Consider the following 54,285-nt stretch of genomic DNA (forward strand, 5'->3'; position numbering starts at 1 on the left):
CTGGCGATTTCCTCGCGAGCGCTGTTCGACCTGAGCGAAAGCCACAAGGTGTACCTGTCCAGTGGCGTTGAGGCCTACCGCCAATATCAGATCGAGCACGAGGACGAAATCCTCGAACCGGGCGATGCATTTCCCTTGGTGCAGAAACTGCTCAACCTCAACAACAGCCTGGGCCGTGCCCGGGTCGAGGTGATCCTGGTGTCGCGCAACAGTGCCGACACCGGGCTGCGGGTGTTCAACTCCATCCACCACTACGGCCTGGCGATCTCGCGCGCAGCATTTGTCGGCGGGCGCAGTCCGTACCCCTACCTCAAGGCCTTCGGCTGTGACCTGTTCCTGTCGACCCATGCCGAAGACGTGCGCAGTGCCCTGGACGCCGGTTTCGCTGCGGCGACCATCCTCTCCGGTGGTGCCAGCCGGGCGGCCAGCGAAGAATTGCGGATTGCCTTCGACGGTGACGCGGTGCTGTTTTCCGATGAATCCGAGCGGGTTTACCAGGCCGGTGGCCTGGAAGCCTTTCAGGCCAGCGAGCGGGAGTCGGCCCGGGAACCGTTGCGGGGTGGACCGTTCAAGGGCTTCCTCGCGGCACTCAATTTGTTGCAGCGTGAATTTCCAGACGACGCCTGTCCGATCCGCACCGCCCTGGTGACGGCACGTTCGGCGCCGGCCCATGAACGGGTGATCCGCACATTGCGCGAATGGGATATCCGTCTCGATGAGTCGCTGTTCCTTGGCGGCCTGACCAAGTCGGCTTTTCTCGAAGCGTTCGCTGCCGATGTATTTTTCGACGATCAGGCCGGGCACTGCGAGTTGGCCCGTGAAGTGGTTGCGACCGGTCATGTGCCCCATGGCATAAGCAACGAGCAAAAGGTTTAAGCCCGCCGTTCAATGCGTTACACCGGCCGCCGTACTCGCCAAGGCACTGCTAAGCTCAACCCATCTCCGCCATGTTGGCACACGAGGAGGTCATATGATTCGTTCGATGCTGTATGCCACTGACCTCGGCCTTTACGCACCGTTGGTGATGCAGCATGCCCTGGCGCTGGCCCGGACATTTGATGCGCAGTTGTATGTGGTGCATGCGGTGGAGCCGATGGGGCTGTTCGCCGAGTCGGTATTGCAGAGCTACCTTGATGAGCAGGCGTTGAACGATTTCCACAGCCAGGGCCTGAATACGGTGATTGCCAACATCGAGCAGCGGGTGCTCGACAGCTTTCGCGAGGAGCTGGGTGAGGAGGGGGACCAGGACCTGGCGCGGATCCAGGCGGTGCGGGTGATCCAGGGAGATCCCTCACAGGTGATTCTTGACCAGGCGCAGAAACTCTCTGTGGATTTGCTGATCGTAGGTAGTCACAGCCACGGGGCCGGCGCGGAAACACCTTTGGGCCGCACCGCTGCACGGGTGTTGCAACTGGCGAGGGTGCCGGTCTACCTGGTACCGCTGGTTGAGCGTCGGCGCCTGGGAGATCGCTAGAACACGAATAGTGGCGAACTGATAAAAAGTTCTAGATTTATTCTTCAAACCATTAATATAGTTATATACCGTCGCTGATGCCCGTGGCGTCTACCTGCTTTGAGGGATTCATATGAAGCTTCAACAATTGCGCTACATCTGGGAAGTGGCGCACCACGACCTCAACGTTTCAGCTACAGCCCAAAGCCTTTACACCTCGCAACCGGGCATCAGTAAGCAGATCCGACTGCTGGAGGACGAATTGGGCGTCGAGGTCTTCGCCCGCAGCGGCAAGCACCTGACCCGCGTTACCCCGGCAGGCGAGCGCATCATCACCACCGCAGGCGAAATTCTGCGCAAGGTCGAAAGCATCAAGCAGATCGCCCAGGAATTCTCCAACGAGAAAAAGGGCACCCTGTCGATCGCCACCACCCACACCCAGGCGCGCTACGCATTGCCGCCGGTGATCAGCAACTTCATCAAGCAATACCCCGATGTGGCCCTGCACATGCATCAGGGTTCGCCGATGCAGATCGCCGAAATGGCCGCCGACGGCACAGTGGATTTTGCCATTGCCACCGAAGCGCTGGAGCTTTTCGGCGACCTGGTAATGATGCCATGCTACCGCTGGAATCGCTGCGTTGTAGTGCCCCAGGGCCACCCGTTGACCAAGCTGTCGAAGCTGACCCTCGAAGCGCTGGCCGAATACCCGATCGTGACTTATGTGTTCGGTTTCACCGGTCGCTCCAAGCTCGACGAGGCCTTCAGTCACCGTGGCCTGACACCTAAAGTGGTGTTCACCGCCGCCGATGCTGATGTGATCAAGACCTACGTGCGGCTTGGCCTGGGCGTGGGCATCGTGGCGAAGATGGCCGTTGACGCCAAGCTCGACAGTGACCTGGTGATGCTCGATGCCAGCGATTTGTTCGAGTCCAGCATCACCAAGATCGGCTTCCGTCGCGGTACTTTCCTGCGCGGTTTCATGTGCGACTTCATCGAGAAATTCGCGCCGCACCTGACCCGCGAAGTCATGGCCAAGGCCATCCAGTGCCATAACAAGCAGGAGCTCGAAGAGCTGTTCGACGGAGTCGAATTGCCGGTGCATTGATCCCGGTCTAGATCACCTCGGTAACAGCAAACTGTTGCCGGGTTCCCGCCACCAGAATGTCTACCTCGTCCCCTTCGAACTTGCCCAGCAGACTTTTGCCCAGGGGCGAGCGGGGGGTGATGACGGTGATGATCTGCCCCACCATATCGATCTTCAACCCCGCCGCGTCGGGTGCGAGGAACAGCCATTGTTCGCGACCCTTTTCGTCTTCCAGCCCCAGCAGCGCACCGACTTCGATGCCGCGTTGCTCGTCGTAGGGGCGCAGGGCCAGGTTCTGGCAAAGAGTCAGTGACTGTCTGATCTCCTCCACACGCCTGGCCTGGCCGGCTGCCAGGTAGGACGCTTCCAGGCCCAGGGTGTCGTACTTGTTCTCGGCGATGTTCTCTTCGTGAGTCGCGGTCTCATAGGCGGTCTGCGCCGCGCGCTCGGCGATGTCGAGATCAATGCGCAGCTTGTCGAGTATGAGTTGGTGGACGGTCTTCTTGTGCATGGCTGGCTTCATCAATCGCAAAATTGCTGGACGTTGGCGCGACTCTTTTCACTCGGTGCGTTCTGGTCCTGTTGCAGCCAGAACTGGCACTTCGGATTGGCCAGGTTGCGGCTGCTGCCTCGGGCCTGATCCAGTCGCTGCTGCTGCTCGTTCTTGCGCAGGTTTTCTTCGTATTGTTCGAACAGTGGACTCTGCGGCGCAATGTCAGGTCGTGGTTGCGCCTGGGCTGGAACGGGCGGCCTGGCCAGTTGCTCCACCGCCGTGGCCACGGGCGCCAACTGCTCGCTGAACAAAAGGCGTGAGGCGAGCCAGCAAGTCAGGGCAATCGCCATGAACCCAAGCCACAGGCCCAGGGCGATGCTGGCACTCAGTTGCAGCACATTGAGTCGTACGGCAAGTGGGCGGCGCGGGTTGGGGCGGTAGGGCATGGCGGCCTCCTGGCGGGTGGTTGCAAGCGAAGGGCGATTGTCGCATGAAGATTAATCGCCGTCGGCTCTTCTGCGCGGGGTAATTTATGCGGACAATCGCTACCTTTGCCAACGGGAGCCTGGAATGCCTGAAACGAACCCCCGCTGGGATATTTTCTGTACCGTGGTCGACAATTTTGGCGACATCGGGGTGACCTGGCGGCTGGCCCGGCAACTGGTGGCCGAGCGCTCGGTGCGAGTGCGCCTGTGGGTCGACGACCTGCGCGCCTTCGAGCGCCTGTGCCCGGAGATCGACACTCAGCTGGCGCAGCAATGGCAGCAGGGCGTCGAGGTGCGACAATGGCTGGTGGAATGGCTGCCGGTTGATGCCGCTGATGTGGTCATCGCCGCATTTGCCTGCCAATTGCCGGCGTCCTATATGGACGCCATGGCCGCGCGGGCACAACCACCGCTGTGGCTGAACCTGGATTACCTGAGCGCCGAAGACTGGGTGGTGGGTTGTCACGGCTTGCCGTCGGTCAAATACCGACACGTACAGAAGTACTTTTTCTTCCCCGGTTTCCGCCAGGACACGGGCGGCTTGCTGCGCGAGCGTGGCTTGCTCGAGCGACGGCGCAAGTTCCAGCAGGATGCTTCAGCGCAGCGCGAATTCCTCCAGGGCCTGGGCGTCGATCGCGTCCCTGGCAGCCAGTTGATTTCGCTGTTCGCCTATGAGAATGCCGGGTTGGCCAGCTGGCTTGATTGCCTGGCGAGCGATTCCACGCCTTCGCACATGCTGGTGCCGGAAGGGCGGATCCTCGGCGACGTCGAGCGCTGGCTTGGGGTCGAGGGGCTCGCGGCGGGGGACGTGCACGTTCGCGACGGTTTGACCGTGCAGGTGCTGCCATTCGTCCGACAGGATCAATACGACCTGTTGCTGTGGAGCTGCGATTTTAATGCGGTGCGCGGCGAGGACTCGTTCGTGCGTGCCCAATGGGCCGGGCGCCCGCTGCTGTGGCACATCTATCGGCAGGACGAAGATATTCACCTGGACAAGCTCGAAGCCTTCCTCACGCTGTACACCAAAGGCCTGACGCGGCCGGCCAGCGAGGCGATCAGCGGTCTATGGCGAGCCTGGAATACCGGTGTAACAATGACCGATCACTGGCTGGCCACCCGTAAACACTCGCCAGAACTGCAGCAACACGCCGAGGCGTGGTGTCTGGAACAGGCCTTGCAGGATGATCTTGCCGCGGCGCTGGTACAGTTTTATGTAAATTGGATATGATACGCGGCCTAGATTTTTGTAAATCCCATCCAAATTCGGATATTCGCAATGAAAACTGGTAAAGAACTGAAACCCGGTACCGTGATCCGTCTCGAAAACGATCCTTGGCTGGTTCAGAAAGCTGAATTCACCAAATCCGGTCGTAACAGCGCGATCATGAAGACCAAGCTGAAAAACCTGCTGACCGGTTACAAGACCGAGATCGTTTACAGCGCCGACGACAAACTGGACGACGTAATCCTCGACCGCAAAGAAGCGACCCTGTCCTTCATCAGCGGCGACACCTACACGTTCATGGACACCACCGACTACACCATGTACGAGCTGAACGCTGAAGACATCGAAGCCGTTCTGCCTTTCGTTGAAGAAGGCATGACCGATGTTTGCGAAGCGATCTTCTTCGAAGAGCGTCTGGTTTCCGTAGAGCTGCCGACCACTATCGTGCGCGTAGTTGACTACACCGAAGGTTCGGCTCGTGGCGACACTTCCGGCAAGGTGATGAAGCCTGCCAAGCTGAGCAACGGTACCGAGCTGCAAGTGGCTGACTTCATCGAAATCGGTGACCGCATCGAGATCGACACCCGCGAAGGCGGTTCCTACAAAGGCCGTGCTAAATAAGCACAGCTTCAGGAATGAAAAAGCCCGACCATTGAGTCGGGCTTTTTTGTGCCTGCAAAATCACAGGATCGCAGCCTCGTTTAACTCGACAGCTCCTACAAGGGAATCACGTTCTTCCTGGTTCTTCCTGTAGGCGCTGTCGAGTGGAACGAGGCTGCGATCTTTTGCTTTTAAACCGTGACGTGCAAGCGCACTTCAACGTTGCCGCGGGTGGCGTTCGAGTAAGGGCACACCTGGTGAGCCGCCTCTACCAGCGATTGCGCGTCGGCTTGTTCAAGACCCGGCAGGCTGATGTGCAGGTCGATGTCCAGGCCAAAACCGCCGGGGATCTGGCCGATGCCGACATGGGCCGTGATCGAGGCATCGTTGGGGATGCTGCGCTTGGTCTGGCTGGCAACGAATTTCAGTGCGCCGATGAAGCAGGCGGAGTAGCCGGCCGCGAACAGCTGCTCGGGGTTGGTTGCTGCGCCACCCGCACCGCCCAGCTCTTTAGGCGTGGCGAGCTTGACGTCGAGGACGTTGTCGCTGGAAACCGCACGACCATCACGGCCGCCAGTGGAAGTTGCGATTGCGGTGTAGAGCGTTTGCATGATGTAGGCCTCGCCAGATCAGATATGTTTCGCGCTAAATGTTTGCGCGCCAAGTAAGTGCGAGATGAATGTATCGCGCTAATAGTTTGCGCGCAAGACAAATTTTAAAGCGCCTGATAGCGCAGTACCCGTCGACATCAATGTTGGATGTTATACCGCTATCGCGGGCAAGCTTTGCTCCCACAATGGGCTTCACCTTCAGAGGCGTTCGCTCTCACCTTCAGAGGCTGTCCTGCAGATGACTACGCAGCGCTTGCAACTCGGCCTGCAGCCTCTGCAACTGCTGCAAGGTCTGGCCACTCGCCCCCAGGATGCACTGTGGAATATCGCGGGCCTTGTCCCGCAATGCGCGGCCTGGCCCGGTCAACTCGACAATCACTACCCGCTCATCCTCACGGCTGCGGGTACGACTGAGCAAACCCTCGACTTCGAGGCGCTTGAGCAGCGGCGTCAGTGACCCGGGATCGGTCAACAGACGGGCGCTGATTTCACTCACGGTCAAGCCGTCGCGCTCCCACAACACCAGCATCGCCAGGTACTGCGGATAGGTGAGGCCCAACGCCTGCAGGAGCGGTTTATAGACCTTGGTCATCATCAGTGACGTGGAGTGCAGGGCGAAACACACTTGATTGTCCAGCAGCAGGTGGTCACAGTTCTCCGGAGTGTTTCGTTTGTCAGTCATTTCAAAGCCTTGATCAGTCATCGTCATCAATCTAGTGGGCGAATCTTTAATGCGCCAGATAATTCGCGGTCAGTGACGACCCAAGGTGTTTTGCAGCACCAGATCCCAAGGCGGGATCGGGCTGAAACGGGTCTTCAGGTACTCAAGCAGCAGGCGACTGCGTGGGTTGGGTTGCTGCTCCAGGCGCAATGCGTAGATCCCGGTGCTTTCCGGCGGCGGCAGTCCGTTGTCACAAAACAACGGTTGCAGTTCGCCGCGCAGCAGGTATTCGCTGGCAAGCCAGGTGGGTAGATGGGCAATGCCCAGCCCCGCCAGCGCACCGCACACCAGTGCTTCGGCATTGTTGGCGCTCATGCGGATGCGCGCCGGGCGGTGCAGTTGCATCTGTCCGTGCTGTTCAAAGCGCCAGGCGAAGGGCGGCGCCAGGCCGTCCCAGTCCAGGCCATCATGCTCGATCAACTGCGCCGGTTCCGCCGGCACGCCACGGAGCTTCAGGTAGGCTGGGCTCGCGCACGCAATTCGAACCATCCGCGCCAGAGGTGTGGCGACGAGGCGGGTGTCGGCCATTTGTCCGGCGCGCAGCACGAGGTCGACCTTGCCCAGGTTAAGGCCCTGCATGTCGACGAAACTGTCGATCAGGTGCAGTTGCACATCGAGGCCCGGGTAGAGCATCAGGAAGTCGGCAATCACTGGCGCCAGGTGTCGGCGCCCGAACGCGGCAGGCGCGTCAATACGAATCAGGCCTTCCGGTGCGCTGCTCAGGGAAACCGCCTCGGCTCGGGCCAGGCGCAGTTCGGCGACGATCCGCCGCGCGCGCTCGGCGAACGCCAGGCCTGCCGGTGTCGCCCGCACCGCGTGGGTGCTGCGGATGAACAGCTGGCTGCCCACGGCGTTTTCCAGGCTGTCGATACGCCGGGCGACAGCGGAGGGTGTCAGCGGATAACGACGCGAAGCGGCAGAAAAACTGCCGGTTTCCAGTACGTCGAGGAACAGCGCAAGCTGCTCGGTTAACTGATTGGGGTTCATGGCGATGCGCTTGTGCGAAGTTGGCACAGCCATTGTGCGTTGCTATGCGTTTCACTGCCAATCCCGAATGCGTAGCATGGGCCCATGATTTGGATAGGAATGTCACTGTGATTGAGTTTTTGGTGTATCTGGTTTTCGGCGCCGCCCTGGGCACCTTGGGCGGATTATTTGGCATTGGCGGCGGATTGATCGCTATTCCGTTGCTGGGTGTATTTTTCGGGCTCGACCAGCAAATTGCCCAAGGCACGGCGCTGGTCATGGTGGTGCCGAACGTAATGCTCGCCTTGTGGCGTTATCACCAGCGCAATCGCATTGAATTGCGCCACGCGTTGCCGCTGGCCGTGATGGGCTTCAGTTTTGCCTGGATCGGCTCGATCTGGGCGGTGGGCATTGATGCGCAATCCATGCGCGCCGGATTCGTTGCATTCCTGGTGGCCTTGTCTGCCTACAACCTTGTGCGGATGTTCACCACCAACCCGCCGGCAACGGCGCAAATGCGCTATTCATGGCCATGGCTGGGCGTGCTCGGCGCCGCGTCCGGGACCATGGGGGGGCTGTTCGGCGTCGGCGGGGCAGTGGTGGCAACACCGGTGTTGACCAGCCTGTTCGGCACCACCCAGGTCGTTGCCCAAGGGTTGTCCCTGGCCCTGGCGCTGCCCAGCACCGGTGTGACACTGGTGACCTACGCCGTGCACCATCAAGTCGACTGGATGATCGGCGTGCCATTGGCCATCGGCGGCCTGCTGAGCATCAGCTGGGGCGTTAAAATCGCCCACGCGATGCCGGAGCGCCTCCTGCGCGGGCTGTTTTGCGGCTTTCTGGTGATGTGCGCGGTGATGCTCGCCTTTAAAGTTTGAAACCATCGACGATGTGTTCCGCCAGGCACTCAGTGATAGGCGAGGGGTTGTGTAAGTTACGCACCAGCATGATGCTGGCCTCGGGCAACACCGGCAGACCCTCGGCCTCACCCAGGATGCGCATGTCGGGGGTGATCAGGCTTTCCAGTTGCGCAGTCACTGCAAGGCCGGCGCTGACCACCGCCATGATCGCCGACAGGCTGGAACTGTTATACGCCACCCGATAATCACGCCCCATGGCATCCAGTGCATTGCACGCCCACAGGCGGCAGAAACAATCGCTGTTGAACATCGCCAGCGGCAAAGGCGTCTGCTCGTGGGCGCTGAAACATTGCGCTTCGGCCCAGACAAATCGTTCTTTGCGCAGCAGTTGGCCGATCTCGTTGCCGGGTTCGCGGGTGACGATGGACAGGTCAAGGTCCTGGCGCAGCAGCAATTGTTTTGATGACTCGCAATGCACCTCAATCTGGATCAGCGGATAGGATTGCGCAAAACGCCGCAGAATCCCGGGTAGAAAACGCATCACGTAGTCGTCCGGCGTACCGATCCGGACCATGCCGACCATATGCGGCTCGCGCAGGGTATTGAATACTTCGCTGTGCAGCTTGAGGATGCGCCTGGCATAACCAAGCAGTACCTGGCCCTCGGCTGTCAGCCGCACCTGGCGCCCGTCACGTTGAAACAACTGGCGCTGCAGCACGTCCTCTTCAAGCCGCTTCATCTGCATGCTGACCGCAGACTGGGTGCGGTTGACCAGTTCGCCTGCGCGAGTGAAGCCACCCTGGTCAGCGATGGCGACGAAGGTGCGCAGCACTTCAGTGTCGATACTGGGGTAGGCAGACATACATCAATCTCCGAGATGTATTGCATAAGAAACATTCGTTGGATTGATCTTAGCCCCGGCGCGACACTTGAGCCATCCCAAACGGAGGGCAACAAGATGAAAGGTCAACACGATGTCAGCGCAGTAGAAAAACACTCCATTCACGTCGTCTCGGATCTGCTGCACAAGCTGACCCGCTGGTATGAACTGCACCGCGAACGGGAAATGTTGGCGGGCATGAGCGATGAGGCCTTGAAGGACATCGGCCTGACTCGCGCGGATGTGGCGCAGGAAGCGGAGCGTCACTTCTGGCAAGACCCACTGGGCGGCGGCAAATAAGGTTGGAAACACCGATGGCACATGCCTGGTCACAACCCCATCACGCGTGGCGCAAGCCCGGGTCATGGGGTTTTTCATGGGCGGCAACAGGCGGTCGTATTAGTTCGCTGGAGCCGGGCGGGCACCTGCTGAACAGGCGATGAGGTCACGCCATTGGCGTTTCATGCGTGGGCCGCTAAGGTGGACACAGACCTCTGCATGAGCCTTTGAATGTCTACCTCCTCGTATTTTTCCTTGCTGCAGGCCAGGCGCCTGGCGTTGAGCTCCCAGGGGTTCGGTGGGCGCCAGCCGCCAGCGCTGGTCAAATCGATCCAGGTCAATCGTTTGATCGAACGCCTGGGTATCCTACCTGCGCAACTTCGTCCCATCGCTCAGCGATAGCCCGGGTGTCGTCCCGAAGAGGGTCCAGTTCGCCCACGAACATCAGCGCTGGTGGAAGACCGCTAAAGTCGCCATAGAGTGGAGACAGGGGCGGCTGGCGGCGTTGTGCATCGCTCAAGCCCGGGGTGAGCCTGCGCAGCGCTTCGACCATGCCCGGACCGTCCAGTAACAAGGTTTCCGGGCCTGCCGTGCGCACGCTTGGCGTTCCCGTCAGGTCGTAGACTCCGTAATAAAGCACCGCGCCGCTCACTCGCCGGAGCATTGTCGGCCAGGCCTTGAGCGCCAACAGGGTGGCCGCAGCGAGATGCGCGCCTGCTGATTCGCCGACCACGATCACGGGCAGCCCGGCAAATTCCTCACACTCGTTGCCAAGCAACCAGCGAGCGGCGCCCAGGCAATCATTCATCAGCTGTGCAATGGGTGTCGACACTGCCAGGCGGTAATCGACCGAGACGGTGGCGACATTGCACGCCTTGACCATCGCCAGGTTAAAGGCATCATCCATCTGCGCATTGCCGATGACCCATCCGCCGCCATGGAAGTCCAGCACGAGGCCCTTAATCTCCCCCAGGGGTCGAATGATCCGCAGAGGCACAGCGACGCCATCCACCTTGATCACGCGTGTTTCGGCCGTAAGCCCATGCCTGGCCAATTGCTTGTCGCCCCCGAGTTGGCTCATGCGCAACAGTGCTTGAATCACTCGCGGTGTGACGCGATTGCGTATTTTGAAGCGTGGCATCCAGGCGAGCTTTTTGTTGAACTGGCGCATCTGCGCCACTTCAGCGGGGGCAATTTTGGCAAAAGGCATGTTTCACTCCACACGATGTGATGGAGTAGACCCTGAACCGTGCCGCAGGTGCCGGGTCTTTTGCGACTGCCCTGAGTGAGGCCGTGAGACAGCAGTGAGCAACCACACCGCCAACGCCGTCGCGCTGATCAAGGCGCCCAGCAGGCTAACCGCCGGCCAGCCCCACAGCGCATAAACCTGGGTAGCCGCCGCGGCGCCCAGCGCGCTGCCCACCGAGTAAAAGCACATGTAAGCGCCGACCATGCGGCTTTGGGCGTCGGGTCGTGCGGCGAAAATGAGGCTCTGGTTGGTGACGTGTACGGCCTGCACGGCGAAATCAAGCAGGATCACACCAAAAACCAGCGCCATCAGGGACGTCTCGGCAAAACCGATAGGCAGCCAGGACAGTGTCAGTAGCCCCAGGGAAATGCCGGTCACCCGTTGGCCCAAGCCTCGATCCGCCCAACGGCCAGCCCTCCTGGCCGCCAGTGCGCCGGCAACCCCCGCCAGGCCAAACAGGCCGATGGCCGTGTGCGAAAGCGCGAGTGGCGGGGCGCTCAGGGGCAACACCATGGAGGTCCACAGCGCCGAAAAAGCCGCGAAAATCAACAAGGCGAGCAAGCCCCTGGCACGAAGGGTGGGCTCGGTGACAAACAATTTGAACAGCGAACCGATTAGCCCCAGGTAGGACTCACGATGCGCCGCCGACGCGGTGACCGGCACCACTTTCCACAGCACCAGCGCGATGCTCAGCATCAATCCCGAAGACATGAAGTAGACCGCGCGCCATCCCGCGATGTCGGCAATCAGGCCCGAGGTGAAGCGCGCCAGCAGGATGCCCAGCACAATGCCGCTGGTGACCGTGCCCACGGCCCGCCCGCGTTGTGACGGTGTGGCGAGCACGGCGGCGTAGGCCACGAGTATTTGCACCACCACAGCCAGCAGACCAACCGCGACCATCGCACTCAACAGCGCCAGCCATTGCTGTGCGGCGCCGACTGCCGCCAGCGCGAGTGCCGACAACAGCACCTGGGTCAGGATCAGCCGCTTGCGGTTGACCAGATCCCCCAGCGGCACGATTAACAGCAGCCCCACGGCATACCCCACCTGAGTCGCAGTGACCACGATGCCGATCATCGATGACGCAACACCCAGGCTCTGTGCCATCGAGTCCAGCAGCGGTTGCGCGAAGTAGACGTTGGCCACTGCAAGGGCGCAGGTGACGGAGAACAGTAAGGCAAGCGCTGGAGAAAGACCTGGAGACTGGCATGGCATTCCCTTGGCCGTGGATAGGGTGGCTGATTCGGCATCGACTGGCATGTGCGCCTCCGTGGCGTTAAGCTGGTTGCAATTAAAAACTGGTTTTAATTGTGGCGTTATCGGGTTTTAAATTGCAACCACATTGCACAGAGGCAGGACGATGCTCGATGACAATTCACCAACAGGCAACGAGTGCCCGGTCGCAAGGACGCTGGAAGCCATCGGCGATCGCTGGTCGCTGATGATCATCCGCGATGCCTTCGACGATATTCGCCGGTTCAGCGAGTTTCAGAAGAGCCTGGGCGTGGCGAAGAATATCCTCGCGTCGCGCTTGAAGACGCTGGTTCAGGTCGGGGTATTCGAGGTGTGCCCGGCATCGGATGGCAGCGCGTACAAGGAGTACGTGTTGACTGACAAAGGCCGGGAGATTTTTCCGCTGGTGGTCAGCATGAGGCAGTGGGGCGAGCGGTTTTTGTTCGAGGCGGGGGAGACGCGGTCCGTGTTGCTGGACAAGGCATCCGGGGAGCCCCTGATGCCGATTGAGGTTCGTTCGGCAAGTGGACAGAGGCTTGGGCCTTCGGATTGCCACCGGGTAAGAGTCGTTGTAGCGGACTCTTAGTCGGCGGCTTGCTGGCGATAGCTTTAGATCAACCAGCGCCGGCGATGTGATATCCCGCCGACATCGGCGGGATTTCCTCAGGCAATCAGCCGCTCAACCCAGATCTTCAGCCTGATGCCGTTCGGCGACCTGGCTCGCCTCATCGCCCCAGGTCCGGTTGACCCGCTGGCCACGGATGACCGCAGGCCGGTTGGCGATTTCCTCTGCCCAGCGCTGCAGATGGGTGTACTGGTCGGCCGACAGGAATTCGGCGGCCGAATACACGTTGTTTCGCACCAGTTGGCCATACCAGGGCCACACCGCGATATCCGCGATGGAGTAGCGGTCGCCAGCGAGGTACGGGCTTTCAGCGAGGCGGCGATCCAGCACATCCAGCTGACGCTTGGCTTCCATGGTAAAGCGATTGATCGGGTATTCGAACTTCTCCGGCGCATACGCGTAAAAGTGTCCGAAACCGCCGCCCAGGTAGGGCGCTGCGCCCATCTGCCAGAACAGCCAGTTCAGTGTTTCGGTACGTCCGGCTAAATCGGACGGCAGAAACTCGCCGAACTTCTCGGCCAGGTACAGCAGGATCGCGCCGGACTCGAATACACGAACCGGTGGTTGCACACTGCGATCCAGCAGCGCGGGAATCTTCGAGTTTGGATTGATCTGGACAAAGCCACTGGAAAACTGGTCACCCTCACCGATACGGATCAACCAGGCATCGTACTCAGCGTCGCTGTGTCCCAACGCCAGCAACTCCTCGAGCAGGATCGTGACTTTCACGCCATTGGGCGTCGCCAGCGAATAGAGCTGCAATGGGTGCTCGCCCACCGGCAAGGTTTTTTCGTGAGTCGGGCCGGCGATGGGGCGGTTGATGCTGGCGAACTGTCCGCCGGACGGGGCGTTGTTCACCCAGACCTGCGGCGGGACGTAGGGAGCTTTACTCATCGGATAAACCTCATGATTTGTCGATAACTGAGAGGAGTGCGCCGGTCGTGGCTGCGAAGCGGTCATTTGACCAAAGGCATCGACCGCTTAACGTCGATCAGCCGTGAGATTACAGGTATCTGCCGGGAGCGAACACTGTGCATGTTGAGGGCAAAGAGGCGCTGAAATTCACCGTTGGATGCACTTTTATAAAGCGGGGTGAAGGGTGGCGCGCACCAGTTGGAAGCGAAAAACGAGTGCTCCTTTTTGTTTGCTGGTAGTAGGACAGCTGTCCTCGGCATTCAGCAGATACCGCATCGGCCACGCCCCGGAGGCCCGACGCAGAGGTCTTCGCACGACTACCCGGTGGTGCGACGGTTCTTTCTCCAGAGCAGATTACGCTGCTCAAGGAATGTCTGGCACAAAGGCTGCAAGTCCCCCATTAGCTCTCCCGGGAACCATCCGGGTAGGCTGCCCCCTCGATCAACGACGATCGATCGGCCAGACAGGTCATGGGCAACAGCGGAGGATCAGGCGAAGTCGCCCGGTTGATCCCGCATAAGAACAGGCAAAGACGCCTGGAACCGTAAGGTTTCAGGCGTTTTTTTTTGCTTTTTTAAACCGTGATGAGCTTTGTCGGGTGCTTGATATGAATGCCAATGTTGCCGCGTTGAACAAGTTGAAAACACTGATCGTGGTCGGTAATGGCATGGTCGGACATCATTGTGTCGAGCAACTGATCGAACGCGGTGCCCTGGAGCACTATCGGCTGCATGTGTTCAGTGAGGAGCCGATGCGTGCCTACGATCGTGTGCACCTCTCCGAATACTTCACCGGCCGCGATGCCGAATCCCTGGCGTTGTCCGATGCGTCGCTGTACCAGACGCCAGGTGTCACGCTGCACCTCGGGGTGCCGGTGCTGGAAATCGACCGCGCCCGTCGTGAGGTGGTCACCGCGCAAGGTGGCATCGCCTACGACAAGTTGGTGTTGGCCACCGGGTCTTACCCCTTCGTGCCGCCGATCGAGGGCGCTGAAGGCGACTCGCGCCTGGTCTATCGCACCCTTGAAGACCTCGACGCCATCCGGGCTGCTGCCGTTAACGCACGAAGGGGCGTGGTGGTGGGCGGAGGGCTGCTGGGGCTTGAAGCCGCCAACGCGCTGAAAAGCCTGGGCCTTGAAGCTCACGTGGTGGAATTCGCCCCGCGCCTGATGCCGGTGCAACTGGACGACCTGGGTGGCCTGGCGCTCAAGACGCAAATCGAACGGCTAGGGGTGGGCGTGCACTTGTCCCGTGCCACTCAATCGATCAGCGCGGGCGCGGACTACCGTTATCGGATGAATTTTGCCAATGACGAATTCCTCGAGACCGACCTGATCGTGTTCTCCGCCGGTATCCGCGCCCAGGACGCATTGGCCCGCCAGTCCGGTCTGGAGATTGGCCCGCGTGGGGGCGTGGTGATTAACGACGAGTGCCTGAGCATCGACCCGAACATCTACGCGATCGGCGAGTGCGCGTCCTGGAACGGCAGCCTGTTCGGCCTGGTTGCGCCGGGCTACCAAATGGCCCGGGGCGTCGCCGCGCTGTTGTGCGAGCAGGCCGCCGAGCCGTTCATGGGGGCTGACATGTCGACCAAGCTGAAACTGCTCGGCGTGGACGTTGGTTCTATCGGCGACGCCCATGCCCACACGCCGGGTTCGCGCAGCTATCAGTTCATCGACGAGGCGACGGCCAGCTATCGTCGCCTGGTGGTGGACGCGACCGGCAAGCACGTGTTGGGCGCCGTGCTGGTGGGCGACAACAGCTACTACGACACCCTGCTGCAATACATGCAGAACAGCATTGTGCTGCCCAAGGAACCTGCCAGCCTGATCTTGCCGTCGTCTGCAGGCGCTCCGGTGCTCGGCCCGGGCGCGTTGCCTGCGGCCGCCACTGTTTGCTCGTGCCACAACGTCACCAAGGGCTCCATCTGCTCGGCGATCGAAGGCGGCTGCACCGACCTCGGGCTGCTGAAATCGCAGACCAAGGCGGGCACCGGTTGCGGTGGCTGTGCAGGTTTGCTCAAGCAGGTATTCGAGCACGAGTTGATCGCCCGTGGCGTCAGCGTCGACACCAGCCTGTGCGAACACTTCGCCTACACCCGCCAGGAACTGTATGCCCTGGTGCGGGTGGAAGGTGTGATTACGTTTGAAGAGCTGCTGGCCAAACATGGCCGTGGGCACACGGGGTGCGGTATCTGCAAACCGGCCGTGGGGTCGATTCTCGCGTCGTGCTGGAACCAGCCGATCATGGACGCCTCCCTGGTGCCGTTGCAGGACACCAATGACACGTTCATGGCCAACATGCAGAAGAACGGTACCTACTCGGTGGTGCCGCGCATTCCGGGCGGCGAAATCACCGCCGACAAACTGATCGCGATCGGCGTGGTGGCGAAGAAATACGATCTCTACACCAAGATCACTGGCGGTCAGCGCATCGACCTGTTCGGCGCGCAGTTGCACGAGTTGCCGGACATCTGGGCCGAGTTGATCGAGGCGGGTTTCGAAACCGGGCATGCCTACGGCAAATCGACGCGCACCGTGAAGTCGTGCGTGGGCAGCACCTGGTGCCGTTATGGCGTGCAGGACAGCGTGAAAATGGCCCTGGCGATCGAGGACCGCTACAAGGGCCTGCGTTCGCCACACAAGCTCAAGTTCGCCGTGTCCGGATGCACCCGGGAGTGCGCCGAGGCGCAAAGCAAGGACGTGGGCGTGATCGCTACCGAGAAAGGCTGGAACCTGTTCATCGCCGGTAACGGCGGTATGCGGCCGCGCCACGCTGAACTCTTTGCGACGGACCTGGACGATGAAACCCTGATCCGCTATATCGACCGCTTCCTGATGTTCTACATCCGCACCGCCGATAAATTGCAGCGCACCTCGGTCTGGCGCGAAAGCCTGGAGGGCGGGCTGGATTACCTCAAGGATGTGATCATCCACGACAGCCTGGGCCTGGGCGCCGAACTCGAATCGCAGATGCAGCTGGTGGTCGATCGCTACGAGTGTGAGTGGGCCAACGCCCTCAAGGACCCGGAAAAACTCAAGCGCTTCCGCACCTTCGTCAACGACACGCGTCCGGATCCGGATATTCATTTCGTCCAGGAGCGCGGTCAGCGTCGTCCGATCATGGCCACCGAACTCAACCTCATTCCTGTCATCGAGGAGATTGCCTGATGAGCCAGTCCAACACTCAGCCAAACCTTGCAGCCTGGAAAGCGGTTTGCAGTGAACAAGACCTGGTAAGCAACTCCGGGGTCGTCGTCTGGTTCGAGGGCGCGCAGGTAGCGTTGTTCTATCTGCCTGAGGCCCAGGGCCGTTCGCTTTATGCGATCGACAATCACGACCCGCAATCCGGGGCGAACGTGATCGGTCGCGGTTTGATCGGCAACATCAAGGGGGACATGGTGGTGGCGTCGCCCATCTACAAGCAGCATTTTCGCCTGGAGGATGGCCACTGCCTGGAGTCGGCGCAGCAGCGGTTGCGGGTTTGGCCGGTGCGCTTGAACAGTGGCATGGTTGAACTGGGTGTGGACTGACTGACGCCGGGGCCGGGCCCCGGACCTTTGACTTCATTCGCAAAACGGTTAATATACGATTCATATATATTTCGTATGGTTGAAGTCATGGGCATTGTGAAGATCTCCGAAGGCATGCACGAAAATCTGCGCGTCGCCAGCGACGCGCTGAGTCGCTCGATCAACGCCCAGGCTGAGCACTGGATGCGCATTGGCATGCTCGCCGAGCTGCACCCGAACCTGGACCACAGCGACATCTGCCGCTTGCTGGTGCGCGCCGAACTGGCGGGAGGCCTGGACCTGCATCAACTGTGTGACCTGGCGCAAGACGCTGCAGGCCTGCCGCTTGCTGCAGCCAGCGGAGCAGGCAAATGAAGGCCATCGTCCCTATCAACACGGCGGCGCAAATAGCCCAGTCGCGCACAGCTGCACAACTGGCAGCCGAAGTGCTGGCCATGATTACTCCCTATGTGAAAGCGGGTGTCACTACCAACGAACTTGATCGACTCTGCCACGACCACATCGTCAACGTGCAGAAAGCCATAGCCGGCAATATCGGCTATCACGGCTTTCCGAAAACCGTGTGCACTTCCGTCAACCAAGTGGTCTGCCATGGCATTCCAACAGATGAGCCTTTGAAAGACGGCGACATCCTCAATATCGACATCGCCGTGATCAAGGACGGCTGGTACGGCGACACCAGCCGCATGTACTTTGTCGGCGAGCCGGCCCCCGAGGCGCGACGCCTGGTCAAGACCACCTATGACGCCATGTGCGCCGGCATTCGGGCTGTACGGCCGGGTGCGACCCTGGGCGACATTGGTTATGCCATTCAAACGGTCGCCGAGCGCGAAGGCTTCAGTGTAGTGCGCGAATACTGCGGGCACGGCATCGGCAAGGTCTATCACGATGAGCCGCAGATCCTGCATTACGGCTATCCGGGGCAGGGCCTGAAGTTGAAAGCCGGGATGATTTTCACCATTGAGCCGATGCTTAATGCCGGTAAGCGGCACGTGAAGACCCTGGCGGATGGCTGGACCGTTGTGACCAAGGATGAGTCCCTTTCGGCGCAGTGGGAGCACATGGTGGCGGTGACTGACGATGGCTTTGAAGTGTTGTCGGTTTGGCCGGATAGCAGTGACGTTTATCCTGCGATTGTTTAGTGGCCCAGTGGGGTCATCAGGGTGACCCGTTCAACCCTGCGTAAATCAGGTCGGCAAGCCGACCTGAATCGCCGCCGCTCAGAAATACTTCAGCCAGCCAATATCCCGACGCCGCGCCTTCAATGCCGCAAACCAGCGCACTGGCAGATAGAGCGATGCGGCCAGTATTAGCGCCGTCACCCACACCGCCCAAATGCTGTCGAAGCTGAAGTAGTTGCCCTGGTTCAAGCCAAACACCGCGACGCTGATCAGGTACAGCACCTTGAGCACATAAAGGTGCAGCAAGTAGAAGAACATCGGCGCGGCACCAAAAACCGCCAGGGTGCTGATCCACTTGCGTTGCTGGGCGCGCTCGAAGCCCAGTAGCAACAGCAGGCCCACCCCGAGTGTCAGGGCAAGAAACAGCAGGGAAGGCGGGTACTTGGTGATGTTGAAGAAGCTCATCAACGTTTGAGTGGTGCCTTCATAGGCGAGCCATTGCGCTTCGCCGTATCCATTGACAAGGCGCAATGCAAAGAACCCCAGCAACACCCCTGAACCTGCCACCAGCAGCTTGCGTTGGCGTGAGTTGACGCTTGCCGAGCCAGCAAACCAGGGGCCGATGCAGTAACCGAGAGCGATCACGCCTATCCAAGGTAGGACCGGATAGGACGTGCGCAACCTCAGCTGCTCGGACACTTCGATCCAGCCGCGATCATGCAGGATCGCCCAAGGTACGTGCAGGCTTGAGCCGACCGGGAAGTGCAGGCCGTCGAGCAGATTGTGCCCGGCGACGATGAGCGCCCCCACGACAAACAGGGCGGGCCTTGGCAGCCACACCAGGATGGCAAGGGCAATCATGCTGATGCCGATGGCCCAGATCACTTGCATGTAGATCACGCTTGGCGGGAGCTGGAAGGTCCAGGCGAAATTCACCAGGGTGAATTCCAGCACCACCAGGAACAGGCCGCGCTTGAACAGGAAGGTGGAGACGTCGCTTTTACCCTGATGTTTTTCGCCGTAGAGGTAGGCGGACAACCCGGTTAACAGGACAAATACCGGGGCACACAGGTGGGCGAGGGTGCGGCTGAAGAACAGGGCCGGTTCAGTGGTGTCGATGCCCATGGGGTCGGCTACCTGGCGGTGCAGGAAGAACGTCTCGCGCACGTGATCGAGCAGCATGAACAGGATGACTAATCCCCTGAGGGCATCGATGGAAAGCAGGCGCTGGTTCAGGCGTGTGGCGGCGGGTAGCTGGACAGGGATTGTCATGGGGAAATCGCAGGCAGTGATAGGATAGTAATGTTATTCTATAACGATATTCTTGAGTTGTGCCATTGGTTTGCAGGAGCGAGCTTGCTCGCGAAAAACCTGAGGACGCTGCGGGGCGCTTGATGCCCCGCGTTATCGTTTTCCTCCATCGCGAGCAAGCTCGCTCCTACAAGGTTGTTAGAAACGGTACTGCGCCGAAGCCGTGTTGCTGCTCGGCGCCGTGGGGTGAGGGCACCATTGGTTTGCAGGAGCGAGCTTGCTCGCGAAAAACCTGAGGACACTGCGGGGCGCCTGATGCCCCGCGTTATCGTTTTCCTCCATCGCGAGCAAGCTCGCTCCTACAAGGTTGTTAGAAACGGTACTGCGCCGAAGCCGTGTTGCTGCTCGGCGCCGTAGGGTGAGGGCACCATTGGTTTGTAGGAGCGAGCTTGCTCGCGAAAAACCTGAGGACGCTGCGGGGCGCCTGATGCCCCGCGTTATCGTTTTCCTCCATCGCGAGCAAGCTCGCTCCTACAAGGTTGTTAGAAACGGTACTGCGCCGAAGCCGTGTTGCTGCTCGGCGCCGTGGGGTGAGGGCACCATTGGTTTGCAGGAGCGAGCTTGCTCGCGAAAAACCTGAGGACACTGCGGGGCGCCTGATGCCCCGCGTTATCGTTTTCCTCCATCGCGAGCAAGCTCGCTCCTACAAGGTTGTTAGAAACGGTACTGCGCCGAAGCCGTGTTGCTGCTCGGCGCCGTGGGGTGAGGGCACCATTGGTTTGCAGGAGCGAGCTTGCTCGCGAAAAACCTGAGGACGCTGCGGGGCGCCTGATGCCCCGCGTTATCGTTTTCCTCCATCGCGAGCAAGCTCGCTCCTACAAGGTTGTTAGAAGCGGTACTTCGCCGAAGCCGTGATGCTGCGCGGGGCGCCGTAGGTCAGGGCACCGTACGCATCGAAGATGTCGAAGTACTTCTCGTCGGTGACGTTGTTCGCGTTGACCTGTGCCGAGAGGTTGTCGGTGATCTCGTAGCGCGCCATCAGGTTGACCAATGCATAGGCGTCCTGCTGGATCTTCTCGGAGTTGCCGGCCGGGTTGGTGGCGTAGGTGTAGATCGAGTCCTGCCAGTTGACGCCGCCGCCAATGGTCAGCTTGTTGAACGCGCCGGGCAGGCGGTAGGTGGTGAAGGTACGCAGCAATTTGGTTGGGTACAGCGTGTTCACGTCGTCGCCGTTGGCATCTTCAGCGGTGAACTGGGTGTAGCCCACCGAAGCATTCCAGTCGGTGGCGAGTTCGCCGGACACTTCCAGCTCGAAGCCCTTGCTGGTTGCGCCTTCGCTGGCTTCGTATGCAAAACCGCCGACTGGGTTCGAAGGATCGATCAGCACGCCGGTGCTTTGGCCCAGGTTGTCCTGTTTGATCTGGAAGATCGCTGCGGAGGTGTTCAAGCGGCCGCCGAAGAACTCGCCCTTCAGACCCATTTCGGTGCTCTCGCCGACGATGGGCTCCAGTGTCTGGCCACTGCTGTCGCGCACCGATTGCGGCAGGAAGATTTCGGTGTAGCTGGCATAGGCCGAGATGTTGTCGGTGAGGTCATAGACCACGCCGGCATAGGGGGTCAATTCGTGGTCAACATCCACCTTGCTGACTTCCGAGAACACGTCGTCACTGGTCTTTTCGTACCAGCTTTCGCGCGCACCCAGAATCACCTTCAAGTCGTCGGTCACGTTCAGGCGGGTGGCGGCGTAAAGACCCTTCTGGCGAGTCTCGCTGTAGCCATAATCGGTGCGCGGCCCCCAGACCGGCTCGGCAAAGTTGCCGTCGTAGGCATCAAAGTCGGCCACGCCCTCAAAACCGGTTTGCGCATCCAGTGAGTCGGCGTCGAATTTCTGCTTGCTGTCCACGTAACCGAAGGCCAGCTCATGCTCGCGGCCCAGCAGCGAGAACGGCCCATTGAAGCGAATGGCGTAGTCGTCCTGAGTGGTCTCGGTCTTGTAGGTTGCCGGGAATGAAGACATGGGCGCGCTGCCGTTGCGGCCTGGATTGCCCGAGAGGTAAAGCAGGGAAGAGTCACCGGTGCGCTCGCCACGGTTGTAGCTGAGGTTCATCTGCCAGTCGTTGGCAAATTTGTGATCGAGATTGACGAAGTAGGTGTCGTAAGTGGTGTCCCACTTGCTCCATTTGGCCGAGGTAGTCTTGGAGCGGCTCCAGTTGGTCCGGCCGCCGTCCGCGTACCAGACCGGCAGGCCGCCCCACATTGGCGAGTCCGTCTTGTTTTCCTGGTGGCTCAAACCAAACCAGAGGGTCGTGTCTGGCGTCAGGTCGATGTCCATGGTGCCGTAGAGGGTCTGGCGCTTGTCGGAGTTCATGTCGATCCAGGTGTCGCCCTCGTTGGTCTCGCCAACCAGACGCGCGCGAACCGTGCCTTCCTCGTTCAGCGCAGTGGCCACATCGGCCTCGACGCCATAAGTGTCCCAAGTACCGGCGCTTAGTTCCACCGAACCTTTCAGGGCGGTGCTGCTGGCGCGCTTGCGCACCATGTTGATCGACGCCGACGGGTCGCCTGCACCCGTCATCAAACCGTTGGCACCGCGCACCACTTCAACACGGTCATACATGGCCAGGCTGCTGAAAATCTCCCCCGAACTCCACGGCTGCTCGTAGATGGTGGGCACGCCATCGATCATCAACGAGTTGAGCTCGAACCCGCGGGCGTTGAACTGCGCGCGGCTGGTCTCGTAGCGGTTCACCGACACACCCGTGGTGTTGTTGACCACGTCGACGATGGTCTTCAAATCCTGATCCTGGATGCGCTGCTGGGTAACCACGCTGACCGACTGCGGGGTCTCGCGCAGCGACATGCTCAAAGGCGTTGCAGTGCGAGCTGCATCTGTCGTGTAGGAGTTCGTGTCTTCGGTCACGGCACTGCGTTCGCGGGCGGCAGTCTCGGTGATCGCGATCGGAGCCAGGTTCAAAGAGTTTCCATTCTCTTTTTGTTCAGTCTGTTCCGCCGCCTGCACCGAGGGTGCAGTCAGGGCGATACCGGCAGCAAGAACGTGCACTGCCAGGGCCAGGGGGCGCAGCTGAGATGGCGAGCGCAGGGTGGCGGAGTTTTTTGAACGCGAGGAAATGGGGGCGATCATGCGAATTCTCATTCGGTTTGCTGTTATTGAGAATCCTTATCATACGCAAATGTAATTATATGTGAAATGAGGTTTTTACTTATTTGGGAACATTTATCAGTTGTGATAGCGTCTTAACTCCTGAACTGGACCGTTTGCTGATTTATGGCCCTACCTGAACGCCTCACCCTGACCCAGTTGGTTGAGATCCATTACGAGGACATCAAGGGTTATATCCAGCGCAGGGCCGGCTCTGCGGCCATCGCATCGGACGTTGTCCAGGAAACCTGGCTGCGTGCGGCCAGGCATTGCGCCAGGCAGCCGGACAAGCCCCTGGCCTATCTCTACCGCACGGCGACCAACCTGTTGCTGGACAAGCAGCGACAGGATTCGACCCATTGCCGGTACTTTGGGGACAGCGAATGGGCCGAGGAGGCCGAGTGCCCCCTCGCGCCCCCCGAGAAGGCCGCCGGCACTCGTCAGGAACTGGAGCTACTGGCCCTGGCGCTAGGAGATCTCCCGGAGAAATATCGGGCCGTGTTCCTGCTGGCCCGCTGCGAAGGGTTCACCCAGCGCGAGATCGCCGCACAACTGAACATCAATGAAAGCACCGTCGAAAAGCAGATCGCCAAGGGTATGCAGCACTGCCGCGCCCGTCTGGAGCGCGGGTATGTCGGCAACAGATCCAGGCTGAGCTGACTTCGACCGCAGCTTGATTGTGGCGCCGTCGAGTGAAGGCGCTCTTATGGAGCGCGTTCTGCCCGGTGCACTGGGTTGAAGCAAGTTGCGGGTCTAATGAGCAAGGGCTGAGTGACGCAATCTGCCAAGATTGTTAGCCTGCTCACGAATTGGCTTGGACTTTGCTATCAATTTGCCATCTGAAAGTCGCAGTTGGTGAAGCAAATGTCGCTATCAAGTCATTCAATGCAGTTGTCCCCTAACGAAAAGCGCTGGCTCCCCTGGTTTGGCAAGACCGGAAAAATCAAGATGGGCTGGTCATGCTGGCTCAATCGCTCTGCCGCCCCGGTGCTTGAACAGACTTTCGAGGCGATCACTGAAACACGGGTTCAACTCCTGCAAAACTGGACGCGCGAGCAGTGGGACCATCTGGCCGAGCTGGCCGATAATATCGGTCGGGATTTCGCCCATATCGACAGCACTTCGTTAACGGACAAGCTCGCCCAGGCAGAAGATTTTTCCGAGCTGTTTGTCGTTGACCCAAGCGGCAACCTCATTGCCTCGACATGGAATAGGCGCGGCAAAACCCCTTTCGCCTATCCCCGGGCATTGGTCGAAGGCCTCAAGGCGCCGTTTCTCCATGGCCCTTATATTGATCCATTGACCCTGCAGATCGGTCCATCGTCCTCGCGCTTTCACGATGAAGTGACGCTGATGTTCTACCAGCCCGTGCAGGTCGATGGGAAAGTCCTCGGCTGCCTCTGCGGTCGCGTGCCCAATGACGTGCTGGGGGATCTCATCCAGCGTGAGGCCGGGCACCTGTACGCCGAGTCTGGCGATAATTATCTGTTCATGGCGCAGTCGCGGTTTGATCCGGCCATCAAGCCGGGCACCGCCCTGTCACGCTCACGTTTCGAAGACGGCACGTTCACCCACGGCGAAAATCTGAAAAGCGGGGTGAATACGCCGTGGAAGACCGTGCAGATTCAGCGCCACACTGAGCTGGAGCTGCGCTTTACCGACCCGGCAACGCAACAGCTGCACCCGGGCGTACGCGAAACCATCCGCATGGGTTCCAACCTGTTCGTTACCTATCCTGGCTACTCGGACTATCGGCACATTCCGGTCGTCGGCAAGGGCATTACTTTCCAGTTGCCAGGCTCCCATGATCGCTGGGGCATGATGTGCGAAGCCGATCTGGAGGAGGTCTACCGGCGGCGTTCACTCAGCTATGGCTTGATGAAACCTTTCCTCGCGACAATGACCGCGTTGCTGGCGTCCAACTTCCTGGTCCAGCATTACAGCGGCCTGGCCCAGGACATGATCGATGCCATCGAGCTCCTGAGCATGCTGTGTGCCACGGTCCTGTTCAGCCAGTGGGGCCCCAAGCGGCTTGCGGCCAGGCTCAACGAGATGACCGGAGTGATCAGGACCATCGCCGAGGGTGAGGGCAACCTGCGACAGCGTCTGGACACCACGCGCATGGCCAACGATGAAACCGGGGACATGGGGCGGTTGATCAACAGTTTCATTGACCACCTGGACTCGGTGGTAGGCCAGGTGGTGAAGGCCAGCAACAATGTCGGCACCACCAATCAGATGATGCTCGGGCGCAGCCAGGAGGCCGGCGTCACGTCCTCGGAGGTCGCGCATGCGGTTCATCGCCTGATGATCATCGTTGAAGACCAACTGGGCGAGATCCAGCAGGCCTCGGCCAGCGCAGAACAAATGAAGCAGGCGATGGATGAGGTGGTCTCCCGTGCCCGTGAACAATTTCTCGCCGTACAGGAAGGCACGCAGTCCATTCGGGATGTGGTACAGCGCTCTTCTTCCAGCGTGCAGTTGCTCGACAGCAACATGACCCAGATCGGCAACATCACCGGCCTGATCAGCGACATCACCAACCAGACGAATCTGCTGGCACTCAATGCAGCCATCGAGGCAGCACGTGCGGGCGAGCATGGGCGAGGCTTCGCGGTGGTCGCCGACGAGGTACGCAGCCTCGCCTCACGAACTTCAAGGGCGGCGGACGATATCAGGCAGATGGTCGAAGGTTTGCAGAATGAAACGCAAAAAGCCGTCAGCTTCATGGAGGAGGGCGTCAAGGACGTCGATAACAGCCTGCGCCTGGCCGAAGATGCATCCTCGGAAAACGTACAATTGCACCAGGCCGTGGAGAGCATGTTTGCGATTATTCAACAACTCAACAAGCACAGCCTCGACTGTGGCAAGACGATCAAGAAGGTCGACCAGTCCTCATTGGAAATGCGCCAGACCGTAGTGGTGCTGCAAAACAGTGCGGAAACAGTGAGGCTCAATGCCAACAAACTGCAAAAACTCGTCGGCCAATTCGAGGTCAGTAGCAACGTCGAGCGAGGGGCGGCCGCCTGATTTTACTGGACGAGACGCGCGCTTATCGAGCTCTCGTCTCGCCCAGAATCCTCGAGGCGTCCTGCGCCGGAGGAAGGCCGAACACCCGCGCGTAATCCCGGCTGAATTGCGTTGCGCTCTCGTATCCGACTTCAAAGGCGGCGGCCATCACGCTCCTGGCATTGGCCACCATCAGCGTCCGCGCCTGGAGCAGGCGTACGCGTTTTTGATACTGCAACGGGCTCAAATTGGTCACCGCCTTGAAGTGCCGATGAAACGCCGAGACGCTCATTGACGCACGGTGTGCCAGGCTTTCCACCCTGATCGGCTGGGCAAAGTCTCGGCGAATCCATTGGATAGCCATGCTGACGCGGGCCATGGCGGTATCCGGGGCGGCGATCTCGCGCAGCATCCAGCCGTGGGGACCCTGCAGCACACGGAACAGAATCTCACGCTCATACACCGGGGCCAGGGCGGCGATGGCCTGGGGGTCGCCCATCAGTCGCAGCATGCGCACCCAGGCATCCATCAATTCGGTGGTCACTGACGCCACACTGAAGCCGGGGTTGTAGTCGTAGCGTGCGCCAGGTTTGGGCAGGTCGGCGAAGAGTGCCGACAGCACGCTGGGGTCCAGCGTCAGGCTCACGGCCAGATAAGGCTCTCCGGACTCGGCCGGATGCACCGAGCCTACTGCCGGCAGGTCTATGGACATGACGAAATAGGTCGCCGGGTCATACCGCAGCGTGCGGTCGCCCACGGTCATGCTTTTGCTGCCCTGCAGGATCAGGTTGATCATCGGGTCGTAGACCGCCGCCAGCAGGTGCTCGGGAATTTTACCCTGCACCATGGCCACGCGCGGAATGCCCGTCTCGGTTCGGCGATTTTCAGCGCCGGCCGCGAGCGATCGCAGCTCATTCAATCGATTATCCATGCCGGGCATGCTGAGGGCAGAGCAGGTTGGCGTGCAAGCGAAAAGCAGAAACAGGCAGGTTTCGAGCAGGAACGGGTACGACCCCGGTGGCTGCGATCAGTACTGTGGAGGCACGTTTGAACCACAGAGGAACATGAAATGAGCGTGATCGTAATCACTGGCGGCAGCCGCGGGATCGGCGCAAGTGCCGCCGAACACATTGCCCGGTCAGGCCTGGGGGTGATCCTCACCTACAACACCAACCCACAGGCTGCGGCTGCAGTCAAAGGGCGCATCGAGCAAGCCGGTGGCAAGGCCGTCGCGCTCAAGCTTGATGTCGCTGACGTAGCCAGCTTCCCGGCGTTTCGCGAGTCGGTGGCACTGGCCTTGCGCGAATCCTGGCAGGCGACCACCCTGGCGGGCTTGGTCAACAACGCCGGGTACGGCCTGTTCAATCCCCTGGCCAGCGTCAGCGAAGCGCAGTTCGATGGCCTGTGCAATGTCCACCTCAAAGGCCCTTTTTTCCTCACCCAGACGCTGCTGCCACTGCTGGCGGACAACGCCAGTATCGTCAACCTGACCAGCGCCACGACCCGCGTGGCCACCTCTGGCGTGGCGCCCTACGCGGCGTTCAAAGGCGGGCTGGAGGTGCTCACCCGGTACATGGCCAAGGAGTTTGGCGAGCGCGGCATCCGTGCCAACGCCGTATCGCCTGGTGCTATTCGTACCGAACTGGGCGGTGGGCTCAATGATGAGTTCGAAGCCATGCTGGCAGCGCAAACAGCGCTCGGCAGGGTCGGCGAGCCGGAGGATGTGGCACGGGTCATTGCCATGCTGCTGTCCGAGGACGGCGCCTGGATCAATGCCCAGACCATCGAAGTCGCCGGCGGCTACAACATCTGAACACGCGAGGGCTACAGCATGCTGGATCACATTTTTCTTTCAGTGAGCGACATCAAGCGCTCCATCGGTTTCTACGAAGCGACGTTGGCACCACTGGGTATCACCGTGCGGCTGGACTACGACGGAAAAGACGGGCCGCCGGGTCATCCCGATCTCAAAGGCTTCGGCGCCAATGGCCGGATATTTTTCTGGTTGCGCGAAGGGGTAGTCGAGGGCGCAGCGGTGCACGTGGGGTTTGTGGCCAACAGCCAGGCTGAGGTCGAAGCCGCCTATGCGGCTGCCATTGACAGTGGCGCGGTCGATAACGGCGCGCCTGGCGCACGCCTGCATTATGACCCGAACTACTACGCCGCCAATGTGCTGGACCTGGACGGGTACAGCCTGGAATTCGTCTACAAAAACTGGCAGCACGCCCAATGAAAACGCTACTGATCTACGGTGCCACAGGCTACACCGGGCGCATGGCCGCCGAGCGCGCCAAGGCTTTGGGTCTGCAGTTTGAAATTGCCGGGCGTCATCAGCCCCGGCTCGCCGCCCTTGCCGCGCAACTGCAGGTACCGTTTCGCGTATTTGATGCAGGGCCGGGGGCGGAGACATTTTTGTCTGGGATAAATGTATTGCTGAACTTCGCGGGGCCATTCGCACAAACCGCAGACGCCCTGATGCATGCCTGTCTCCAGGTCGGGGCCGACTACCTGGACATCACTGCCGAGATCAACGTCTACCGGCTGGCCGAGCGGCTGGGCGCTGAAGCGGTGCAGGCGGGCGTGATGCTGTTGCCGGGCGTCGGATGGGATGTCGTCCCGACAGACTCGCTGGCAGTGCATGTCGCCCGACGTGTGGAGCAGCCTCGCGCTTTGAATATCGCGCTTCAGGTTCCTGGATCGATGTCCCGGGGATCGGCCATGAGCGTCAGCGAAATCACCGGCGCGGGCGTCCTCGCCAGGGTTGATGGCGAGCTGGTTGCCACTCCTGATGCGCAGCCACGCCACTTTGATTTTGGTGACGGCCCGGTCCTGTGTGTGCCGCTGTCGTTCGGCGATCTGGTGACCGCTTGGCATTCGACCGGTATCCCCAACGTTGCGATGTTCGTGCATATCGCCGGCGATGCGTTTCCTGAAGGAGACCTGGCGCAACTGCCGGATGGGCCGACGGCCCAGGAGAGGGATGCGCATCGGGCACGGGCCGTGGTGGAAATTACCGGGGCTGATGGCCTGATCGCAAGATCGATGATCGAGACGGTAAACGGTTACTCGTACACGCCGTTGGCGGCGGTCGAAGCCGCCCGCCGAGTGCTGCAAGGGGACCGCCGGTCGGGCTTTGCCACCCCGGCGCAGGTCTTCGGTGGTGGATTTGCCGAGAGCATTGACGGCACGCTGATCACCGATCGTTAGGGTTTTCGTGCCTTCGCGCCCGTGGCCGTGATCAGGCCGCTCGATGGGTAGTCAGAACCGCAGTCCGCTGATTGTCGTCAGTTCGCCTATTCTCATGGTCCACCCGGGAAAACCATTGGCCTTGAAGTGACTGCAAACCTGAAGAGGCCGGGTGGCCAGGCAGCGCGCAGAGGCCCGTCATTTCATTCTGGAGATGCGAGCATGGGCTACGTCACTACGCAGGACGGTGTTGAGATCTTTTACAAAGACTGGGGGCCACGCGATGCCCCGGTGATCTGCTTTCATCACGGATGGCCTCTCAGCGCGGACGACTGGGATGCGCAGATGCTGTTTTTTCTGGCGAACGGTTATCGGGTCATTGCGCACGACCGGCGTGGCCACGGGCGATCCAGCCAGGTCTGGGACGGACACGACATGGATCACTACGCTGACGATGCCGCGGCCGTCGTCGACCATCTGGGCGTACAAGGCGCAGCCCATGTGGGGCATTCCACCGGAGGCGGCGAGGTCATCCATTACATTGCTCGCCATGGCGAAGACCGAGTGTCGAAGGCCGCCATCATCAGCGCCGTGCCGCCCTTGATGGTGCAGACCCCGAGCAATCCCGGCGGCTTGCCAAAATCGGTTTTCGATGACCTGCAGGCACAGCTCAAGGCCAACCGCGCGCAGTTCTACCATGACGTTCCGGCGGGACCTTTCTACGGGTACAACCGCCCTGGGGCAAAACCGTCCGAGGGGATCATCCTGAATTGGTGGCGGCAAGGCATGATGGGCTGTGCCAAGGCGCACTATGACGGGATCGTGGCCTTTTCCCAGACCGACTTCACCGAAGATCTGAAGCGCATCACCATTCCAGTGCTGGTGATGCACGGTGATGATGACCAGATCGTGCCGTACGAAGACTCTGGACCTTTGTCGGCAAAGCTCCTGCAAAACAGCACACTGAAAACCTATTCGGGCTTCCCCCACGGAATGCCGACGACCAACGCCGACACCATCAACGCCGACTTGCTCGCTTTCCTGCGAGGTTAGGCAAAGGGGCAGGGGTTGCGTGAATGCTCGCAGCCCCTGCACCCATTTTCACTGTCCATGTGCGTGAACAGTGATGTCAAAAACCAGGGATTATTTTTCTTCGAGCAGTCCACTAGCATCGTTGGCAATCAACTGGACCCGGAGAACACCATGAGCAAGCCCGAATTTTTCGTCACCCCAGGTTATGGCGACTACCTGCGCGAAAACCTGCATTACTCCCAGGCCGTCAAAGTTGGCAACCGCATTGAAACGTCAGGCCAGGGCGGTTGGGATGACGAGTTCAACATTCCCCCATTGCTCGCTGACGAGATCGGCCAGGCGTTTGCCAACCTGACAAGAACCTTGGCTGCGGCGGGGGCTGGCTGGGAGCACGTGATTCACGTCAACTCCTACCATGTAGGTGGTTTTCCTCCCGAAGTGAACGAGGCGATGGGCAAGTGGTACCGCCACTACATGCCCAACCATGCGCCGATCTGGACGCAGGTCGGGGTCGAGTCCCTCGGGTTGCCGACCATGCGCATCGAGATCCGTGTCACGGCAATCATTGCTTGATGCCGAACCTTTCAATCACCCAATCGATAAACACTTTGAGGCGAGCATTCTGATGACGATTGGGTGGGTACATGACCTGGAACGGCATGGCCGGTCGCGACCAGCTTTCCAGTACCGGCACTAACTGGCCCGTATCGAAGTAATGCTGAACAATCGAGCGAAAATGCTGCCCGACGCCAAAGCCCGCGAGCAGCATTTCCTTGAGGCCATTGCCTTCGTTAGTCGTAAACGCGCAATTGCCCACCTCATGCCGGGTCGTCCCTCGCTCGAAAATCAACGGCTCTGCGGTGTTCGATGGAAAAAAGTAACCCACCCTCAGATGGTTGTTCTCCAGGTCATCAGGGGACTGTGGCGTGCCCATGCGCGCCAGATAGCTGGGGGCCGCGCAGGTGACGTATTCGAGCTCGGCGATTTTGCGACTGATCATGGCCATGTCCTCGGGCTTGCCCGCACGAATTACGCAGTCCACCCCTTCACCCACGATGTTGACCGGCCGATCACTGATCCCCAGGGCAATGGTGATGTCCGGGAACTCGCGGTGAAAATCCACCAGCGCCGGGATCAACAGGCCATTGGCGAACGATGCCGGCGCATCCACTCGCAAGTGACCGTGGGCCTTGAGCTTTCGCCCGCGCACAGCGTTGTCCACCTCGTCCAGTTCGGCCACCAGGCGCACGGCATGCAGGTGGTAATCCAGGCCTTCGAGCGTGGGTGTAAGCGCACGCGTGGTGCGCTGAATCAGCCTGATGCCCAGGTGCTTTTCCAGGTCGGTAATCAGTTTGCTGACCGTGGAGCGTGGGAGCGCCAGCTGTTCGGATGCCCGACTGAAAGAGCCGGTTTCGATGACCCGGACAAAGGCGCGCAGCGCCAGGAGTTGGTTCATGCGGATGTCTACCTCGGTAAAACACAGGGGTTCACACGGATGAACAGCAGACGCTCACGCTCCTGATCGGCGTAGTAGCGGTAGCCCGATGGCGATCTACCGACAGGGGGTATTAGCCCCACGGCTTCGTAGTAGCGGATAGTGACCGCTTTGGTTTGGGTAGCTTTCGCCAGGCGGCGACCGTGTAAGTGGCCCCTATTCATTTCCCTTGACCTTATAGCCGCTAGAACCTTCATTCTACTCACTTCCGGCGATTGGCCCACGCGCCCGTATATGTGCGTCATCTACAAGCAAGGGATCAATGGGTTACGCCTGCTAAAGAAATAGAGCGAGGTCGGCATGAAGGAAACGTTGCGTAGCGCCATAACTGAAGCCTTCCGCGAGGCTGGCCTGGCTGTGAGGCACAGGGACTTTCAGGCGGCCTACGGCTGGTTGGAGCGGGCGCACATCCTTACCCAACGCATCCCGCTGGCTCACGCGAAATCTCATTGGCTCATGCTGAAACTGGGGTGGCTCACGAAGGATTGGCGGGAGGTTGCGGGCCAGCTCCCGCGCATTGTTGCAGCCCTGGTGTTTTCCACGATCTGGGTCCCAGTCGGCAACACGGGAAGAGCGCGCATCAGCGCATTTTCTGCCATGCCGCTCAGCACCGAACTGGAAGATCTGTTGCGCGAAGACTAGTGCACATCGAACGCCCGCAAGACCTGCCCGCGATGGCTCACGAAGGATGCGCGGGAGGTTGCGGGCCAGCTCCCGCGCATTTTCGCAGCCCTGTTGTTTGCCACGAGCTGGGTGCCAATCGGTCACACAGAAAGAGCGCGCATCAGCGCATTTTTCTGCCAGGCCGCTCTGTGCCGAACTGTAAGACCTGTTGCGCGAAGACTAGTGTAGTTTAGCGATCACCTTGATCTCGAAGTCAAAGCCGGACAACCAGGTCACGCCGATAACGGTCGCCGTGGGGTAGGGAGCGTCGCCCCAGTACTCGGCCGCAACTTCCCAGATAGTTTCGAATTTCGAGTCGGGGTCTACGATGAAGATGGTCGTGTCGACCACATCCTCGAAACTACTGCCGGCCTCGGCCAGGATCGCATTCAAATTGGTGAAGGCCAGGCGAACCTGTGCCGCGAGGTCCGACTCGGTCGAGCCATCCTTGCGGCTGCCGACCTGACCGGACACGAACAAAAAGCCGTTGGAGCGAATCGCCGGCGAGTAGCGGTGCAATTCGTACAATGCATGGCGGTCAGGCGGGAAAACGACATCACGTTTGCTGGTCATTGCATAGCTCCTTCGGGGCCATCGCGGCCCGCTGTTTACGATGGAGCCACTGTAAAAAGAAGGCAGGCCTGGATAAACGGGCAACTCTGGTCATGACTGTTTGTAGAATCCAAATTATCCAGACCCGAGAGAGGCGTGAAATGGACCGTTTCGATGCAATGCAGGCCTTTGCCCGAGTAGTGGAAACCGGCAGCTTCACCAAGGCGGCAGCCACCCTGCACATGAGCAAGACCACCGTGACGCAGCTCGTTCAGCAGCTGGAAGCGAGGCTACGCGTGCGCCTGCTCAACCGCACCACACGCAAGGTCAATGTCACCGCCGACGGCGCGGCCTACTACGAGCGCGTCGTCCGGCTACTGGTCGATATGGACGACGCCGAGACCAGCCTGTCCAGCGCATCGATGACACCGCGCGGGCGGCTGCGTGTGGATGTACCCAGTCCACTGGCGCGAATGCTGCTGATACCCGCCTTGCCGGGGTTCTTTGCACGCTACCCGGAAATCCAGCTGACCCTGGGCGTGAGCGATCGCATCGTCGACATCATTGGCGAAAACGTCGACTGCGTGTTGCGTGGCGGTGAGATCACCGATCAGTTCCTCGTGGCAAGGCATGTGGGCGATTTGAAACTGGGCATCTACGCCGCGCCCGACTATCTGCAGCGCTTCGGTACGCCGGAGCATCCCCGTGAGCTGGAGGAGGGCAGGCACAGTACCGTCGGCTTCCTCTGGTTTCGTACAGGCAAAACCTTACCTTACGCGATGCAGCGGGGTGAGGAGCGCATTGAGGCCCGAGGCCGCCCGCAGTTGACGGTCGACGACGGCAATGCCTACCTCGCTGCTGGGCTGGCTGGGCTGGGCATGCTCTGGCTACCGCAGTACATGGCCAAACCGCACCTGGCCAGCGGCGAGTTGTTGCCGCTGTTTGAGGACTGGCACATGCCGCCAATGCCGATGTATCTGGCATTTCCGCCGAATCGCCACGTCAGCGCCAAGGTGCGGGCATTTATCGACTGGGTGATGGAATTGATGGCCGAGCATGCGCCGGTGCTACAGTGAAACAGGTGCAAGCCTTTTCTGGGGGTAGGCACTTTAAACACCTGCTTTTGGCAGTTCGCTGCCTGGCGCAAAGCGCTGCAATCGACCCAAAACGGCCGGTCAATCAAGGAAAGGATTAAACCACTGTACTAGTGCAAAGCATTGGCATCAGGCCGCAGCTTTTGGGTCTACAGTCTTGTATATCCGGCACTGGAAAAAACTGAAATGAACCTGTCGTCTTCGATCTCGCCGCCAAGGCATATCGTGCTGCTGGGCTATGGCGGTTTGCTACCGTTTTTGGGTCTCGCACTACTCATCCTCACTTCTCAAGAATTTCGACCTTTTTGGGCGGAGGCGCTGGTCAACTATGGCGCTGTCATCCTGAGCTTCATCGGCGCCTTGCATTGGGGCTTCGGTATGTCAGTGCAAAACATGAGTGCCGAACTGCGCCGCGACCGGCTTATATGGAGCGTCATCCCGGCTCTTATCGGTTGGCTCAGCACGTTACTGCCGGTGCCATTGGGTTGCTTGCTGTTGATCGTCGGATTTGTCGTCCACTTCTGGCAAGACAGACAGTTGGTTCGAGTGGTGAGCTTGCAAGCCTGGTACCTGCCATTGCGATTGCGCCTGACTGTTGTGGCTAGCGTTTGCCTGCTTGTTGGCGCAATCGCTTTAGTTGTTTATTCGTGAAACCGCGCCTGCCCGAATCGTCTGCAGTGCCGGGCAGTCGCTTGTCGCGCCTGATGCGTTTTGGCAGTTTGGCTTCGGGCGTGGTGGGCGGCATGCTGGCCGAAGGGGCGCGGCAGTTGGCTCAAGGTAAACGTCCGGCGTTCAGTGACCTGCTGCTGACGCCGGGCAATGCGCAACGGGTGGCCGAGCAACTGTCGCAATTGCGTGGTGCGGCCATGAAAGTCGGACAGTTGTTATCAATGGATGCGGGTGATTTGTTACCGAGCGAGCTTAGCGACATTCTTTCTCGCCTGCGTTCCGACGCGCATCCGATGCCCATGAGTCAGTTGGTAAAGGTCCTTAACGAGAGCTGGGGTAAGGGCTGGGAAGGGCGCTTCGAACGGTTTTCCTTCACGCCATTTGCGGCAGCATCCATCGGCCAGGTTCATGCTGCGCAAGGCAAAGACAGCCAGCGACTGGCGATCAAAGTGCAATATCCAGGTGTGCGCGAAAGTATTTCCAGCGATGTGGATAACGTCGCTACTTTGCTGCGCATGTCCGGGCTGCTGCCTCACGGCATGGACGTCGCACCGCTGCTGCAAGAGGCCAAGCTTCAACTGCAAAATGAAGCGGATTACCTGAAAGAAGGCATGCACTTACGGCGCTTTCATCAACTGTTAGCCGACAGTCCGGATTTTCTGGTTCCTCGCCAGTATGCCGAGTTCAGTACGCCGAACATTCTGGTGATGTCCTTCGCCGAGGGCGACCCGTTGGAGACCCTTGAACACGCGCCACAGGCAGAGCGCGACAGGATCATTACACTGCTGTTCGGCCTGCTTCTGCGCGAGGTGTTTGAGTTTCAGTGCGTCCAGACCGACCCCAACTTTGCCAACTACCGTTACCAGCCAGAAACCGGGCAGTTAGTGTTGCTCGACTTCGGTGCCACGCGCCTTTATAGCCGCAACAGCACCGAGGCATTTCGCAAACTGCTGGTTGCAGGCTTGCGTGAAGACCGCGCCGCCATCGCCGAGGCAGCGCTGGCTGTCGGCTACTTTCAGCGTGAAACCCTGCCCAGGCATCGGTTATTGCTGACTGACCTCATCTGCCAGGCCTGCGAGCCACTGCGGCATCAAGGCACCTATGACTTTGCGATGTCCGACCTCGCAGGACGCTTGCGCGATGCAGGGTGGCAACTGGGTGCCGATCGCGATTTCTGGCACACGCCACCGGTGGATGTCCTGTTTCTGCATCGCAAGGTCGGTGGGTTGTATATGCTGGCTGCGAAACTGAAGGCGAGGGTGAATGTGCGATGCCTGTTCGAGCCTTACGTAATTTGAGCGTTTCCCGAACGAGTGAAAGGGCTTGGTTGAGCACCCCTTGATTGGGCCTGACCTTGCCCGCTGTTCCGATGAAGCTTATATCCGCACCGTCGCCTTTAATGGCGATTCAGGTTTGGCGACGACTGAGTGACGTGATGGTTGTGACCTGCTGGAAGTGATCGGTAAACGGTTACGGGCGCAGGCGTCGGCGTAAATCAAAACGGGCACCTTGAAGGTGCCGGTTTTTAGGACTTCGACACCGGACGTTAGTGTCACGCCAGGGTTTTGCCAGTAATGAAAAAACAGCGGCAGAGTTGAAGTCGGCTTGAAACTATAAGCTCCGTGACATGAGGCAGTGCTCTTTCCCCCAAACCTCAAAGCGCTCCAGCACTTCCCAGCCGAGCTTAGTGTAATAACTACTCTGGCTGTGGGTGTGCAAATACAAGGTAGTGAATCCAGCATCCCTTGCATGACCGCAGATGCCTTCGATTAACTGCGCTGCGAGTCCTCTGCATCGAGCTTCAGGTGCGATGAAAACACACGCAAGCCATGGACCTAGCTCTGGCCGGTCAGACAGGTCGCTACTGGCAAGCGTAGCGCCACCTAGCAACTGGCCTCGTTCCGTTGCGATCAGGCACTTCCAACTGCCATCACGCTGTCCATCAGAGAATTCGTGTTGCCAACTCGAAAGAGATTGCTGCGCAAACTCGTAAGTGAATTCCCGATAAATCCATTCGGCCATCACGTCGCATTTGTCCATTTGACTATCCAGCCAATCCACTCGCAGCATCTGACACGCTCCTTATGTATTCGTCCGCACATATAACTTCGTGGTGGCGGTTACGCAGTCGGTTTGAAGACACCTGCATCCACCAGCATCTCCACTAACGCCTCTGGCCATACCGTTTCTTTAGTAGATATCAGCTCGTGAGCGGACCACCAGTGATGATCTGCCATGACCTGAGTCTCGTGTAAGGTCCATTCAGAGTTGGAAACGATCTGGTTTTGCGCGTGCACAATGAAATACTGCTCAACTGCGAACACTGTCTCGCCGCTGGGCAGGAGCATTGAAAAGCGCCGATCTGCCACAGGCCCTATAACCGCGTTGACCTGAATACCGGTTTCCTCACGCAGTTCACGTATTGCAGCGGCGTGGAATGTTTCTCCTTCCTCAAGACCACCGCCAGGGGTGGCCCAGTAATTTCTTCCGGCTAAAGCCCCCTCTTTATGAAGAAACTTGAAAAGGAGGACATCTCGAGAGGGGCTTATGACCAGTAATCGTGCGGACTTTCGCTCACGCATTGGATGTAAATCTTCCCTGAAATTTTGAAATGTGGAGTGCCGCCCTGATCAGAAGGAGGTCACCCATGGCTCGCGGCGTCACGATAGGGGAATGATACTTCAGCAGGGCTGCCTATGTAGCGATTCATCCAAGGTGGTTTTTGCTTTGATCATGAGCCAATGCATAACCTTGCGCTGTCAGCCTTGCAGTCAGGAACCTTAATGCTCGACGGAAGACCGGATGACAGTCGGCAAACGGCAAATTGTCGAGCGGAGCCCAAAAAAAGCTGAAGGTATGGCAATGGTCATCGAGCGTATGATGAGTCCATTGCCTGGGCAAAGGTGCCGGCGTGAAACACAGTTGAAATGACCATATCTGATCGAGATGACCGGCGTCCCAGCAGCCCATATCGCTAACAACCGAGGCCGCTGCTATGCCCGATTCTTCGCTTAATTCACGCAGAGCGGCCTGAGCTGGCGTTTCACCTTTCTCGATTGTCCCTTTGACCAGTTGTACGCCTGCACTTGGATGGCGGAATAGAAGGATGTGTGTACCAGGAATACTGGAGAGGATGACGGGGCAAGCTTTGTTCGGTGACATGGTGATTTCCTTATCGCACTGAAGCACGCATTTTACGACCTTATCCATTGCGTGAGCCGCCAGGTGTTCAGAAGTCTGGTGCTCCAACACCTGAACCATGGTTCAGTCTCCCTGGACATCCATCAGGCTCTGGGTTCGTCCCCGCTTTTCGCCACTGGCTCGTCTACTGACCATCCGGAATGCCTCGTAGAACAAACGGTGAATGCCGTGCTGACCCAAGAGTTTAATGCGGCGCAGGCGTTGTTTTTGCGTGAAAGGGCCTGGTTGAGGACCCCTTGATTGGACCTGACCTTGCCCGCTGTTCCGATGAAGCTTATAGTCCGCACCGTCGCCCACAATGGCGATTCAAGTTTGGCGACTTGATCGATCGGGTCAACCTTTGCTTGATCGGAGTTATACCTATGGACAGATACACCCCCCTTTCCGGACTCGACGAGATTCCGGCCGCGCTGCTCATCGACACTCAAGCCCCACTCGACGTCCTCCTGGCCATGGCCGATTACCGCATCCGCACGGTCACTCAGGTGCTGGAAAACATCGCCTTCCGCGCCGAGATTGGTTGCGACACTGTCGTGCTGGCGGACTTTTCCAAACTGCTGGCCATTCCGCTGCGTGATGGTTGTGACCTGCTGGAAGTGATCGGTAAACGATTACGGGCGCAGGCGTCGGCGTAAATCAAAACGGGCACCTTGAAGGTGCCCGTTTTTTGTGGACTTTGATGCCGGACGTTAATCCGCTTACACGTCCAGGACGCGTTCCATCGCACCGCTCTGCAGCGTGTGCTGTTTTCTGAGGACAACTTCAAGCGAGCGGTCTGTAATCATGCGGGCGCGAGATAACCTGTGAACAAAACAGCCCTTCTGGAAACTGGCGAGGGGGATGGGCATTTAGCTCGAAAACCGGATCCGACCGTGGGCTCTCGGGCGCAAGAACTGGCTATTTCGCCGGGTAGCTAACGGCTGACTTTCGTCTGTCGGAACAGGCTGGAATCGACCCAAAGCTGACTCTCGTCAGTTAATCTAGTTCTTCCAAGCGCCTAGGGCGGTAGGCAGAATAAATCACTCCAACTCAAGTTCCATGTGAATGATTTCTATGGGTTGCCCACCCACACCGTGGCTGAAAAAGCCGTGCCTTTGTGTCACAAAACCATGTTTTTTATAGAAACCTTCCGCATTCAAAGTCGACTCTACCTTTATAAAGCGGATCCCAGGCCCACGCGCATTATCAATACCTGTCTTGAGCAAATGAGCACCAAGCCCCTTACCGGAAGCCTCGAGAAGAAGAAAAAGCCGTGTCACTTCTCCTGGCTCTGAATCCACAAAGCCAACGATCTTTCCCAGCTGTAGGGCCACGACCAATTGTCCTTGTTTTATCAGTTGCTCATAAAACTCAGGGGTTCTTTCGCCCATCCAGCCATTGAGTTGCTCTGGGGTATACAGTCCGTTCGACAGCTCGGCTATTGACTGCCGAGTGACATGGAAAATAGCTTGACCATCTCCTGGCAGTGCTGCCCGAAGGGTAAATTCCTTTTTCATGGTCGCCACTCTTTGTTCTGATTTATGGTGTCCTTGAATCTTGCTCGAGGGTCCGCTTTTGGCCGATTTCTACCTGTCACGACGGACAGAAAACGACGCTTGGCGGCCGTTCAGGTCGGTGCTGTACAAATGAGTGATCGCCATGCAGTGAAGGGGTAAGACCCAGATAGTTAAGCTACCGAACCAGTGTCTTCGACATGATGATGGTGCGCTCGGACTCGTGAAATACGTCTCGGATTTTTTTAAAGCCAAGCGAAGCATAAAAGTCTTCAGCAGTGATAGAAGAGGGGACACGCAGCTCGTTGAGTCCTCCGGCTATGGCGATTGCTTGAATTCTTGTCATCAGCTGCCTTCCGATACCCCTCCCTTGATAGGCAGGCTCGACAAACACACTTCGGACAACGTCATGGTCAAGACTGGCTGTTGCAACGACATGACTTCCAAATGTTGCTACGAACACCTGGCGTTGCGTCAACATACGAAGAATCGCCTGTGGAGAAAAGCTTTGCCCCACTTGATTGATGATTTCGGGCGAATAGTCCTGAGCATTAGACTCTCGCAGGGTGCCAATGATGATCCGACTGATGGTTGGGGCATCCGCATCCATTGCGTTCCTAATTTGGCAATCCATTCAAACAGTTCCTTCCATTACTTGATCGTAGTGAGAGGCGGCCCTGTTCGCTAGCATGAAGGGCTGCTTATGGCCGACTCTGTTGAAAAAGTCGGATTTTCAGATCGCCTGAACTCAGCCACGACCACCACCGGAGAAACTACTAACCACATTGAGTGGTTTTTCGGCCCTTCGATGACCTTTGCCGCTCTGTTATTGGGTTGATTTGAGGTTTTTTGCTTGGTGCAGGCGCATCTATCCCGTGACTGGTGGCCATTGAGATGGAAATTTGGCGCGGTGATAGCCAAAGCCTCCTTGTGCAAAAAATCGCGGATGGCGAAATTTTGATACTACACGTCGAGTTGGCGGGAGCGACGAAGCACTGTCGACGATTATTGTTTTCGCACAAAAGCGGGAAACAATACTCATGCTGCCGTTGATTAAAAAGATAGATAGTCACGTTCATTTTTATACGTCGCAAGACCTCCGCAGAGTGGCCGGTTCGCTGCCCTATACGTTACCTGAGCCGCATCCGCTGACTGCTTATCTGGATACATTGATGGATGCCGGAATTGCTCCGACGCTCCTCAATAACGTCCATTTAAGCATCCTGCCCGATTCAGAAAACGTATTTGCTTCATTTGACGAACTCAAGAATCTCCAGGCAACCAACCCTCTTCGCTATGGGGACGTAAAATTGGTGGGGACGATTAAGGCTGAGCCTGCTTACGCCACCCAGGAACGTCTCTCGCACCCGCAGGTGGTTGGCGCCCGAATCGTTCTACACGATGCAAAGCCTGAAACGGTTTCTGATACGCAGTTCAGTGATGGGCAGTGGTCGGTATTTTATGGCCGCCTGCAACCGCACCAGCATCTGCATATTTACGCGAAAGAAGCCGAGACGAATCTGCGTGTACTGCGCCAGATTCCTCGCGATGTGCGGGTCATTATCGATCACCTTGGCACTTGTCACAGAGAGCGTGACATTACTGAGCCGGCTTACATCGCGCTACTCGCTGAAGCGAGAGAACGAGGCAACGTGTGGTTCAAAGGCCCAGGCTATCGCACTTCCGTTTTACCCGAGGAAACCGCTCGCTTCGTGACGCAAATTGTTTGCGCAGTCGGCGCGGACAAGATTCTTCTGGAAGCAACCGATGCACCTCATGTTGGAACTGACAACCAGGGTGTTCCGTATTCCGACCTCTTTAGTCTGACCAACGCTTTTAACTTTGTTGATGCCGTTGCACAGCATGTTTCTACAGAAACCCGAATTCCTGTTGGCCAACTTCTCCGAGGAGCATCTGGCCAATTGGTAAGTTGATCTACGCCCACGCTCTAACTTCGAGATATCTAGCGATGACGAACATTACTACAAAAGAAATCGAGTTTGCCGTTAATTATGGTGACGAAACCCTGAACCTCAAAGGAATGGTGTTTCAGCCAGAACTAATCGACGCGTCAATTCCCCCCGTCATCTTTAACTCCGGGTTCACTGGCGGGGTCACGATGTACGGCCAGCTGTTTGGTCGCGCCCTGGCAGCCCTCGGTTATCGCGTCATGACCTACGACGTGGCGGGGTTTTTTTCCAACAAACACATCCGCAACACGATTCAGGCCGGAGACATTGAGATCACCAATGTCATCCTCGAAGACCAGAAAGATGAAGTCCTTGGTGCCATTGAATGGGCGCGCGAGAATTTTGGCGAGATGCCGGTAGTTGCGTCCTGGGCAATGGGTTCGGTGGCGAGCCTCGGTGCAGTGGCTGAGCTGGCCGCCGCCGGCGCAGAACAGATCCGCTTCTGGGTACCGATGAGCTACACCAACATCCGTAAGCTGCAAACTTTGCGTGCAGACAAAGACGCGGCTGATGCCGCCATTAACCAACTCGCCGATGACTCGCCGATTCCTCCGTTCGATACAGGGACTGACGCGACCCGCCTCGGCTACTATCCGCTGGATCCCGGGACTCAGGCCTACGTTGATCAGCAGTTAGGCGGCTACACCGAAGCGGGTGGCGCGGACCGTTGGCCTGGCTGCACCCACGTGACGGCGAAGTCCTACAAGTCTTATGTGGCGTATGACCCGGAGCAGTCCATCGAAGGTGCAAAAGGTTTCCCGCCTGCACTGATCATCCACGGCGCCGACAATACGTTGCACATGCCGTCGGAGTCTGTGCGTCTGCACCAGAACTATCCGGGTGATGCTGGCCCGAGCGCGCTGATCATTTCCCATATGCAACATGGTCAGCAGAATCAGGTCGACAGCCCTGTGTTCAAGTCAATGATCCAGAGCATCGATGAGGCCATCCGCGCGCGCGGCTGATCCTCTCGACAAATTCCTGTGAGACCACGAACACCGAGGTCTCACAGCGATTTTTCAGCGTCGCGGTACATTCTCCAAGCGACGTTCCCCGGTCACTTCGATCCGTCGCAATGCGCCGGATTTGCCCTTCGCTGCCCCAAAGATCAATCTGGCTGAATGCGTGCCCAGGCCCTAACATAGCGTGTCCAAAGCCACTCCTTCGGACTGGCCTAAGCTGTTCACTTGAACGGCTGGAACCCCCCATGAAAAGGATCTTGCGATGGCAGCTCCCGGTGAATCGGCAGCGTCTGTGAATAGCCACACAACCAAGCGCATCGGGCTGCTCATCCTCCCTCAGTTCTCCATGATGGCCCTGGCCGGTGCCAGCGAGCCTTTGCGGGCGGCGAACAGGCTGTTCGGCAAAACACTGTATGAGTGGACCCTGCTCACGGAATCCGGTGGTCCGGTCAGCTCCAGCAGCGGTATCGAAATCCAGACGGTGCCGGTTGATCAGGCCCCGGAGTTGGATCGCGTTTTCGTCCTTGCAAGCCTGGATATCGAACATCAGAAACCACCGAAAATGCTGCGCTTCCTGCAGCGCGCAGCGGCTCGCGGAATAACCGTCGGCGCACTGAGCACCGGTACGTTCATCCTCGCACGCGCAGGGTTACTGGAAGGAAAGCGCTGCACTTTGCACTGGGAGTCCATCGGTCAATTTTCGGAGGAATTCCCCACGATCGAAGTTACCAAAGAGCTGTACGTGAATCACGGCAACCGCTGGACGTGTGCCGGGGGGACCGCGGCCATCGACCTAATGCTGGCGCAAATCGCGCTTGATTTCGGCAATCAGCTGGCAGCGAACATCGCCGAGCAATTTCTCCACGCCAGGATAAGAGCCCCGGAAGAACATCAGCGAATGTCGATTCAGTGGCGGTTCGGGATTCACGATCGCAGGCTGACGGCCGCCATCGCCTTCATGGAAGACAATCTGGAGAACATTGTCGGTATCGAAGAAATCGCCGACCGCTGCAATCTGTCCCATCGTCAACTGGAGCGGCTGTGGCATCTGCACTTCGGAATGACGCCGAAGAAATTTTATCTGCAGCTCAGGCTGAACGAAGCGCGGCGCTTGCTGCGTGAAAGCACCCAGCCCATTGCTTCCATCGCCTACAGCTGCGGATTTGTCTCGGCTTCACATCTGGGCGCTGCTTACCGTCGGATATGGAAGTGTACGCCGGGTGAAGAGCGGCGGAAATTTGATGATGCTCATTCCTGATTGCAGTCGTTGAGCCGGCTGGTCAATGAACGCTGATCCCCTCAAAAGCCACAGGGTTGATCTGCTCTGCAAAACCGCATAGCAAGCTAATGACTCGGTCCGACAGGCGGTGAGCTCCGGCAAGCTTCGGGAATTGGGCCATCCTGCATACTTCCCTCTTCATCAACCCGTCACCTTGCATTGCACGCAGGGGTGACACGTGACGTCGGTTTTTTGATAGAAATCGTCGGGCTCAAAGCTCAGGCTGCCTGCGGTAGCGCGGTAATGTTTCCTACAGATGCGGCGTTCACTTCCAGATGCACGACCGACAAAAACAACAATGACGTACAGAAGGCATATCAACCATGGAAACCTTGAGTTTCATTCTGGAAAACGGCGGGCTGATCAGCTTGCTACTGGGGCAGCACCTTCTCATCGTGGCGGTAGCGGTGGGGTTGGCGATTCTTACGGGCGTGCCTGTCGGGATCGCAATATCCCAGCACCCCAGAACGCGCCGTTGGGTGCTGGCGTTCGCCGCTGTCCTGATGACCATTCCCTCTGCCGCGCTGTTCGGGCTGATGATTCCGGCTCTGTCCCTGATTGGTTATGGAATCGGCGTCGTGCCGGCGGTCATTGCGCTGTTTCTCTATTCCCAGCTACCCATTATTCGAAACACCACCACCGCCATCTCCAACATCGATCCCGCGTTGCGCGAAGCGGCGATCGGGATGGGCATGTCCACCTGGCAACGACTGCGTAAGGTTGAGCTGCCGATCGCGGTCCCGCTGATCATGGCGGGCGTCAGGATGGCGACCGTCATCAACATCGGTATCGCGGCCATCGCGGCTTACATCGGCGCTGGTGGCCTGGGCAGTCTGATCATTCGTGGCATCGCTCAATCGGATACCCGACAGCTGTTAGCCGGCGCGATCGTCATCAGCGTGATCGCCATTGCGGCCGATTACGCGCTTTACGGCCTGCAACGCGTCCTGACTCCAAAAGGCCTGAACAAGAACAAAGTGGCCACTGGCCGAATGAAGGAAGCTACGACGTGATCCAGATCGAAAATTTAAACAAGAAATTCGGCTCAGTCACTGCGGTAGAAGACGTCTCTTTCAATGTTGAGGAGGGGCAGATCTGCGTACTGCTTGGACCATCGGGCTGCGGCAAAACTACGACGCTGAAAATGATCAACCGACTGATCACGCCCACCTCAGGCACGATCCGCATCGGTGGTCGCGACACGTCCGAACTGGACAGCGTCACCCTTAAACGCTCCATCGGCTACGTGATTCAGCAAGTCGGCCTGTTCCCCAACATGACCGTCGAGGAAAACATTTGCGTCGTCCCGAATCTGTTGGGATGGGACAAGGCCAAAAGCCGCAAGCGCGCCGCGGAATTGCTGGAAGTGGTCGCACTGGAACCGTCCAAATTCCTCAAGCGCTACCCGTGCGAACTGTCGGGTGGCCAGCAGCAGCGCATAGGCGTGGCCCGGGCGTTGGCGGCAGATCCGCCCGTGATGTTGATGGATGAGCCATTCGGCGCGATCGACCCAATCAATCGGGAAGTGATCCAGGACGAGTTCATGCGCATCCAACGTCAGGTCAACAAGACTGTGCTGTTTGTCAGCCACGACATCGATGAAGCGGTGAAGATGGCTGACTGTGTCGCGCTGTTCCACAACGGAAAAATTCAGCAATTCGGCAGCTCGGATGACTTGCTGGCCCGGCCCAACAGCGAGTTCGTCGCAAACTTCATGGGCAGCGACCGGATCATGAAGCGCCTGTGTCTGCTGCGCGCCGCCGATGTCGCCAGCAAGGTCCCGCCGCGGGAACACATGCAGGTTGTGGGTGGCAACAACAGCATCGCTTCGCGCTCGCAGCTGATCGTACGACCTTCGGATGACCTACGTCAGGTGCTCTCGCAACTGCTGGGTCGCGGGCAGGACTGGGCGTTGTGCAACGACAGCGAAGGACGCTTCATCGGCTACGTCCACCAGGCTGACATCCTGGCGCGGCTTGTTGAAAACATAACTCCGGCGGTGCACTGAAGATGCCTGACTTACTGAGCAGATTCTGGCAAGGGTTGCAGTTTTACTGGGGCGACATCAGCTACCTGACGGTCCAGCATCTGCAGATCGTGGCCGTCAGCGGGGCGCTGGCCCTGGCCGTCGCGCTGCCGTTGGGCGTGTGGATGAGCCGTCCGGCGAACCAACGGTACGCCATGGCCAGCATGCAGTTTCTTAACGTCGGGCAGGCGATCCCCAAGCTCGCGTTGCTAGCCTTGGCCATGAGTGTGATCGGCGTGGGCAGCGGGGCGGCCATCATCGGTTTGTTCGTCGCCACCTTGCTGCCCGTCGCGGTCAATACCTATGAAGGTTTGCGCGCGGTGCCGCAGCACTTGGTCGAAGCGGCCGAGGCCATGGGCATGACGCCACGAGAAACGCTGTGGAAAGTCGAAATTCCGAATGCGATGAACGTGATTTTCGCGGGCATCCGTACCGCGCTGGCGATCAACGTCGGTACCGCGCCTCTGGCCTTTCTGGTCGGTGGCGGCGGGCTGGGCGAGTTGATCTTTACCGGGATCGACCTGAATGACTTTGGCATGATGCTGGCTGGCGCCGCCTCGACCGCGCTGCTGGCGATTGCAGTCGATCTGGGCTGCGGCGTGATTCAAACCCTTGCAGTGTCACGAGGCCTGAGGTTGGCCGGGCGCGACTGAATCTGAAGACCATCGACCTAAACCAATAAAATAATATGAGGTGAATGATGATTTATCGAATGCTCGCCAGTGTGATCTTTAGCCTTAGCCTTATTTCAGGTGTCGTCGGCAACGCTTCTGCCAACAGCACGATTGTGGTCGGTGGCAAGAAGTTTACCGAGCAGCAACTGGTGGCCGAGATGACCGCTCAACTGCTACGCGCCAATGGCTACAGCGTTGATAAACGACCGGACCTCGGTTCGTCGGTATTGCGTGCGGCTCAAGAAAACGGTCAGGTCGATGTGTACTGGGAATACACCGGCACGTCGCTGATTACCTACAACAAAGTCACCGACAAACTCGACGCTGACGAAACGTATAAACGGATCAGTCAGCTGGATGCCGAGAAGGGCATCACCTGGCTGAACCCTTCCAAGGCCAACAACACCTACGCCTTTGCCATGCGCAAGGACGAAGCCGAAAAGGATGGCGTTGCCTCGATCAGCGATCTCGCAAAAAACATTGAAGCGGGCAAATCCTACAAATTCGCCTCGAACGCGGAATTCTTCTCCCGTCCCGATGGCCTGCGTCCTCTTCAAGAAACGTACAAGTTTGAATTCGAACGCAAGAATATCGTTCGCATGGACGGCGGGTTGACCTACCAGGCGCTGAGGGACGGTCAAGTCGACCTGGCGTTGGTCTTGTCGACCGATGGACGAATTCCGGCCTTCGGTTTTGTGGTGCTGAAGGACGATAAAGGCTTCTTCCCCAGCTACGCGCTGACGCCCGTCATCCGCACCGAAATCTTTAAAGAGAACCCGAAAATCGGCGAATTGCTTAACGCCCTGTCTTCGAAACTGGACGACAACACCATTGCCGGTCTCAACTCTCGGGTCGATGTCGGCCGTGAGTCCATCGAGAGCGTTTCCAAGGAATTCCTGCAAAAGAACCAGTTGCTTCAATGACGCCTCGCTGACGTTGAAACCGCTCGGTCTCAACGTCATTGTCCGGGCCGGCTAATTCTCGCTGGCCTGTTTTTATCCTTCTTGTTTGTCGCGCTCACCCCGATTGTGGGGCATGAGCTCATTGCGTTCGCCTGTTCATTAGGAGAATTACTCATGCAGTTGAATAAAAGGTTCGTGGCGGTTTCGTTGTTGCTAGTGGCGGCAAGTGCTCAGGCGGATGACGGTATCGACCGCATGTCCCTCGCCGACATGCGACATGCGTTGAACAACGGCACCCTCAGTTCCGAACGACTGGTCCAGCACTATCTGGATAACATTCAGGCGAACAATCATCAGGGCCAGAATATCAATGCGCTGGTGACCCTCAATGAGCAGGCGCTCGATCAGGCCCGTCAGTGGGATGCCGAGCGGGCAAAAAACCCCAATGCGAAGTACGCGCCACTGGCCGGCATTCCCTTCGTGGTGAAGGACAATTTTGACACCGCCGGGATGGTCACTTCCGGCGGCTCCTATGTGCTGCGTTCGTCGGTGCCGAGCCAGGATGCGTTCACCGTCAAGAAGCTGATCGACGGGCAGGCGATTCTTCTCGGCAAGGCCAACCTGTCGGAACTTGCCGCGTCTTTTGGCTGGTTTGGCTACAGTTCGTTTGGTGGCCAAACGTTGAATCCAAGAAACACCAAGCGTGATGCGTCTGGCTCCAGCAGCGGTTCTGCCGCCGCGGTTGCGGCGGCGTTTGCACCGTTTGCGCTGGGTTCGGACACCAGCGGCTCGATCCGCGCGCCGGCCAGCGTCACGGGCACCGTGGGTTTTCGACCGTCGCTGGGGCTGATCAGCCGTAGCGGCATTATCCCGCTGTCGCTGGCGTTCGATACCGGTGGCGTGATCACCAACAGCGTGCTGGATCAGGCGATTGTGCTGGACGCGATCAAGGGCCAGGACACAACGGACCCGGCGACCCTGGAGCTGGCCGCCGATAAAATACAGTTCGAACCTGCGCTGAATCGTTCCTCGCTGCAAGGCAAAATCATTGGCGTGATCACCAATTTCAAAGGCGCGAACCCTGAGGTGGATGCGGTCTTCAAAGCAGCCCAGGAAACCCTCGGCAAGCGCGGTGCGCATGTCGTCTCCATCGAACTGCCAAAAGCCTTTGAAAACCTTTGGGGCGACGTGCTCGGCCCGGTGGGAGACAGCGAATTCAAGCCACAATTCGAACGCTACCTCGCGACCCTCAACCCGAGTCAGCCCCGAACGCTTGCGCAATTTCTCGAGCTCGCCAAAAAAAATCAGGCTGAAAACGGGCCGCATGGCATGAACCCGGCACGTCTGGCCGGGCTGGAAACGGTATCGGATGCCACCAGCACCGATTCGCCGCAGTACATCTCGATCCTCTCGCGGAAAATTCCGCAGTTGCGCGCACAGCTGATGGGCATCATGAAGCAGAATAAAGTCGACAGCCTTTTCTTCACCACCATCAACTGCCCTGCGTCGGTGGTGCATGGCGTGATTGATGACAGTTATGTGTGCGCCTCCAGCGATACCTACGCATCGTCGTACATTGCCTCCGCAACAGGATTCCCCGAGATCACCGTTCCGGCAGGCACCATCAAGGGCAACCTGCCGGTCGGTGTTTCGTTCCTCGGTGGCTACGGCGAGGACGCTAAGGTGGTTGGTTTCGGCTACGCGTTCCTCGGGCGTTGATTGTTCAGATCTGTTCCAGCAACCAGGTTCGGAAGGCCACGAGCGACGGCAGCATTTCGTTGCGAGGCGGGTAGGCCAGGTAGTAGCTGCGCTGGCTGGCGAAGGGTTGGTCGAGGCTGATCAGCTCGGCGTTGGCCAACTCGTCGGCCACCAGAATGCGAGGCACCAGACCGATGCCGATGCTGGCCCGGACGGCCTGGATCAAGTGCGAGGTAAGCTCGAAACTGGGCCCCAGCCGCATCATTCGATGGGGCAGGCCGTGGTGGCTGAACCACTCGCCCCAGACATTGGCATTACTCGCGACATTGAGCAGCGTCTGGCCGCCAATACGCTCGGGGGTCCACTCGTCAGGGACCTCGGCCGCTTCTGGAGAAATGATCACCATCAGTTCTTCGGTGTGAAGGCGATGGCTGATCAGCCCCGGCAAGTCGGCACTGCCAACAACGATCGCCGCATCGATGCCACTGGTTTCGAAGTCGATGGCGTCGATCCGCGAATTGATGTGCACCAGCATGCCGGGATGGGTTTTATAGAAGTCATGCAGGCGCGGCAACAACCACTTCGAGCCGAAGGTCGGCAAGGTGGCAAGGCGTAAGGTGCCGCTGCCGGATTGATAGGCCATGGCTTGCAACGTGGCGCTGCGGATGCGGCCGAGCGCTTCGCTCATTTCCCGCTGATAGAGACGGCCGACATCGGTCAATTGCACTTGCCGGCCTTCACGGCGAAACAGAGTCACGCCCAGTTGCTGTTCCAGCGCCTGGACTTGCCGGCTCACCGCGCTTTGGGTCAGCGACAGTTCCATCGCTGCGCGGGTGTAGCTTTCATGGCGGGCAGCGGCTTCAAAGGCCAGCAGCAACGACATCGAAGGGGTGAGGTGGCGGTAATTCATTCGTAAAAGTCATCGATAGCGGCACTATTATCCGTTTGTCCCACGCCAGAACCTACAGGATCATTGGCGCAACCGAGGACTTGAGGTTGCCGTATTAATTCTCAGGCGACAAGTGTTTTGAATTTTCCCGTGATTCGACCAATAAGAGAACCACCTGCGATGATCGCTCAGTTGCCCACCGTTGCACTTTCGGCATACTACCCGGAATTCCTTCAGGCACTGCGCGCCAGCGGCTTTCGTGGTCAGCTCAGCGCCGACTACGCCACCCGGACCGTGCTTGCGACCGACAACTCCATTTACCAACGCCTGCCGCAAGCGGCGGTATTTCCCTTGGATGCGGACGACATCACGCGCATCGCCGCCTTGATGGGCGAACCGCGCTTTCGCCAGATTAAGCTGACCCCCAAGGGCGGTGGCACCGGCACCAATGGCCAGTCATTGACCGACGGCATTGTGGTCGACCTGTCTCGGCACATGAACACAATCCTCGAAATCAACGTCGGCGAACGTTGGGTGCGCGTGCAGGCGGGTGTGGTCAAGGATCAGCTTAATGCCGCGCTCAAGCCCCATGGACTGTTCTTCGCTCCGGAGCTGTCGACGTCCAACCGCGCCACCGTCGGCGGCATGATCAACACCGATGCCAGCGGGCAGGGCAGTTGCACCTATGGCAAGACCCGTGATCATGTGCTGGAGCTGCACAGCGTATTGCTCGGCGGCGAGCGCCTTCACAGCCAGCCCTTGTCCGACGCCGAGCTGGAAGTGGCCTGCGCGCAGCCCGGCCGAATCGGCGAAGTGTACCGGGTGGCGCGGCACATTCAGGAAACCCAGGCCGAGCTGATCGAGGCGGTCTTCCCCAAACTCAACCGCTGCCTGACCGGGTACGACCTGGCGCACCTGCGCGACGAGCACGGGCGTTTCAACCTCAACAGCGTGCTGTGCGGTGCGGAAGGTTCGTTGGGCTACATCGTCGAAGCCAAGCTCAACGTGCTGCCGATTCCCAATTATTCTGTGCTGGTGAACGTGCGCTACGGCAGCTTCATGGATGCGCTGCGCGACGCCAATGCGTTGCTGGTACAAAAGCCATTGTCCATCGAAACCGTGGACTCCAAGGTACTGCTGCTGGCGATGAAGGACATCGTCTGGCACAGCGTCGCCGAGTATTTCCCAAGCGACGCCGGGCGCCCGACGCTGGGCATCAATCTGGTGGAGTTCAGCGGCGATGACGCATCGCAGGTGAGGGCTCGCGTGGCGGCGTTCGTGGCGCATCTGCAGCAGGACAAAACCATCGAGCGCTTGGGGCACACGCTGGCCGAAGGTGCCGAAGCCGTTAGCCGGGTCTACACCATGCGCAAACGCTCGGTCGGGCTGTTGGGTAACGTCGACGGTGAGATTCGTCCTCAGCCTTTCGTCGAAGACACCGCGGTGCCGCCGGAAAAACTAGCCGACTACATCGCCGAGTTTCGTGCGTTGCTGGACAGCTACAACCTGGCCTACGGCATGTTCGGGCACGTCGATGCCGGTGTGTTGCACGTGCGGCCGGCGCTGGACATGAAAGACCCGGTCCAGGCCGCGCTGGTCAAGCCGATTTCCGATGCCGTGGCCGAGCTGACCCGGCGATACGGTGGATTGCTATGGGGCGAGCATGGCAAGGGTTTGCGTTCTGAGTATGTGCCAGAGTTTTTTGGCGAGTTGTATCCGGCGTTGCAAACGCTCAAGGGCGCGTTCGACCCGCACAATCAGCTCAATCCCGGAAAGATATGCACTCCGCCGGATCCCGCTCACCGCTTGCTCAAGGTCAACGAAGTGACGCTGCGCGGAGATCTGGACCGGCAGATCGACGAACGCGTCTGGCAAAGTTTCGGCACTGCCATGCACTGCAACGGGAACGGCGCATGCTACAACTACGACCCCAACGACGCGATGTGCCCCTCGTGGAAAGCCACCCGTGAACGCCAGCATTCACCGAAGGGCAGGGCTTCATTAATCCGCGAGTGGCTGCGCTTGCAAGGCGCGGCCAATATCGATGTGTTGCACGCGGCGCGGGGCAGGATGGCGTGGTTAAGCGGGTTGCCAACGCGGTTGTTCAATAACCTGGCGCGCTCGCGGGGCGAGGCGGATTTCTCCCACGAAGTCTACGATGCGATGGCCGGTTGCCTGGCCTGTAAATCCTGCGCGGGGCAATGCCCGGTCAAGGTTAACGTGCCGGACTTTCGTTCGCGTTTTCTCGAACTGTACCACGGTCGCTATCAACGCCCGCTGCGCGATTATTTGATTGGCTCGCTGGAGTTCACCATTCCTTACATGGCCTACGCGCCAGGTTTGTACAACGCGGTGATGAGCTCGAAATGGGTGAGCCAGTTGCTTGAGCGACAGGTCGGCATGCTCGACAGTCCGTTGATCAATCGTCATGACTTGCAGGCTACGCTGACCCTCTGCAATGTCGCTGTCGCCAGCGTGCCAGCCCTGCGCGAACTCACCGTGGCGCAGCGTGAGCGTAGCGTGGTGTTGGTGCAGGACGCCTTCACCCGATACTTCGAGACCCCGTTGCTGGCGAGCTTTATTCAGCTGGCGCACCGGCTGGGCTTTCGAGTGTTCCTGGCGCCTTATAGCGCCAACGGCAAGCCGTTGCACGTACAGGGCTTTCTCGGTGCCTTCGCCAAGGCGGCAATCCGTAACGGCAATCAGCTCAAGGCGCTTGCCGACGTTGGAGTACCGCTGGTGGGTCTGGATCCGGCGATGACGCTGGTCTACCGGCAGGAATATCAGAAAGTATCGGGGCTGAATGATTGCCCGAAAGTCTTGCTGCCTCAGGAGTGGCTCTGCGATGTGTTGCCGAAAAACCCGCATCCCGCGACTGGGACATTCCGTTTGTTGGCGCACTGCACCGAGAAAACCAATGCCCCGGCCAGCACTTCGCAATGGGAAGCAGTTTTTGCCCGGCTCGGACTGAATTTGACGACTGAAGCGACGGGCTGCTGCGGCATGTCCGGAACCTTCGGCCATGAAGTGCGCAACCAAGTCCAATCGCGGACCATTTTTGAGCAGTCCTGGGCCGGCAAGCTGAATGAAAAGAGCGAGGCGCTGGCAACGGGATACTCCTGCCGCAGTCAGGTGAAGCGCTTCGCCAACATGCAATTGCGCCATCCGTTGGAGGTTGTGTTAGAGCATACGCTCGCGATGTGAAAGAGGAGTGGTTGTTTGAATCCTGCTGATGGATGCTGGAACCGAACGTCCGCTTCTGGCCGATCGCTGCCTGTCGCAAGGGGCTTCAATCGACCCAAAGCAACCCTTGATGTATGTTTATTGTCACAAAATGTTATTGGCATTCATGGAGGATTCTGACTGATGGCACGTGTGGGATTGATACTGACACCCGGTTTTGCGGACTGGGAATATGCTTTCATTGCTGGAACTGCGTCCCCGTTTTACGGGATCGACGTCAGGTTTTTCGCTCCTGCTACGGGTCAGTTCCGCTCGCAGGGTGGATTGGCTGTAACTGTCGATAGCAGTTTGCAACAATGTCTGGACTGGAAACCGGACGTTGTTGTCGTCATTGGAGGAATGGTCTGGGAAAGTGCAGAAGCACCGGATATTCGAGGCTTTCTTCATGCTAGTCGTTCAAATGGAGCGACAATTGCCGGTATCTGTGGGGGAACGCTGGCACTTGCTAGGGCCGGGCTTCTCGACACGGTTCCTCATACCTCGAACAGCGCTGACTTCTTAAAACAGAATGCCGTAGGTTATGAAGGGCGCACGCTTTATCGAAACAGTCCGGTAGCTGTGGTTGCAGACCGCATCATAACTGCTCCAGGCCCTGCACCCGTTAGCTTCACCTGCGCAGTGTTCGAAGGTGCCGGGCTATCTTCAGAGATCATTTCTCAGTTCAGGTCAATGTTGGCAGCGGAACATCGGTGACCGCTTCGTCCTACAAAACAGCTGATCCAGGTGATGTATTCGAGTGGCCGCTCATGGCCGATTGCTGCCTGTAGCGAAGCGCTCCAATCGCCACAAAAAAGACGGCCGGCCCTATCGGGAAATGCTCGATCTCGCTCCCTCAAACGCTTCCTATTTGATACGTCGTACCGAACAGAAACACCTGTTGCAAAATTCCGTCTCGTTCAACCAACCGCACCGGGGCAGTTCCGCCCGGCATTATTACTCGCACATGCCCGGCATTGACCCAACCGGCCATCCACGCCGCACAAGCCACGGCACTCGCACTGGTGCCTGAAGATGCTGTCGGCCCTTCTCCTCGCTCAAAAATCCTCGCTTCGATTTGGCCTTCGTTCACCACGTAAGCCCATTGAAGATTGATGCCCGCAGCGCATGGTTCTCCAACGCCAAATTCGCCCTCCGCGAACGCGATTTTTCTCAGTGCATTATTCAAGGGTTCCCGATTCAGCGAGTCGAAACCGGGCAGCGCTTGTCGATCCGATACCAACGTTACGCAGTGTGGATTACCAATCCTGATGAACACACTGTGTGCCCATTTTCCGTCGATTTGCTTTAAGCGCTTCACCGAGCTGACTACACGACCATTTAACTCAGCAGCATCGATGTTGGAGGCGTTGGCATCGACAGCGTGCGGCCCGAATTCCGGTTTACCCAGATCCAGCCAAAAACCTGCAATATCATCGTAATTAGCTCGCTCGACCATTACCGCCGTCGGAGAGTGATGTTTGTCGTGATGCACGCGCATCGTGAACGTCGTTTGGTGTGGCACTA

At 58.8% G+C, this 54,285-nt stretch carries 56 protein-coding genes and 3 pseudogenes (2 of these 59 running past the window's edge); 37 read left to right on the forward strand and 22 right to left on the reverse strand.

All coding sequences use genetic code 11. From position 1 onward, the window contains the following. The 3 genes from HYI44_RS25000 to cysB all read left to right on the forward strand — a co-directional run. Positions 1 to 876 carry the 3' portion of a 5'-nucleotidase gene (locus HYI44_RS25000; RefSeq protein ID WP_045060205.1) on the forward strand. It extends 30 nt beyond the left edge of the window, so 876 of the gene's 906 nt are visible here — the last part of the coding sequence; its start codon lies beyond the left edge, outside the window; it ends in the stop codon at positions 874 to 876. 94 nt (positions 877 to 970) lie between these two features. Continuing rightward, the gene (locus tag HYI44_RS25005) at positions 971 to 1,474 is read left to right on the forward strand and encodes a universal stress protein (protein ID WP_045060206.1); all 504 of its coding nucleotides are present in this window, start codon (positions 971 to 973) and stop codon (positions 1,472 to 1,474) included. A 112-nt stretch (positions 1,475 to 1,586) separates the two neighbouring features. After that, a complete protein-coding gene (gene cysB / locus HYI44_RS25010; RefSeq protein WP_008148549.1) occupies positions 1,587 to 2,561 on the forward strand; it encodes an HTH-type transcriptional regulator CysB in 975 nt (324 codons plus the stop codon). Positions 2,562 to 2,568: 7 nt separating this feature from the next. Here cysB and HYI44_RS25015 read toward each other — a convergent pair whose 3' ends face one another. Together HYI44_RS25015 and HYI44_RS25020 are read right to left on the reverse strand one after the other, a co-directional pair. After that, a complete protein-coding gene (locus HYI44_RS25015) occupies positions 2,569 to 3,051 on the reverse strand; it encodes an elongation factor GreAB (RefSeq protein ID WP_045060238.1) in 483 nt (160 codons plus the stop codon). An 11-nt stretch (positions 3,052 to 3,062) separates the two neighbouring features. Continuing rightward, positions 3,063 to 3,479 (reverse strand): hypothetical protein, encoded by a 417-nt coding sequence (locus tag HYI44_RS25020; protein WP_225570776.1) that lies wholly within the window; start codon positions 3,477 to 3,479, stop codon positions 3,063 to 3,065. Between the two features lie 124 nt (positions 3,480 to 3,603). Here HYI44_RS25020 and earP point away from each other — a divergent pair, with 124 nt between their 5' ends. Together earP and HYI44_RS25030 are read left to right on the forward strand one after the other, a co-directional pair. After that, positions 3,604 to 4,746, forward strand: coding sequence for an elongation factor P maturation arginine rhamnosyltransferase EarP (earP, locus tag HYI44_RS25025; protein ID WP_225570777.1), 1,143 nt, complete (start codon positions 3,604 to 3,606; stop codon positions 4,744 to 4,746). A gap of 48 nt (positions 4,747 to 4,794) precedes the next feature. Further along, on the forward strand, positions 4,795 to 5,364 hold the full coding sequence (locus tag HYI44_RS25030) for an elongation factor P (RefSeq protein ID WP_032626910.1): 570 nt from the start codon (positions 4,795 to 4,797) through the stop codon (positions 5,362 to 5,364). Between the two features lie 170 nt (positions 5,365 to 5,534). Here the strand turns inward: HYI44_RS25030 and HYI44_RS25035 are convergent, their stop codons facing one another. From HYI44_RS25035 to HYI44_RS25045, 3 genes are all read right to left on the reverse strand, one after another. Next, positions 5,535 to 5,954, reverse strand: coding sequence for an organic hydroperoxide resistance protein (locus HYI44_RS25035; protein WP_045060209.1), 420 nt, complete (start codon positions 5,952 to 5,954; stop codon positions 5,535 to 5,537). Positions 5,955 to 6,174: 220 nt separating this feature from the next. Continuing rightward, a complete protein-coding gene (locus tag HYI44_RS25040; RefSeq protein WP_225570778.1) occupies positions 6,175 to 6,636 on the reverse strand; it encodes a MarR family winged helix-turn-helix transcriptional regulator in 462 nt (153 codons plus the stop codon). 69 nt (positions 6,637 to 6,705) lie between these two features. Continuing rightward, positions 6,706 to 7,662, reverse strand: coding sequence for a LysR family transcriptional regulator (locus HYI44_RS25045; RefSeq protein WP_122839409.1), 957 nt, complete (start codon positions 7,660 to 7,662; stop codon positions 6,706 to 6,708). A gap of 107 nt (positions 7,663 to 7,769) precedes the next feature. Between HYI44_RS25045 and HYI44_RS25050 the strand changes: the two genes are divergently transcribed. After that, entirely contained in the window at positions 7,770 to 8,519 is a 750-nt protein-coding gene (locus HYI44_RS25050; protein ID WP_045060210.1) for a sulfite exporter TauE/SafE family protein, read from the forward strand. Here the strand turns inward: HYI44_RS25050 and HYI44_RS25055 are convergent. Then, the gene (locus HYI44_RS25055; protein ID WP_045060211.1) at positions 8,509 to 9,363 is read right to left on the reverse strand and encodes a LysR substrate-binding domain-containing protein; all 855 of its coding nucleotides are present in this window, start codon (positions 9,361 to 9,363) and stop codon (positions 8,509 to 8,511) included. The two genes, HYI44_RS25050 and HYI44_RS25055, sit on opposite strands and share 11 nt — an antisense overlap. 96 nt (positions 9,364 to 9,459) lie before the next feature. Here HYI44_RS25055 and HYI44_RS25060 point away from each other — a divergent pair, with 96 nt between their 5' ends. After that, positions 9,460 to 9,681 carry a DUF1127 domain-containing protein gene (locus tag HYI44_RS25060; RefSeq protein WP_122839303.1) on the forward strand — a complete coding sequence of 74 codons (222 nt, stop codon included), beginning with the start codon at positions 9,460 to 9,462 and terminating at the stop codon, positions 9,679 to 9,681. Positions 9,682 to 9,891: 210 nt separating this feature from the next. Beyond that, positions 9,892 to 10,029, forward strand: a pseudogene (locus HYI44_RS25065) (winged helix-turn-helix domain-containing protein); the annotation flags it as partial. On the opposite strand, the gene HYI44_RS25070 reads toward HYI44_RS25065, so the two are convergent. Together HYI44_RS25070 and HYI44_RS25075 are read right to left on the reverse strand one after the other, a co-directional pair. Then, a complete protein-coding gene (locus HYI44_RS25070) occupies positions 9,998 to 10,870 on the reverse strand; it encodes an alpha/beta hydrolase fold domain-containing protein (RefSeq protein WP_225570779.1) in 873 nt (290 codons plus the stop codon). The pseudogene HYI44_RS25065 and the gene HYI44_RS25070 sit on opposite strands and share 32 nt — an antisense overlap. A gap of 3 nt (positions 10,871 to 10,873) precedes the next feature. Next, a complete protein-coding gene (locus tag HYI44_RS25075; protein WP_412548509.1) occupies positions 10,874 to 12,169 on the reverse strand; it encodes an MFS transporter in 1,296 nt (431 codons plus the stop codon). Between the two features lie 100 nt (positions 12,170 to 12,269). Here HYI44_RS25075 and HYI44_RS25080 point away from each other — a divergent pair, with 100 nt between their 5' ends. Continuing rightward, positions 12,270 to 12,728, forward strand: coding sequence for a winged helix-turn-helix transcriptional regulator (locus HYI44_RS25080; protein WP_225570780.1), 459 nt, complete (start codon positions 12,270 to 12,272; stop codon positions 12,726 to 12,728). 93 nt (positions 12,729 to 12,821) lie between these two features. Here the strand turns inward: HYI44_RS25080 and yghU are convergent, their stop codons facing one another. Continuing rightward, positions 12,822 to 13,661, reverse strand: coding sequence for a glutathione-dependent disulfide-bond oxidoreductase (yghU, locus tag HYI44_RS25085; protein ID WP_225570781.1), 840 nt, complete (start codon positions 13,659 to 13,661; stop codon positions 12,822 to 12,824). A 628-nt stretch (positions 13,662 to 14,289) separates the two neighbouring features. On the opposite strand from yghU, the gene nirB reads away from it, so the two are divergent. The 4 genes from nirB (at position 14,290) to map (ending at position 18,355) form a co-directional block, all read left to right on the forward strand. Continuing rightward, positions 14,290 to 16,851 carry a nitrite reductase large subunit NirB gene (gene nirB, locus HYI44_RS25090; RefSeq protein WP_225570782.1) on the forward strand — a complete coding sequence of 854 codons (2,562 nt, stop codon included), beginning with the start codon at positions 14,290 to 14,292 and terminating at the stop codon, positions 16,849 to 16,851. Continuing rightward, entirely contained in the window at positions 16,851 to 17,213 is a 363-nt protein-coding gene (gene nirD / locus HYI44_RS25095; protein ID WP_122839982.1) for a nitrite reductase small subunit NirD, read from the forward strand. Before nirB ends, nirD begins: the two co-directional genes overlap by 1 nt. An 87-nt stretch (positions 17,214 to 17,300) precedes the next feature. Then, a complete protein-coding gene (locus HYI44_RS25100) occupies positions 17,301 to 17,567 on the forward strand; it encodes a ParD-like family protein (RefSeq protein ID WP_225570783.1) in 267 nt (88 codons plus the stop codon). Beyond that, entirely contained in the window at positions 17,564 to 18,355 is a 792-nt protein-coding gene (gene map / locus HYI44_RS25105) for a type I methionyl aminopeptidase (RefSeq protein ID WP_122839984.1), read from the forward strand. The genes HYI44_RS25100 and map overlap by 4 nt, the downstream gene beginning before the upstream one ends. Positions 18,356 to 18,433: 78 nt before the next feature. Here map and HYI44_RS25110 read toward each other — a convergent pair whose 3' ends face one another. Both HYI44_RS25110 and HYI44_RS25140 read right to left on the reverse strand, forming a co-directional pair. After that, the gene (locus HYI44_RS25110) at positions 18,434 to 19,606 is read right to left on the reverse strand and encodes a DUF1624 domain-containing protein (protein WP_225570784.1); all 1,173 of its coding nucleotides are present in this window, start codon (positions 19,604 to 19,606) and stop codon (positions 18,434 to 18,436) included. An 865-nt stretch (positions 19,607 to 20,471) separates the two neighbouring features. After that, positions 20,472 to 22,727 (reverse strand): TonB-dependent siderophore receptor, encoded by a 2,256-nt coding sequence (locus HYI44_RS25140; RefSeq protein ID WP_122839986.1) that lies wholly within the window; start codon positions 22,725 to 22,727, stop codon positions 20,472 to 20,474. Between the two features lie 144 nt (positions 22,728 to 22,871). On the opposite strand from HYI44_RS25140, the gene HYI44_RS25145 reads away from it, so the two are divergent. Together HYI44_RS25145 and HYI44_RS29700 are read left to right on the forward strand one after the other, a co-directional pair. Beyond that, positions 22,872 to 23,405, forward strand: coding sequence for an RNA polymerase sigma factor (locus HYI44_RS25145; RefSeq protein ID WP_225570785.1), 534 nt, complete (start codon positions 22,872 to 22,874; stop codon positions 23,403 to 23,405). Positions 23,406 to 25,124: 1,719 nt separating this feature from the next. Next, a complete protein-coding gene (locus HYI44_RS29700; protein WP_412548511.1) occupies positions 25,125 to 25,775 on the forward strand; it encodes a methyl-accepting chemotaxis protein in 651 nt (216 codons plus the stop codon). 22 nt (positions 25,776 to 25,797) lie between these two features. Here the strand turns inward: HYI44_RS29700 and HYI44_RS25155 are convergent, their stop codons facing one another. Next, positions 25,798 to 26,685, reverse strand: coding sequence for an AraC family transcriptional regulator (locus tag HYI44_RS25155; RefSeq protein WP_225570787.1), 888 nt, complete (start codon positions 26,683 to 26,685; stop codon positions 25,798 to 25,800). A gap of 138 nt (positions 26,686 to 26,823) precedes the next feature. Here HYI44_RS25155 and HYI44_RS25160 point away from each other — a divergent pair, with 138 nt between their 5' ends. From HYI44_RS25160 to HYI44_RS25180, 5 genes are all read left to right on the forward strand, one after another. After that, positions 26,824 to 27,567 (forward strand): SDR family NAD(P)-dependent oxidoreductase, encoded by a 744-nt coding sequence (locus tag HYI44_RS25160; RefSeq protein WP_225570788.1) that lies wholly within the window; start codon positions 26,824 to 26,826, stop codon positions 27,565 to 27,567. A gap of 18 nt (positions 27,568 to 27,585) precedes the next feature. Then, positions 27,586 to 27,987, forward strand: coding sequence for a VOC family protein (locus HYI44_RS25165; protein WP_225570789.1), 402 nt, complete (start codon positions 27,586 to 27,588; stop codon positions 27,985 to 27,987). After that, positions 27,984 to 28,961 (forward strand): saccharopine dehydrogenase family protein, encoded by a 978-nt coding sequence (locus tag HYI44_RS25170; RefSeq protein WP_225570790.1) that lies wholly within the window; start codon positions 27,984 to 27,986, stop codon positions 28,959 to 28,961. Before HYI44_RS25165 ends, HYI44_RS25170 begins: the two co-directional genes overlap by 4 nt. A 201-nt stretch (positions 28,962 to 29,162) precedes the next feature. Beyond that, positions 29,163 to 29,993: an alpha/beta fold hydrolase gene (locus tag HYI44_RS25175; RefSeq protein WP_225570791.1), complete on the forward strand. Its 831-nt coding sequence runs from the start codon at positions 29,163 to 29,165 to the stop codon at positions 29,991 to 29,993. 150 nt (positions 29,994 to 30,143) lie between these two features. After that, positions 30,144 to 30,545 carry a RidA family protein gene (locus tag HYI44_RS25180; protein WP_225570792.1) on the forward strand — a complete coding sequence of 134 codons (402 nt, stop codon included), beginning with the start codon at positions 30,144 to 30,146 and terminating at the stop codon, positions 30,543 to 30,545. Here HYI44_RS25180 and HYI44_RS25185 read toward each other — a convergent pair. Together HYI44_RS25185 and HYI44_RS25190 are read right to left on the reverse strand one after the other, a co-directional pair. Next, entirely contained in the window at positions 30,535 to 31,428 is an 894-nt protein-coding gene (locus tag HYI44_RS25185; protein WP_225570793.1) for a LysR family transcriptional regulator, read from the reverse strand. The two genes, HYI44_RS25180 and HYI44_RS25185, sit on opposite strands and share 11 nt — an antisense overlap. A gap of 8 nt (positions 31,429 to 31,436) precedes the next feature. Next, a complete protein-coding gene (locus HYI44_RS25190; protein ID WP_318653946.1) occupies positions 31,437 to 31,712 on the reverse strand; it encodes a MerR family DNA-binding transcriptional regulator in 276 nt (91 codons plus the stop codon). Between the two features lie 55 nt (positions 31,713 to 31,767). Here HYI44_RS25190 and HYI44_RS25195 point away from each other — a divergent pair, with 55 nt between their 5' ends. Together HYI44_RS25195 and HYI44_RS25200 are read left to right on the forward strand one after the other, a co-directional pair. Next, complete coding sequence (locus HYI44_RS25195; protein ID WP_225570795.1) at positions 31,768 to 32,109, forward strand: DUF3703 domain-containing protein; 342 nt, start codon at positions 31,768 to 31,770, stop codon at positions 32,107 to 32,109. Positions 32,110 to 32,157: 48 nt separating this feature from the next. After that, positions 32,158 to 32,319, forward strand: a pseudogene (locus tag HYI44_RS25200) (DUF3703 domain-containing protein); the annotation flags it as partial. Here HYI44_RS25200 and HYI44_RS25205 read toward each other — a convergent pair. Further along, positions 32,311 to 32,703, reverse strand: coding sequence for a RidA family protein (locus HYI44_RS25205; protein WP_225570796.1), 393 nt, complete (start codon positions 32,701 to 32,703; stop codon positions 32,311 to 32,313). The pseudogene HYI44_RS25200 and the gene HYI44_RS25205 sit on opposite strands and share 9 nt — an antisense overlap. 140 nt (positions 32,704 to 32,843) lie before the next feature. Between HYI44_RS25205 and HYI44_RS25210 the strand changes: the two genes are divergently transcribed. The 3 genes from HYI44_RS25210 (at position 32,844) to HYI44_RS25220 (ending at position 35,743) form a co-directional block, all read left to right on the forward strand. Next, positions 32,844 to 33,758 (forward strand): LysR family transcriptional regulator, encoded by a 915-nt coding sequence (locus HYI44_RS25210; protein ID WP_225570797.1) that lies wholly within the window; start codon positions 32,844 to 32,846, stop codon positions 33,756 to 33,758. Between the two features lie 204 nt (positions 33,759 to 33,962). Next, positions 33,963 to 34,427 carry a DUF3429 domain-containing protein gene (locus tag HYI44_RS25215; protein WP_225570798.1) on the forward strand — a complete coding sequence of 155 codons (465 nt, stop codon included), beginning with the start codon at positions 33,963 to 33,965 and terminating at the stop codon, positions 34,425 to 34,427. After that, on the forward strand, positions 34,424 to 35,743 hold the full coding sequence (locus HYI44_RS25220; protein ID WP_225570799.1) for an ABC1 kinase family protein: 1,320 nt from the start codon (positions 34,424 to 34,426) through the stop codon (positions 35,741 to 35,743). Before HYI44_RS25215 ends, HYI44_RS25220 begins: the two co-directional genes overlap by 4 nt. Positions 35,744 to 36,056: 313 nt before the next feature. On the opposite strand, the gene HYI44_RS25225 is transcribed toward HYI44_RS25220, so the two are convergent. From HYI44_RS25225 to HYI44_RS25235, 3 genes are all read right to left on the reverse strand, one after another. Then, the gene (locus tag HYI44_RS25225; protein WP_122840000.1) at positions 36,057 to 36,515 is read right to left on the reverse strand and encodes a GNAT family N-acetyltransferase; all 459 of its coding nucleotides are present in this window, start codon (positions 36,513 to 36,515) and stop codon (positions 36,057 to 36,059) included. Between the two features lie 50 nt (positions 36,516 to 36,565). Further along, positions 36,566 to 37,027, reverse strand: coding sequence for an NUDIX hydrolase (locus tag HYI44_RS25230; RefSeq protein WP_225570800.1), 462 nt, complete (start codon positions 37,025 to 37,027; stop codon positions 36,566 to 36,568). A gap of 124 nt (positions 37,028 to 37,151) precedes the next feature. After that, positions 37,152 to 37,607 (reverse strand): NUDIX hydrolase, encoded by a 456-nt coding sequence (locus HYI44_RS25235; protein ID WP_225570801.1) that lies wholly within the window; start codon positions 37,605 to 37,607, stop codon positions 37,152 to 37,154. A gap of 111 nt (positions 37,608 to 37,718) precedes the next feature. Here HYI44_RS25235 and HYI44_RS25240 point away from each other — a divergent pair. Together HYI44_RS25240 and HYI44_RS25245 are read left to right on the forward strand one after the other, a co-directional pair. Beyond that, positions 37,719 to 37,856 (forward strand): annotated as a pseudogene (locus HYI44_RS25240) (transcriptional regulator); the annotation flags it as partial. 152 nt (positions 37,857 to 38,008) lie between these two features. After that, a complete protein-coding gene (locus HYI44_RS25245) occupies positions 38,009 to 38,281 on the forward strand; it encodes a hypothetical protein (protein ID WP_225570802.1) in 273 nt (90 codons plus the stop codon). Between the two features lie 384 nt (positions 38,282 to 38,665). Here the strand turns inward: HYI44_RS25245 and HYI44_RS25250 are convergent, their stop codons facing one another. Then, complete coding sequence (locus tag HYI44_RS25250) at positions 38,666 to 39,142, reverse strand: GNAT family N-acetyltransferase (RefSeq protein ID WP_225570803.1); 477 nt, start codon at positions 39,140 to 39,142, stop codon at positions 38,666 to 38,668. A gap of 175 nt (positions 39,143 to 39,317) precedes the next feature. Next, a complete protein-coding gene (locus HYI44_RS25255; RefSeq protein WP_225570804.1) occupies positions 39,318 to 39,773 on the reverse strand; it encodes a GNAT family N-acetyltransferase in 456 nt (151 codons plus the stop codon). Between the two features lie 406 nt (positions 39,774 to 40,179). Here HYI44_RS25255 and HYI44_RS25260 point away from each other — a divergent pair, with 406 nt between their 5' ends. From HYI44_RS25260 to HYI44_RS25295, 8 genes are all read left to right on the forward strand, one after another. Next, positions 40,180 to 41,073 carry an amidohydrolase family protein gene (locus HYI44_RS25260; protein ID WP_225570805.1) on the forward strand — a complete coding sequence of 298 codons (894 nt, stop codon included), beginning with the start codon at positions 40,180 to 40,182 and terminating at the stop codon, positions 41,071 to 41,073. A gap of 35 nt (positions 41,074 to 41,108) precedes the next feature. Beyond that, positions 41,109 to 42,074 carry an alpha/beta hydrolase gene (locus tag HYI44_RS25265; protein WP_225570806.1) on the forward strand — a complete coding sequence of 322 codons (966 nt, stop codon included), beginning with the start codon at positions 41,109 to 41,111 and terminating at the stop codon, positions 42,072 to 42,074. Between the two features lie 259 nt (positions 42,075 to 42,333). Next, a complete protein-coding gene (locus HYI44_RS25270; protein ID WP_225570807.1) occupies positions 42,334 to 43,329 on the forward strand; it encodes a GlxA family transcriptional regulator in 996 nt (331 codons plus the stop codon). Between the two features lie 344 nt (positions 43,330 to 43,673). Continuing rightward, positions 43,674 to 44,363 (forward strand): ABC transporter permease, encoded by a 690-nt coding sequence (locus HYI44_RS25275; RefSeq protein ID WP_225570808.1) that lies wholly within the window; start codon positions 43,674 to 43,676, stop codon positions 44,361 to 44,363. Beyond that, the gene (locus tag HYI44_RS25280) at positions 44,360 to 45,358 is read left to right on the forward strand and encodes an ABC transporter ATP-binding protein (protein ID WP_225570809.1); all 999 of its coding nucleotides are present in this window, start codon (positions 44,360 to 44,362) and stop codon (positions 45,356 to 45,358) included. Before HYI44_RS25275 ends, HYI44_RS25280 begins: the two co-directional genes overlap by 4 nt. 2 nt (positions 45,359 to 45,360) lie before the next feature. Then, positions 45,361 to 46,029 (forward strand): ABC transporter permease, encoded by a 669-nt coding sequence (locus tag HYI44_RS25285; RefSeq protein WP_225570810.1) that lies wholly within the window; start codon positions 45,361 to 45,363, stop codon positions 46,027 to 46,029. Between the two features lie 44 nt (positions 46,030 to 46,073). Continuing rightward, positions 46,074 to 46,973, forward strand: coding sequence for a glycine betaine ABC transporter substrate-binding protein (locus tag HYI44_RS25290; protein WP_225570811.1), 900 nt, complete (start codon positions 46,074 to 46,076; stop codon positions 46,971 to 46,973). A gap of 153 nt (positions 46,974 to 47,126) precedes the next feature. Then, a complete protein-coding gene (locus HYI44_RS25295) occupies positions 47,127 to 48,671 on the forward strand; it encodes an amidase family protein (RefSeq protein ID WP_225570812.1) in 1,545 nt (514 codons plus the stop codon). Positions 48,672 to 48,675: 4 nt separating this feature from the next. Here HYI44_RS25295 and HYI44_RS25300 read toward each other — a convergent pair whose 3' ends face one another. Then, complete coding sequence (locus HYI44_RS25300; protein ID WP_225570813.1) at positions 48,676 to 49,560, reverse strand: LysR substrate-binding domain-containing protein; 885 nt, start codon at positions 49,558 to 49,560, stop codon at positions 48,676 to 48,678. Between the two features lie 159 nt (positions 49,561 to 49,719). Between HYI44_RS25300 and HYI44_RS25305 the strand changes: the two genes are divergently transcribed. Beyond that, the gene (locus HYI44_RS25305) at positions 49,720 to 52,743 is read left to right on the forward strand and encodes an FAD-binding and (Fe-S)-binding domain-containing protein (RefSeq protein WP_225570814.1); all 3,024 of its coding nucleotides are present in this window, start codon (positions 49,720 to 49,722) and stop codon (positions 52,741 to 52,743) included. 162 nt (positions 52,744 to 52,905) lie between these two features. After that, positions 52,906 to 53,475 carry a DJ-1/PfpI family protein gene (locus HYI44_RS25310; RefSeq protein ID WP_225570815.1) on the forward strand — a complete coding sequence of 190 codons (570 nt, stop codon included), beginning with the start codon at positions 52,906 to 52,908 and terminating at the stop codon, positions 53,473 to 53,475. Positions 53,476 to 53,614: 139 nt separating this feature from the next. On the opposite strand, the gene HYI44_RS25315 is transcribed toward HYI44_RS25310, so the two are convergent. Beyond that, positions 53,615 to 54,285: the 3' portion of a diaminopimelate epimerase gene (locus HYI44_RS25315; RefSeq protein ID WP_225570816.1), read on the reverse strand. It continues 331 nt past the right edge of the window; 671 of the gene's 1,002 nt are visible here — the last part of the coding sequence; the start codon falls outside the window, past its right edge; the stop codon is at positions 53,615 to 53,617.

The organism is Pseudomonas sp. Y24-6 (genome assembly GCF_020295325.1).
Taxonomy (GTDB): Bacteria; Pseudomonadota; Gammaproteobacteria; order Pseudomonadales; family Pseudomonadaceae; genus Aquipseudomonas; species Aquipseudomonas gregormendelii.

Excerpts from the sequence above, each read along its gene's own strand:
- HYI44_RS25005 (WP_045060206.1), top strand. The coding sequence starts at position 971 with ATGATTCGTTCGATGCTGTATGCCACTGACCTCGGCCTTTACGCACCG.
- cysB (WP_008148549.1), top strand. The coding sequence starts at position 1,587 with ATGAAGCTTCAACAATTGCGCTACATCTGGGAAGTGGCGCACCACGAC.
- HYI44_RS25015 (WP_045060238.1), bottom strand. The coding sequence starts at position 3,051 with ATGCACAAGAAGACCGTCCACCAACTCATACTCGACAAGCTGCGCATT.
- HYI44_RS25020 (WP_225570776.1), bottom strand. The coding sequence starts at position 3,479 with ATGCCCTACCGCCCCAACCCGCGCCGCCCACTTGCCGTACGACTCAAT.
- earP (WP_225570777.1), top strand. The coding sequence starts at position 3,604 with ATGCCTGAAACGAACCCCCGCTGGGATATTTTCTGTACCGTGGTCGAC.
- HYI44_RS25030 (WP_032626910.1), top strand. The coding sequence starts at position 4,795 with ATGAAAACTGGTAAAGAACTGAAACCCGGTACCGTGATCCGTCTCGAA.
- HYI44_RS25035 (WP_045060209.1), bottom strand. The coding sequence starts at position 5,954 with ATGCAAACGCTCTACACCGCAATCGCAACTTCCACTGGCGGCCGTGAT.
- HYI44_RS25040 (WP_225570778.1), bottom strand. The coding sequence starts at position 6,636 with ATGACTGACAAACGAAACACTCCGGAGAACTGTGACCACCTGCTGCTG.
- HYI44_RS25045 (WP_122839409.1), bottom strand. The coding sequence starts at position 7,662 with ATGAACCCCAATCAGTTAACCGAGCAGCTTGCGCTGTTCCTCGACGTA.
- HYI44_RS25055 (WP_045060211.1), bottom strand. The coding sequence starts at position 9,363 with ATGTCTGCCTACCCCAGTATCGACACTGAAGTGCTGCGCACCTTCGTC.
- HYI44_RS25060 (WP_122839303.1), top strand. The coding sequence starts at position 9,460 with ATGAAAGGTCAACACGATGTCAGCGCAGTAGAAAAACACTCCATTCAC.
- HYI44_RS25070 (WP_225570779.1), bottom strand. The coding sequence starts at position 10,870 with ATGCCTTTTGCCAAAATTGCCCCCGCTGAAGTGGCGCAGATGCGCCAG.
- HYI44_RS25075 (WP_412548509.1), bottom strand. The coding sequence starts at position 12,169 with ATGCCAGTCGATGCCGAATCAGCCACCCTATCCACGGCCAAGGGAATG.
- HYI44_RS25080 (WP_225570780.1), top strand. The coding sequence starts at position 12,270 with ATGCTCGATGACAATTCACCAACAGGCAACGAGTGCCCGGTCGCAAGG.
- yghU (WP_225570781.1), bottom strand. The coding sequence starts at position 13,661 with ATGAGTAAAGCTCCCTACGTCCCGCCGCAGGTCTGGGTGAACAACGCC.
- nirB (WP_225570782.1), top strand. The coding sequence starts at position 14,290 with ATGAATGCCAATGTTGCCGCGTTGAACAAGTTGAAAACACTGATCGTG.
- nirD (WP_122839982.1), top strand. The coding sequence starts at position 16,851 with ATGAGCCAGTCCAACACTCAGCCAAACCTTGCAGCCTGGAAAGCGGTT.
- HYI44_RS25100 (WP_225570783.1), top strand. The coding sequence starts at position 17,301 with ATGGGCATTGTGAAGATCTCCGAAGGCATGCACGAAAATCTGCGCGTC.
- map (WP_122839984.1), top strand. The coding sequence starts at position 17,564 with ATGAAGGCCATCGTCCCTATCAACACGGCGGCGCAAATAGCCCAGTCG.
- HYI44_RS25110 (WP_225570784.1), bottom strand. The coding sequence starts at position 19,606 with ATGACAATCCCTGTCCAGCTACCCGCCGCCACACGCCTGAACCAGCGC.
- HYI44_RS25140 (WP_122839986.1), bottom strand. The coding sequence starts at position 22,727 with ATGATCGCCCCCATTTCCTCGCGTTCAAAAAACTCCGCCACCCTGCGC.
- HYI44_RS25145 (WP_225570785.1), top strand. The coding sequence starts at position 22,872 with ATGGCCCTACCTGAACGCCTCACCCTGACCCAGTTGGTTGAGATCCAT.
- HYI44_RS29700 (WP_412548511.1), top strand. The coding sequence starts at position 25,125 with ATGGATGAGGTGGTCTCCCGTGCCCGTGAACAATTTCTCGCCGTACAG.
- HYI44_RS25155 (WP_225570787.1), bottom strand. The coding sequence starts at position 26,685 with ATGGATAATCGATTGAATGAGCTGCGATCGCTCGCGGCCGGCGCTGAA.
- HYI44_RS25160 (WP_225570788.1), top strand. The coding sequence starts at position 26,824 with ATGAGCGTGATCGTAATCACTGGCGGCAGCCGCGGGATCGGCGCAAGT.
- HYI44_RS25165 (WP_225570789.1), top strand. The coding sequence starts at position 27,586 with ATGCTGGATCACATTTTTCTTTCAGTGAGCGACATCAAGCGCTCCATC.
- HYI44_RS25170 (WP_225570790.1), top strand. The coding sequence starts at position 27,984 with ATGAAAACGCTACTGATCTACGGTGCCACAGGCTACACCGGGCGCATG.
- HYI44_RS25175 (WP_225570791.1), top strand. The coding sequence starts at position 29,163 with ATGGGCTACGTCACTACGCAGGACGGTGTTGAGATCTTTTACAAAGAC.
- HYI44_RS25180 (WP_225570792.1), top strand. The coding sequence starts at position 30,144 with ATGAGCAAGCCCGAATTTTTCGTCACCCCAGGTTATGGCGACTACCTG.
- HYI44_RS25185 (WP_225570793.1), bottom strand. The coding sequence starts at position 31,428 with ATGAACCAACTCCTGGCGCTGCGCGCCTTTGTCCGGGTCATCGAAACC.
- HYI44_RS25190 (WP_318653946.1), bottom strand. The coding sequence starts at position 31,712 with ATGACGCACATATACGGGCGCGTGGGCCAATCGCCGGAAGTGAGTAGA.
- HYI44_RS25195 (WP_225570795.1), top strand. The coding sequence starts at position 31,768 with ATGAAGGAAACGTTGCGTAGCGCCATAACTGAAGCCTTCCGCGAGGCT.
- HYI44_RS25205 (WP_225570796.1), bottom strand. The coding sequence starts at position 32,703 with ATGACCAGCAAACGTGATGTCGTTTTCCCGCCTGACCGCCATGCATTG.
- HYI44_RS25210 (WP_225570797.1), top strand. The coding sequence starts at position 32,844 with ATGGACCGTTTCGATGCAATGCAGGCCTTTGCCCGAGTAGTGGAAACC.
- HYI44_RS25215 (WP_225570798.1), top strand. The coding sequence starts at position 33,963 with ATGAACCTGTCGTCTTCGATCTCGCCGCCAAGGCATATCGTGCTGCTG.
- HYI44_RS25225 (WP_122840000.1), bottom strand. The coding sequence starts at position 36,515 with ATGCTGCGAGTGGATTGGCTGGATAGTCAAATGGACAAATGCGACGTG.
- HYI44_RS25230 (WP_225570800.1), bottom strand. The coding sequence starts at position 37,027 with ATGCGTGAGCGAAAGTCCGCACGATTACTGGTCATAAGCCCCTCTCGA.
- HYI44_RS25235 (WP_225570801.1), bottom strand. The coding sequence starts at position 37,607 with ATGTCACCGAACAAAGCTTGCCCCGTCATCCTCTCCAGTATTCCTGGT.
- HYI44_RS25245 (WP_225570802.1), top strand. The coding sequence starts at position 38,009 with ATGGACAGATACACCCCCCTTTCCGGACTCGACGAGATTCCGGCCGCG.
- HYI44_RS25250 (WP_225570803.1), bottom strand. The coding sequence starts at position 39,142 with ATGAAAAAGGAATTTACCCTTCGGGCAGCACTGCCAGGAGATGGTCAA.
- HYI44_RS25255 (WP_225570804.1), bottom strand. The coding sequence starts at position 39,773 with ATGGATTGCCAAATTAGGAACGCAATGGATGCGGATGCCCCAACCATC.
- HYI44_RS25260 (WP_225570805.1), top strand. The coding sequence starts at position 40,180 with ATGCTGCCGTTGATTAAAAAGATAGATAGTCACGTTCATTTTTATACG.
- HYI44_RS25265 (WP_225570806.1), top strand. The coding sequence starts at position 41,109 with ATGACGAACATTACTACAAAAGAAATCGAGTTTGCCGTTAATTATGGT.
- HYI44_RS25270 (WP_225570807.1), top strand. The coding sequence starts at position 42,334 with ATGGCAGCTCCCGGTGAATCGGCAGCGTCTGTGAATAGCCACACAACC.
- HYI44_RS25275 (WP_225570808.1), top strand. The coding sequence starts at position 43,674 with ATGGAAACCTTGAGTTTCATTCTGGAAAACGGCGGGCTGATCAGCTTG.
- HYI44_RS25285 (WP_225570810.1), top strand. The coding sequence starts at position 45,361 with ATGCCTGACTTACTGAGCAGATTCTGGCAAGGGTTGCAGTTTTACTGG.
- HYI44_RS25290 (WP_225570811.1), top strand. The coding sequence starts at position 46,074 with ATGATGATTTATCGAATGCTCGCCAGTGTGATCTTTAGCCTTAGCCTT.
- HYI44_RS25295 (WP_225570812.1), top strand. The coding sequence starts at position 47,127 with ATGCAGTTGAATAAAAGGTTCGTGGCGGTTTCGTTGTTGCTAGTGGCG.
- HYI44_RS25300 (WP_225570813.1), bottom strand. The coding sequence starts at position 49,560 with ATGAATTACCGCCACCTCACCCCTTCGATGTCGTTGCTGCTGGCCTTT.
- HYI44_RS25305 (WP_225570814.1), top strand. The coding sequence starts at position 49,720 with ATGATCGCTCAGTTGCCCACCGTTGCACTTTCGGCATACTACCCGGAA.
- HYI44_RS25310 (WP_225570815.1), top strand. The coding sequence starts at position 52,906 with ATGGCACGTGTGGGATTGATACTGACACCCGGTTTTGCGGACTGGGAA.